A 57223-nucleotide genomic window follows, 5' to 3' on the forward strand; every position below is an offset into this window, starting at 1 on the left:
TCCGTCGCCGCTGCCGTCGGCGCGTCATTCGGATCGACCAGACGTCCACTCGTGCTCTGCGGCGACGGGGGCTTCCAGATGACGGCGCAGGCGTTGTCACCGATGGCGCGATACGGCCGCAATCCCATCGTCGTGCTGATCGTCAACGGCATTTACGGCTTCGAACAGTTCCTGTTGGATCGGACCTACTTCAACACGAACAGCAACACGCCTGCCCGACCCTATGCGGTCATCGGACAATGGGACTTCGCCACGTTCGCCAACAGCGTGGGCGTGCAGTTCGCGAAGGTCGTCGACACCGCGGCTGCGCTGGACTCCGAACTCGCTGCCGCCAAGGCCCATCCGGGGCCATGCTTGATCGTCGCGCAGGTGCCGCCACGCGGGCTACCCACCGAGATGGAATGACTACGGCAGCAGCGCCTGGAGTTCCTCGACGAAGCGGACCGACTCGCGGCGGTCGCCGGTCAGCGGATGCACCAGCAGCGTGGTGACGCCTGCCTCCGCATAAGCAGCGACGCGTTCCTTGACGAAACCCCTTGGCCCGATCAGTGATACGTGCCGCACCAAGTCATCGGGCACGGCGTCGATGGCCTCCGCCTTCTTGCCGGACAGATAGAGATCCTGAATGTGGTCAGCCACGTCGCCGAAGCCGTAGCGGGTCGCGAGATTGTGGTAGAAGTTCCTGCCGCGAGCGCCCATCCCGCCGATGTAGAGCGCGAGTTGCGGTTTGGCCCAAGCCAACCGGTCTTCGGCATCGTCGCCGATGGCCAGGGGCGCGCTGACCATGACGTCGAGCGGCCCGAGCTCCTGGTCGCGCTTGGCCATTCCCGCGCGCAGTGCGTCGCCCCAGGCGTCGTCGGCCTTCTCGGGATAGAAGAACACCGGCTGCCAGCCCTCGGCGATCTCGGCCGTCAGTTCGACGTTCTTCGGGCCGAGCGAAGCGATCGTGATCGGAATACGTTCGCGGACAGGATGATTGATCAGGTGTAGCGACTTGCCAAGTCCGGTGCCCTGATCGTGGGGCAGCGGTATCTGGTAGTGCTTGCCGTCGAACTGCACGTTCTCACGGCGCCACACCTGCCTGCAGATCTCCACGACCTCACGGGTACGGCCCAGCGGAGCATCGAACGGAACCCCGTGGAAGCCCTCCATCACCTGCGGGCCCGACGTGCCGATGCCCAGCCGGAACCGGCCATCGGACACATAGTCCAGACCCGCGGCCGTCATCGCCAGCAGCGACGGGGTGCGGATGTAGATCGGGACGACACCGGAGCCGAGCTCGATTCGCGATGTCTTGGCCGCCAGGAAGCCGAGTTGGCTGATCGCGTCGAACGAGTACGCCTCGGCCACGAGCGCGATGTCGACGCCGACCTTCTCCAGCTCGACGACCTCGTCGACGGCCTCGAGGAAACCGCCGGCGTAGTTGAGGAAGATTCCTGTCCGCATGGAGGCCACCCACAAGTTATATACCCAACCGGTTGGTTGGGACTAATCAGGGCTTCAGCAGCGCGACGACCTTGTTTTCCAGGTCAACGGGGTCGTCTGCGAACGGATCCATCGTCGCGGCCTTCGGCAGGTCCACCTCGGGATCGGCGAAGTCGCGATAGGTCTTGTCGCCGGTGAGCTGGTTCAGCAGGAAGCCGGTCATCAACGCCCGCACCATCTTCTGCGTGCTTCTGTCGGCGCCCGGCAGGCCGACCACCCGGGCCAGCCGGCGCCCCTCGACCAAGCCGCCGGCTTTAGCCTTCGGAATCGCCCGCAGCGTCGCGGCATCCCATTCCCGCGCCAGCTCGACTGCGTTGGATCGCAACGTCATCGGATCGCCTGGGTCGGTGAGAATGAGCCCGGGCACGGTCAACGACGTCGCAGCCTCCTCGGCGCGCGGTGTTGTGACCGTCGGGAATGCCGCGACCACAGCCTTCGGCTTGACCGGCATCCCCGCGGCGGCGAACACCGCCGTCGACGCGCCGAAGCCGTGGCCGACGATTCCGAGCTTGTCCGGATGCACGCTGATCGTCCCGTCGCCCAGCCGGACCCCTGCGATGATGTCCAGCGTGGTGCCGAGGTCGAATGCCAGGTTCAGTACCGACGGCGCGATGCCCGTCTCGGTGTCCGGCGCCGCTGCGACTATGCCCCAGGACGCCAAATGTTCGAGCGTCCCGGTGTAGCGCTGCGCCCCCGTCACCCATTCATGGCCGAAGGCGACGCCGGGCAGGTTCAACCCGGACTCCGGGGTGTAGACCACACCGGGCAGACCTGCAAAGGACAGGTCGCCACGCAGCACACGATGCGGACCGCGGCGCTTCAAAGCGGCGAAAAGCTTCTTCGTGGCGGCCATCTGTCGACCGTAGCCCACCGCCGATGCGCAGAGGCTAGGGTCCTTGCCGTGAAGCTGCGCTGGCCCGATGCGGTGTTTCTGTTCGTGGTCGGAGCGGTGGCGTCGCTGATCGGCGACCACAGCCACGTCGCCACCGGCACCACCGAATACCTCTCCGACGCGGTGCCGTTCGTGTGGAGCAGCCCCGTCTGGTTTCCGCTGCTCGTCGCCCTCGCGACCGTCTCGGTCGCCGAGTTGCGGCTGCACATGCCCGGCCTGCGGACAGCTGTCAGTGCCCGACAGGGCCTGGCGGGCGTGGCCGCCGTCGTCGGTATCTACGTCACCACCGCGCTGGTGCACACGGCACCATCGGTGCCTGCCAACGTCCTCATCTATGCGCTCGCTGTCCTCACCTGGTGCGTGCTCGGCGATCGGTGCGGCGCGATCTGCGGCGTGCTCGCCGCTGTGGTGGGGCCGGTGGTCGAGGCTGTCATCGCCGCGGCAGGACTGGCGCGCTACGCCGACGACTCGGACGCGCTGTTCGGTGTCCCGCCGTGGCTGCCCGCGCTGTACTTCACGTTCGGAGTCGTCGTGGCGATGCTGGCCAAAATCGCCTCATCGAGACACACCACACGCGCATTCAGCGGCCCAGTGGGCGGTGACAATTCGCTCGATGTCAACGATCCGGCGTAAATTGCACTGTACACCGACTTCTTTGCGGAGATGATGTTAGCTGAATAGTCGTCTACGCTTATTGCCTATGTGTGGAATCGTCGGCTACGTCGGCACGCGGGACGCGCGCGGAGTCGTCGTCGATGCGTTGCGCCGAATGGAGTACCGCGGATACGACTCCTCCGGCATCGCGCTGATCGACGGTGCGGGCGGACTGACGGTCCGGCGCCGTGCGGGTCGACTGGCCAACCTCGAGGCCGCGTTGGCCGAAACCGACGCTGCCGACCTCGCAGGCAGCACCGGCCTCGGCCACACCCGCTGGGCCACCCACGGCAGGCCGACCGACCGCAACGCCCACCCGCATCAGGACGCCTCGGGCAAGATCGCGGTCGTCCACAACGGCATCATCGAGAACTACGCCGGGCTGCGCCAAGAGCTGGAGGCGACCGGCGTCGAGTTCGCGAGCGACACCGACACCGAGGTCGCCGTGCACCTGGTTTCGTGGCAGTACCACCACGGTCGCACGGCAGGAGACTTCGTCGCCTCGGTGATGACCGTCCTGCCGCGGTTGGAGGGTCATTTCACGCTGGTGTTCGCCAGCGCTGACGATCCCGACACCATCGTGGCCGCGCGGCGCTCGACCCCGTTGGTGGTCGGCGTCGGCGACGGCGAGATGTTCCTCGGCTCCGACGTCGCGGCCTTCATCGAGCACACCCGCGACGCGGTCGAACTCGGCCAGGACCAGGCCGTGGTGCTTACCCGCGACGGCTACACGATCACCGACTTCCACGGCAACGACGAGGCCGCCAACGCCCGCGAGTTCCACATCGACTGGGACCTCTCGGCCGCGGAGAAGGGCGGCTATGAGTACTTCATGCTCAAGGAGATCGCCGAGCAGCCCGCCGCGGTGTCCGACACCCTGCTGGGGCACTTCGTCGACGGCCGCATCGTGCTCGACGAGCAGCGGCTGTCCAACCAGGAGCTGCGCGACATCGACAAGGTCTTCATCGTCGCGTGCGGCACCGCCTATCACTCCGGCATGCTGGCCAAGTACGCCATCGAGCACTGGACGAGGTTGCCCGTCGAGGTCGAACTCGCCAGCGAGTTCCGCTACCGGGACCCCGTGTTGGACCGCAGCACGCTGGTGATCGCGATCTCGCAATCCGGCGAGACCGCCGACACGTTGGAAGCGGTGCGGCACGCCAAGGAGCAGAAGGCCAAGGTGCTGGCGATCTGCAACACCAACGGCAGCCAGATCCCGCGCGAATGCGATGCCGTGCTCTACACGCGCGCCGGGCCGGAGATCGGCGTCGCCTCGACGAAGACGTTCCTGGCGCAGATCGCCGCCAATTACCTCGTCGGACTGGCGCTCGCGCAGGCCCGCGGCACCAAGTACCCCGACGAGGTCGAGCGCGAATACCGCGAACTCGAGGCGATGCCCGAGCTGGTGAAGCGGGTGCTCGCCACCGTCGAGCCCGTCAACGCGCTTGCCCACCGGTTCGCGAAGTCGCAGACCGTGCTGTTCGTCGGCCGCCACGTCGGCTATCCCGTCGCGCTCGAGGGTGCGTTGAAGCTGAAGGAACTGGCGTACATGCACGCCGAGGGCTTCGCGGCGGGTGAACTCAAGCACGGGCCGATCGCGCTGATCGAGGACAACCTGCCGGTCATCGTGGTGATGCCGTCGCCGAAGGGTTCGGCGACGCTGCACGCCAAGATGCTGTCGAACATCCGCGAGATCCAGGCCCGCGGTGCGCTGACCATCGTGATCGCCGAAGAAGGCGACGACACTGTGCGGCCGTACGCCGATCACCTGATCGAGATACCGGCGGTGTCGACGCTCTTTCAGCCGCTGCTGTCGACGATCCCGCTGCAGGTGTTCGCCGCAGGGGTCGCGCAGGCCCGAGGCTACGACGTCGACAAGCCGCGCAACCTGGCGAAGTCGGTCACCGTCGAGTAGCTTCTCCGCGGGTGGTCAGGAACGTGACCATAACGAAAGGACGGCGGCCCGAGCGGCGAATGACAGCCGCGACGGGCGGGCGCCTACCATGTAGCGATGAGCACGGGTTCCAACGCATCGTCCGGCGCCCCGGATACCTCGGAGATCACACCCCACGCATTCCGGGACTTCATTGAGGAGCGCTACACCGAGTGGTCGAACGAGTTCGGCGACAACGTGCATGTCAGACGCACGATAGCGTTCGATCCGAAGAACTAGCTCATTCGGGCTGACTGCCGCGGCTGTCCAGCCTGCGCAGTACACGGTCGGCGATGGTCGGGTCTGTTCCCGACTGGGTACGGGCTTCGACGACCGCTTCTCTGGCCGCGGCCAGCATCTCGTCTTTGACCGCATTGACTGTGACCGCGTCCCCGGCGCGGTCAGCGGTGCGTCGTGCCGAGTCGTCATCGCGCCCGTTCGGCGCGTAGCCGAGTGAATGCCACATCCTGTCGGCGTTCTCCCTGGCCTGCTCGATGACGTCGCCGTCGACGTCTTCGGAGTCGCGAAGCTCGTCGAGACGCTGAAAACCCGCGTCTCGGGCGCGATGCAACAGGTTCTGTTCGGCCTCGCGCTGCTCGCCGTCGGAGGCGCTGACATTGAGCCGTCGCACCAGCCACGGGAGGGTCAGACCCTGTAGGAGCAGGGTCACGCTGATGACGACGAAGGCGACGAAGATCAGCCGGTCGCGCTCCGGGAAGTTCGGCGGTAGGGCCAGCGCCGCCACCAGCGTCACGACACCCCGCATCCCCGCCCACGACGCCACGGTCATCTCGCGCCAACCGACGGGCTCGGCGAGATCGGGCTTACGGCGTCGGCGTGCCTTCTCGTCGATGAACGCCACCGGAAAGATCCACGCGAAGCGGACGACGATCACCACTGCCGTCACGATCGCCGCCTGACCGATCAGCGTGTGCAGCTGACCGTCGACTTCGGCGGCAACGGCGCGCAGTTCCAGGCCGACGAATGCGAAAGCCGCACCCGTCACGAGCAATTCGATGATCTCCCACGTGGTTCCCGCCACCAGGCGGGTCTGCGAGGACTCCGCGTCGCCGTACCGGTCCAGCGCAAGGGCGACCGTGACGACCGCAAGCACACCACTGCCGTGTGCGGCATCGGCCGCGGCATAAGCGGCGAACGGGACGATCAGGATCAGCGCGCTGCCCGCGGGGTGGGCCGGCAGCTTCTTCACCAGCAAGCGTGTGACAGCAGCCATGACGAACCCGACGGCGATGCCGACCACGACGGCGAGCCCCAGCTGCGCGCCACCGTGCCACGGCGACAATGCTCCCGTGAGGGTGGACGCGACCGCGACCTCGTAGAACACCAGAGCCGTCGCGTCGTTGGACAGCCCCTCTCCCTCCAATATCGTGCGCAGCCGGTGCGGTAGTCCCAGTTTGCGCGCGACGGCAGTGGCGGCGACGGGATCGGGCGGCGCAACCGCAGCGCCGAGCGCAAAAGCGGCGATCAGCGGCAGTCCGGGCACGAGCGCCTGCAGGGTCAGTCCCACCGCGAAGGCGGTGACCGCCACCAGCGCGACGGCCAGCAGCGCGATCGGCCTGCGATTGTCCAGGAATTCGCGCCACGACGTTCGCCGGGCGGCGGCGAACAGCAGCGGCGGCAGAACCAGCGGAAGCAGCATTTCAGGATCGACTGCAGGCAACGGCAAACCGGGTACGAACGCGAGCACCAGGCCGAACATCAACAGCAGAACGGGGTAGGGGATCGCGATGCGTTCAGCGATTGGAGCGAGCACCACCGTTGCGGCCATCAGCACCAAAAGCAGCGTCAAGGCAGCCAAGCCGCAACATCTCCCATCTCGCAAACCCCGGGTGGACCGACTGGGTGGATTCCCGTTATCGCCGGTCTGAATCCCGCCGGGATATAACGTGGGAGCTGATGCGGTACTACTACTCCGCTGATGCGATCCGCGAAGCCGAAGCACCGCTGCTGGCCTCGCTGCCCGACGGCGCCCTGATGCGGCGGGCGGCGATCGGCCTGGCCAATGCGATCGCCCGCGAGATGATCGCGCGAACCGGGGGAATCGCAGGCCGGTCGGTGTGCGCGGTCGTCGGCTCCGGCGACAACGGTGGTGACGCGCTGTGGGCCGCCACATTCATTCGTCGCCGTGGTGCAGCCGCGGCTGCAGTTCTGCTCAATCCGGAACGCACACACAGCAAGGCGCTGGCCGCATTCCGGAGGGCCGGCGGGCGCGTGGTGCAAAACGTGCCCGCGACAAGCGATCTGGTGATCGACGGCGTCGTCGGTATCTCCGGCTCCGGCCCGTTGCGACCCGCCGCCGCCGAGGTGTTCGCCACAGTCGCCGATGCGTCGATCCCGGTGGTAGCGGTCGATGTGCCCAGCGGTATCGACGTGAACACCGGGGCCGTCAGCGGACCCGCGGTGAACGCCGCGCTCACCGTCACCTTCGGCGGGCTGAAACCCGTTCACGCGTTGGGCGACTGCGGCCGCGTCGAACTGGTGGACATCGGCCTCGACCTGCCGCAGCCGGAAGTGATGAGCTTCGACGCCGCCGACGTCGCGGCCCGTTGGCCCATGCCGGGACCGAAGGACGACAAGTACACCCAGGGCGTCACCGGTGTCCTCGCGGGCTCGGCGACCTACCCCGGCGCGGCCGTGCTGTGCACGGGTGCGGCAGTGGCCGCCACCTCCGGCATGGTCCGCTACGCGGGAAGCGCGGCACAGCAGGTACTTTCGCATTGGCCGGAGGTCATCGCATCGCCGTCGCCTGCGGCGGCGGGCCGGGTGCAGGCATGGGCGGTCGGACCTGGGCTCGGCACCGACGACGTCGGCGCGTCTGCGCTGTGGTTCGCTCTCGACACCGACCTGCCCGTGATCGTCGACGCCGACGGGTTGACGATTCTGGCCGCGCATCCCGACCTGCTCGTCAACCGCAGAGCACCGACGGTGCTGACCCCGCATGCCGGTGAGTTCGCGCGCTTGGCCGGTGCACCTCCTGGCGACGACCGCGTCACCGCCACCAGAAGGCTGGCCGACCAGTTCGGCGCCACCGTACTGCTGAAGGGCAACGTCACCGTCATCGCCGAGCCCGGCGGGCCGGTGCACCTCAATCCCGCAGGCCAGTCGTGGGCCGCCACCGCCGGGTCTGGCGACGTGTTGTCCGGCATCATCGGTGCGTTGCTTGCCGCCGGCCTGCCTGCAGGCGAAGCGGCCGCCTGCGCGGCGTTCGTGCACGCCCGCGCCGCCAACCTGTCCGCCGCCGACCCCGGCCCGCGGCCGGCCCCCACCTCCGCGTCGCGCATCCTGGCGCACGTCCGCTCCGCCATCGCCCGTCTATAGCAAGTCACGAGAGGACTTCTCATGCCCCCCAAGCATTCCAGCGGCCACGTCATCGCACCGGCATACACCGGACGGATGTCGATGGCACCCGTTCCGGCGTTGCGGATGCCGGACGAGAGCATGAATCCCGATGCCGCGTACCGGTTCATCCACGACGAGCTGATGCTCGACGGCAGCTCGCGGCTGAACCTGGCGACGTTCGTCACGACCTGGATGGACCCACAGGCTGAGAAGCTGATGGCCGAGACGTTCGACAAGAACATGATCGACAAGGACGAGTACCCGGCCACCGCGGCGATCGAGTCGCGCTGTGTGGCGATGGTCGCCGATCTGTTTCATGCCGAGGGCTTGCGCGACGACGATGCGTCAAGCGCGACAGGCGTTTCCACGATCGGGTCGAGCGAGGCCGTGATGCTCGCGGGTCTTGCGATGAGCTGGCGGTGGCGGACGCGTGTGTCGGGCGGGAAGAAAGACGCCTGGCGCCAGCGCAGGCCCAACCTCGTGATGGGCTCCAACGTGCAGGTCGTCTGGGAGAAGTTCTGCCGCTATTTCGACGTCGAACCTCGCTATCTACCGATGGATAAGGATCGTTACGTCATCACGCCCGAGCGGGTGCTGGAGAACATCGACGAGGACACCATCGGCGTCGTGGCGATCCTTGGCACCACGTTCACCGGTGAGCTTGAGCCGATCGGCGAGATCTGCGAGGCGCTGGACAAGCTGGCCGCCGACGGCGGGCACGATGTCCCCGTGCACGTCGACGCGGCCAGTGGCGGCTTCGTGATTCCCTTTCTGCACCCCGATCTGGTGTGGGACTTCCGGCTCCCCCGAGTCGTGTCGATCAACGTCAGCGGGCACAAGTACGGGCTCACCTACCCCGGGATCGGTTTCGTGGTGTGGCGCAGCCCGGAGTACCTGCCGGACGACCTCGTGTTCCGGGTCAACTACCTCGGCGGCGACATGCCGACGTTCACCCTCAACTTCTCGCGACCGGGCAATCAAGTCGTCGGCCAGTACTACAACTTCCTTCGGCTCGGTCGGGAGGGCTACTCGCAGGTGATGGGGTGCCTGTCGCAGACCGCGCGGTGGCTCGGTGATCAGTTGAGGGAGGGCGAGCATTTCGAGCTGATCTCCGACGGCTCGGCGATCCCGGTCGTCAGTTTCCGGTTGAAGGGCGACCCCGGCTACACCGAGTTCGATGTCTCCCATGCGCTGCGCTCGTTCGGCTGGCAGGTTCCCGCCTACACCATGCCGGAGAACGCCACCGATATCGCGGTGCTTCGGGTCGTTGTGCGCGAGGGCTTCTCGATGAACCTGGCGCGTGCGCTGCGCGACGACATCATCACCGCGCTGAAGACCCTCGAGGAACTCAAGCCCGCAGGCCATTTCGACCAAGTCCAGCCTTTCTCGCACTGACGGGGCGGACACATGCAACACCCTGACGTCGCGTTCGACCCGGATGCGCTGCGGCAGAAATACGCCAGCGAACGCGACCGGAGGCTGCGGCCGGACGGCATCGCACAGTATGTGGAGATCGCTGGACCCTTCGCGGGATTCGCCGAGGACCCCTGGGGCGAACCGCATTTCACCCGTGCCCCGCTTCACGACGACGTCGACGTGGCGATCGTCGGCGCGGGGTTCGGAGGACTGCTGATCGGGGCGCGGCTGCGCGAACTGGGTGTGCAGAACATCCGACTGATCGACAAGGCCGCCGACGTCGGCGGCACCTGGTACTGGAACAGGTATCCGGGCATCGCCTGCGACGTCGAGTCCTATGTGTACATGCCGCTGCTGGAGGAGCTCGGCTACATCCCGACCGAGAAGTACGCCAAGGGCCACGAGATCTTCGCGCACTGCAGGCGGATCGCCGAGCATTACGACCTGTACCGCGATGCCTGCCTGCAGACCGAGGTCACGGAGATCCGCTGGGATGAAACGATTTCCCGCTGGATCATCGCCACCAGTCACGGTGATGAGCTACTGGCGCGGTTCGTTTCCATGGCCAACGGATACCTGCAGAAGCCGAAACTGCCCGGCATACCCGGAATCATGGACTTCGGCGGGCACGCCTTCCACACCAGTCGCTGGGACTACGACTACACCGGCGACGATCTGGCCAGGCTCGCCGACAAGCGGGTGGGCATCATCGGCACCGGCGCGACCGCGATCCAATGCGTTCCGCATCTGGGCCGATCGGCCGGGCACCTCTTCGTGTTCCAGCGCACCCCGTCGACGGTGGACGTCCGAGGCAACCGGCCCACCGATCCGGAGTGGTCGGCGGACCTGAAGGACGGCTGGCAACGGCACCGCGTCGAGAACTTCCAGCTGCTGACCACGGGTGGGGAGGCCGATGAGGATCTGGTCGACGACGCGTGGACCAGCATCGTCAAGAAGCTGTTCGTGATGCGGCAGCGCAGCGTGACGGGGATGTCGGACGAAGACCGTTTGCGCGCAGTCGAAATGGCCGATTTCGCCAAAATGGAGGAGATCCGGGCCCGCGTCGACTCCGTCGTGACGGACCGCGCCACCGCCGAGGGCCTCAAACCCTGGTACGGCTACTTCTGTAAACGGCCGTGCTTCCACGACGAGTACCTGCAAACCTTCAACCGCGACAACGTCACCCTCGTCGACACCCGTGGCCTTGGCGTCGAAAGGATCACGGCGGACGGCGTCGTCGTCGACGGCACCGAGTACCGCATCGACTGCCTGATCTTCGCCACCGGATTCGAAGTGGGTACCGACTACTCCCGGCGTACGGGCTTCGACCTGATCGGGCGTGACGGCCGCACGCTGACCGACGCCTGGCGCGACGGTATCCGCACACTGCACGGCATCAACGTCCACGGCTTCCCTAACTGCTTCGTGCTGAGCATCGCGCAGTCGGGCTTCACCGTGAACTTCCCCTATCTCCTCGACGTGCAGGCGACGCACGCGGCATGGCTGATCGCCTGGGCTCTCGGCAGCGGCGTCGAGACGCTGGAGGCGTCGCTCGACGCCGAAAGCGCCTGGGTGGCCGGCATCGTGGAGCGGTCGGCGGCCGGCGCGGCACGGGCGAAGTCCTGCACGCCCGGCTACTACAACCGCGAGGGTCAGGCGAACGCGAAGACCCGCCAGGGCAGTTTTTTCTACGGCAGCCCAACCGAATACGCCGACATCCTCGCTGCGTCGAGGGCGAACGGTGCGCCGGAGGGATTCGACGTCAAGTGACAAGACGACCTCTGTTCTGCTCCTCGCGTGCGCGACGTCGCTATGTGCTTGGGCGGGTGTTGGCGCGCACCCGTCGCAGGCGCTCGCCCCGGGTGGTGATCATCGGCGCAGGCTTCGGCGGCCTCGCCGCGGCCGTGGCGTTGCGGCGAAGGGGTATCGACGACCTGACGATCATCGAAAGCGCCGACGGCGTCGGCGGGACGTGGCGGCGCAACGTATACCCCGGTGCGGCGTGCGACATCCAGAGCCATCTGTACTCGTTCTCGTTTGCGCCGAATCGGTCGTGGAGTCGCACCTACGCGTACCAACCGGAGATCCTCGCCTATCTGGAGAAGGTCGCCGACGACTTCGACCTCCGCCGACATCTGATGCTGAACACCGACGTGGCCGGCATGCGGTGGAACTCCGACATGGGGCACTGGGAGGTGATCCTCGACGGCCGCGACCCGATCATCGCCGACGTGGTGGTCAGCGCGGTCGGACTCTTCGGTGAAGCGCGCTGTCCCGACATCGACGGCCTGGCGGAGTTCGCGGGCACGCTGATGCACACCGCGCAATGGGACCCGTCGGTCGACCTGGCCGGCAAGAGTGTGGCGGTGATCGGCACGGGCGCCAGCGGCGTTCAGGTCGTCCCCGAACTCGCCGATGTCGTGGGCGAATTGACGGTCTTCCAGCGCACGCCGCCGTGGATGGTGCCGAAGGAGGACCGGCCCTACAGCCCGCAGGAGTTGTCCCGATACCGCCGGCTGCCGTGGGCGTCGGCTGCGGAGCGGTGGCGGTTGTGGAAGCTGCAGCACGACAACACCGCATTGACGCCGGATCATCCGAGAATGGCTGTCGTCCAACGGTTGTCCGAGGGATTCCTGCGCAAGCACGTCGACGACGAGTCGCTGCGTGATGCGCTGACGCCCAGATATCCGTTCCGCTGCAAGCGGGTGCTGCTCGGCGAGAAGTACTACACCGCACTGCAACGCGATCACGTCAACCTCGTCGTCGAGCCCATCGACCACCTCACCGAGAAGGCGATAATCACCGCCGACGGGACAGCGATCGACGTCGACGCGGTCGTGCTGGCGACCGGTTTCGAAACCAGCAGCTACCTGTCCGGTCTGAAGGTGACCGGCCTCGAGGGCCAGAGCCTGCACGAGCGATGGGGTTTGAATCCGCACGCTTACCTCGGCGTCGCCGTCAGCGGGTTCCCGAACTTCTTCATGCTCTACGGCCCGAACACCAACCAGGGAGCGAATTCGATCATCTACATCCTCGAGGCGGGCGCCCGGCTCGTCGCCAGCGCGGTCAGCCGCCTCGCGCGCAGGGGCGGCTTCGTCGACGTCCACGCCGACGTCGAGCGTCGGTTCAACGACCGGATCACCGAGGACCTGGAGCAGACGATCTGGACGCGTTGTGACAGCTACTACCGGTCGCCTACCGGTCGCATCGTCACGCAGTGGCCCTACTCGGAGCTCGACTACGCGAAGGCGACCTGGCGGTTGCGGTCAGGCGACTGGGTGCACATGCGCTGGTGAGGCGGAAATCGGGGGTCTGGGACAATCGTCGGTGGTGACATGACCATGCCGAAGACGGAAACGACGACTTCCCTGACGCCAAGCGCGAACGCCGAGGCGGCGGTGGACCTCGCGGCGATCGGGCACAACGTCCGGGTGCTGCGGCAACACGCCGGCTCCGCGCAGGTGATGGCCGTCGTCAAGGCTGACGGATACGGCCACGGCGCCACCCAGGTCGCGCGGGCCGCGCTGGCCGCGGGCGCCGCCGAGATCGGCGTTGCGACCATCGCCGAAGCGCTGGCGCTGCGCCGCGACGGCATCACCGCGCCGGTGCTCGCCTGGCTGCATCCGCCCGGCACCGACTTCGCTCCGGCCTTGCAGTCGGACATCGCGGTGGCGCTGTCCTCGCCCCGGCAACTCGAGGAACTGCTGGTCGCCGCCAAGCTCACCGGCGTCACCGCCGACATCACGGTCAAGGTGGACACCGGGTTGAGCCGGAATGGCGTCAGCCCCGACGTCTACCCGTCGATGCTGCCGATGTTGCGCCAGGCGGCCGCCGACGAGGCGGTGCGGCTGCACGGCATCATGTCGCACCTCGCCAACGCCGACGAGCCCGACAACCCCGTCAACGATCTGCAGGCGCGACGCCTCATCGACATGCGCAAGCAGGCGGCCGATCAGGGCGTGCACTTCGACATCACCCACCTGTGCAATTCGCCCGCTGCCATGACGCGTCCCGACCTGGCATACGACCTGGTTCGGCCTGGTATCGCGGTGTACGGGCTCAGCCCCATTCCCGAGCGCGGCGATATGGAGTTGCGGCCCGCCATGACGCTGAAATGTGCTGTCACACTGGTCAAGTCGGTGCGCGCTGGCGAAGGCGTGTCCTACGGACACACCTGGAAAGCTGACCGCGACACCACGCTCGCGCTGCTGCCCATCGGATACGCCGACGGTGTGTTCCGCCCCCTGAGCGGACGGATGAGCGTGCTGATCAACGGCAGGCTGCGGCCCAACGTCGGCCGAATCTGTATGGACCAGTTCGTGGTCGACCTCGGGCCCGATGCGAGCGACGTCAGCGAGGGTGACGAGGCGATCCTGTTCGGGCCCGGCGTCGACGGCGAGCCGAGGGCACAGGACTGGGCCGACATGCTCGACACCATCCACTACGAAGTCGTCACCAGCCCGCGGGGCCGGGTCGTCAGGTCGTATCTCGGCGCTCCTGCGGAAGGCGAGGCGGGTGAGCGTTAACGACCCGAAACGGCTGCGACGCACAGCGAACGCGGGCCTGTTGGCGGGTGTCGCGGGGCTGGCCGCGGTCGGGACCATCGCAGGCGTGACGGTCGCGCGGTCGGTCACGCGCCGCACCACGAACGAGGATCTGTACGCGGGCGAGGATTTCGATCTTCTCGACGCCGATCGCAGTTCCGTGGTGACCACACCCGACGGCATCGATCTCGCCGTGCGCGAAGTCGGGCCCGAGGACGCGCCCCTGACGGTGGTGTTCTCACACGGGTTCTGCCTTCGCATGGGCGGCTTCCACTTCCAGCGCGTACGCCTCGAGCAGGAGTGGGGCCCGCAGGTCCGCATGGTGTTCTATGACCACCGCGGTCACGGCCAGTCCGCCGAGGCGCCGCCGGACACCTACACGATCGAGCAGCTGGGCCGCGATCTCGAGACCGTCCTCGCCGTTACGGCGCCGAAGGGCCCGGTGGTGCTCGTCGGGCACTCGATGGGCGGCATGACCGTCCTGTCACATGCCCGCCAGTTCCCGCGGCGCTATCCCAGCCGTATCGTCGGCGCGGCGCTGATCTCCTCGGCCGCCGAAGGTGTCGCACGGTCGCCGGTCGCCGAGATCCTGAAAAACCCGGCGCTGGAGGCCGTTCGGTTCGCGGTCCGCTACGCGCCGAAGACCGTGCACCGAACCAGGGGCGCCGCCAAGTCGATCATCGCCCCCATCCTGCGGACCGCCTCGTACGGCGATGAGAAGGTCAGCCCCAGCGTCGTCGAGTTCTCCGAGAAGATGATGCTCGGCACGCCGATCGTCACCCTGGTGGAGTTCCTGCACGCCTTGGAGGTGCACGACGAGGACGAGGGCCTGCGCACGCTTGCCAAGGTGCCGACGCTCGTCGCCTGCGGCGATCGCGACCTCATCACACCCGCCGAACACTCGCAGGCGATGGCGGCCGCGTTGCCCAAGTCCGAGCTGGTGACCGTCGGCGGCGCGGGCCATCTCGTTCAGTTGGAGCAGCCCGAGGTCATCGACGACGCGCTCGTCAGGCTGGTCGAGCGTGCCACACCGTCCAAGCTCGTCGCGATGACGCGCCGGATTCGCGATCGGGCGCGGCCCCATGGGTGACCATTCGGAGGGAACAGCGGAGCTGCCCACCGCCGAGGACACCAAGGGGCTGGGCGTTAGACTCGGCGCAGGGCTGCGCGCAGGCGATGTGGTGGTGCTGTCGGGACCGTTGGGAGCGGGAAAGACCGTGCTCGCCAAGGGAATCGCCGAGGCGATGGACGTCGACGGTCCCGTGACGTCGCCGACGTTCGTGCTGGCCCGGGTGCACCGGCCGCGGTGGCCCGATTCGCCGGCCATGGTGCACGTCGACATGTATCGGCTGCTGGACCACGTCGGAACCGACCTGCTCGCCGAACTCGACTCGTTGGACCTCGACACCGACCTTGACGGTGCCGTCGTCGTCGTCGAGTGGGGCGAAGGCATCGTCGAGCGGCTCTCGGAGCGACACCTTGACATCCGGCTCGAACGCGCCGCGGATACCGAAGTGCGCACGGCCATCTGGCGGTGGAGCCGACCATGACGAACGTCGTGCTCGTCATCGACACAGCGACGCCCGCCGTCACCGCCGGAATCGTGCGGCGCGACGTCGGCAGTATCGACGTGCTGGCCGAACGCGTCACCGTCGACGCCCGTGCACACGCTGAGCAGCTGACGCCCAATGTGCTGGCGGCGCTCGGCGATGCGGGGATCGCGGTCACCGACCTCACCGCTGTCGTGGTGGGCTGCGGGCCTGGGCCTTTCACCGGGCTGCGGGTGGGAATGGCCACCGCCGCCGCGTACGGACAGGCGCTCGAAATCCCGGTGTACGGCGTGTGCAGCCTCGACGGGATCGGCGTCGACACCGTGGGAGACGTTCTCGTCGTCACCGACGCCCGTCGCCGCGAGGTGTACTGGGCGCGCTATCGCGACGGGCAACGCACCGAGGGTCCTGCTGTGTCGTCGCCCGCGGACGTACCGACTGACGTTGGCGCCGTCGCGGGTTCACCCGAGCATGCGGCGTTGTTCGCGTTGCCGCGCCAGCCCGCCGTTTGCCCAACCGCCTCGGGGCTGGTGCGTGCCGTCGACTGGGCGGTGCCGCCGCGCCCGTTGGTGCCGCTGTACCTGCGTCGACCGGACGCGAAGCCGCAAGTCGTCACGCCGGTGGTGCCGTCGTGACGGTCTCCTACGACGAGTTGACGCCCGCCGACGCGGCGCGGTGCGCGGAACTGGAAGCGCAGCTGTTCGACGGCGACGATCCGTGGCCCGCTGCGGCATTTCTGCGCGAACTGGCCGCTCCGCACATCCATTACGTCGCGGCGCGCGCCGACGACCAGCTCGTCGGCTACGGAGGAATCGCACGGCTCGGCCGAAAACCGCCGTACGAGTATGAGATTCACACCATCGGCGTCGACCCGGCATACCAGGGCCATGGCATCGGCCGCGAGATGCTGAAACGGCTGCTCGACATCGCGGCCGACGACACGGTCTATCTCGAGGTGCGCACGGACAACGCGGCCGCCATCGCCATGTACGAGAGCGCGGGCTTCGTCAATGTCGGGCTGCGCAAGCGCTACTACCGCGTCAGCGGTGCTGACGCCTACACCATGCAACGCCCCGCACGAGGAGGTTCGGCATGACGACCATCCTGGCGATCGAAAGCTCCTGCGATGAGACCGGAATCGGCATCGCCGAGCTGGCCGCCGACGGCACCGTGACGCTGCTCGCCGATGAGGTGGCCTCCAGCGTCGACGAACACGTGCGATTCGGCGGTGTGGTGCCCGAGATCGCCTCGCGGGCACATCTCGAGGCACTTGGGCCGACCATGCGCCGCGCGCTGGACGCGGCGGGCATCGCCAAGCCGGATGTCGTCGCGGCCACCATCGGTCCTGGGCTGGCAGGCGCCCTGTTGGTGGGCGTCGCCGCGGCCAAGGCGTACGCGGTCGCATGGCAGGTGCCGTTCTACGCGGTCAACCACCTCGGCGGGCACCTGGCCGCCGACGTGTTCGACCATGGCTCACTGCCCGAATGCGTCGGCCTGCTGGTCTCCGGCGGCCACACCAATTTGCTGCACGTGCGCTCGCTGGCCGAACCGATGGAGGAGCTCGGCAGCACCGTCGACGACGCAGCGGGGGAGGCCTACGACAAGGTCGCGCGCCTGCTCGGCCTCGGCTATCCCGGCGGCAAAGTGCTCGACGACCTCGCCCGCCAGGGCGATCCCGACGCGATCGTGTTCCCCCGCGGCATGACCGGACCGCGCGACGACCCGTACGCGTTCAGCTTCTCCGGCCTCAAGACGGCCGTTGCCCGCTACGTGTTGAAGAACCCCTCGGCGCCGCAGGCTGACGTCGCCGCCGGGTTCCAGGAGGCGGTCGCCGACGTGCTCACGATGAAGGCGGTGCGGGCGGCTACCGAGCGCGGAGTTTCGACGCTGTTGATCGCGGGCGGTGTGGCCGCCAACTCCCGGCTGCGCGAGCTGGCTGCACAACGTTGCGCGGCTAACGGTCTGACACTTCGCATCCCGCGCCCGCGACTGTGCACCGACAACGGCGCGATGATCGCGTCGTTCGCGGCGCATCTCGTCGCAGCGGGCGCCCCGCCGTCCCCGCTCGACGTCGCAAGCGATCCCGGTCTGCCGGTGGTGAAAGGACAGCTGTGACCCACAAACTCGAGATCACCGAGCTGCTGTACCGGTATGCCGAGCTCATCGACGCCGGTGACTTCGACGGCATCGGTCAGCTGCTGGCCCGATCCACCTTCGGCGGATCGGGGACCGGATCGGTCTCGGGTGCCGACAACATCGCCAACCTGTTCGCGATGACAACCCGCCGATACCCCGACCACCAGAACACGCCGCGCACAAGGCATCTGGTGCTCAACCCGATCGTCGAGCTCGCCGACGACGACACCGCCACCACCCGATCGACGTTCTGCGTCGTCCAGGACACGGAGAGCGTGCCGATTCAGCCGATCGTCGTCGGTCGTTACTACGACAAATTCGGTCGCGACGACGACGGGTGGTACTTCACAGAGCGCAAGGTGGAGATCCAGATGATCGGCGACGTCTCGGCCCACCTCATGGTCGATCCGCGCAACTTCGGCTGATTCGTGCGGCAGACTCACTGCCGTGCACTACGACTTGCGTCTGCGGCCCGAACAACCCGAGACACCGTCCGCTGACGCCTTTGCGGTCCACCGCAGGGAGGTTCCTCCCACGCCTGGTCGCGACGGCCTGTCCCTCGCTTTCGTGCACGAGAGGCCCAGAGACGGGGTCGGCTATCCCCTCGTCCTCTTGCACGGCTACCCCGAGACCAAACGTATCTGGTGGCGCAACATTCGTCCCTTGGCCGACGCCGGTCATGAGGTGATCGCACTTGATCTGCGCGGCTACGGCGACTCCGACCTGTCCTCCGAGGATGTGTACGACCTCGCGGCGTGGAGCCGCGACATCTACCTGCTGGTCCATGATGTGCTCGGGTACGAACGGTGCGGCGTGGTCGCCGGCGATCTGGGCGGCGCGATCTCCTGCGACCTCGTCCAGCGGTACCCGGGTTTCGTGGAGAAACTCGTCTTCTTCGACTCCGTACCCCCGTTCCTGTTCGACGACTTCGCCGCAGCGGGCATCGACATCACCTCGATTCGCGCGATCGGCGAGGGGCCGACAAGTGACTACCGATACCTCCAGGGCGTGACCCCCGACGAACTGGCCGCCGAGCTGGACACACCCGCCAAGCGCAGGCGCTACGTCGCCGGAATGTACGGCCACCGGCTGTGGGCGTCACCGGGCACCTTCACCGCGGCCGACGTCGACTTCATGACCGAACCGTTCTCGACCGAAGAGCGATTGCGCGCGGGGTGGGCGGCCTATCAACTCATGCATGGACGAAAAATCAGTGAGCCGCCGATCCTGGACCGCAAGATCGACGTCCCGACGTTGATCCTCTACGGCATGGACGACCACGTCGTCGGACCCGATTTCCTGCCCACTTGCGAGATCGCTTTCACGGACAGAACCGGTCCTGTGGTGCTTCCGGGTGCAGGCCACTTCTTGCAGTGGGAGCGAGCCGACCTGTTCAACCCGCTGGTCACCGCCTACTTCGGCGACGTCCGCGTTCGCCACGGGCGATAGGCAGGGGTGGCTCTTGAGTGCTAGCACTCTCATGTATAGAGTGCTAGGAGGCAGGCGGCCACGCCCTCGACCGGCACCCGCGACGACGGCGCGAGGGCACGGACGCATGCCAACACCTACTAGAGCTGTGCAACCCGAATCTACGAAAGAGGGCTCCAATCGTGGCGAGCGTGAACATCAAGCCACTCGAGGACAAGATCCTCGTACAGGCCAACGAGGCCGAGACCACGACCGCATCCGGTCTGGTCATCCCCGACACCGCCAAGGAGAAGCCGCAGGAAGGCACCGTCGTCGCAGTTGGCCCCGGCCGCTGGGATGAGGACGGCGAAAAACGGATCCCGCTGGACGTGTCCGAGGGCGACACCGTCATCTACAGCAAGTACGGCGGCACCGAGATTAAGTACGGCGGCGAGGAGTACTTGATCCTGTCCGCACGCGACGTGCTGGCCATCGTCAACAAGTAAATAGACGAACGTGACCGCCCCGGCGATCCCCGCTAGCCAGCGGCGGATTCCCGGGGCGTCATGCATAGCAAGGACGGACACGCCCCATGGCAAAAGAAATCCAATTCAACGAGACCGCGCGCCGTGCAATGGAAGCGGGCGTTGACAAGCTCGCCGACGCGGTACGCGTGACACTGGGACCGCGCGGTCGGCACGTCGTGCTGGCCAAGGCCTTCGGCGGACCCACGGTAACCAACGACGGCGTCACCATCGCCCGCGAGATCGATCTGGAAGACCCGTTCGAGAACCTCGGCGCTCAGCTGGTGAAGTCGGTGGCCACCAAGACCAACGACGTTGCGGGCGACGGCACCACCACCGCGACCGTGCTCGCGCAGGCGATAATCAAGGCTGGCCTTCGCAACGTCGCCGCGGGAGCCAACCCGATGGCGCTGGGCGCCGGTATCTCCAAGGCCGCCGACGCGGTATCCGAGGCGCTGCTCGCGTCGGCCACCCCGGTGTCCGACAAGAAGGGCATCGCCCAGGTGGCGACGGTTTCCTCGCGCGACGAACAGCTCGGTGAGCTGGTCGGCGAGGCGATGACCACGGTCGGGGCCGACGGCGTCGTCAGCGTCGAGGAGTCGTCGACGCTGAACACCGAGCTGGAGGTCACCGACGGCGTCGGCTTCGACAAGGGCTTCATCTCGGCTTACTTCATCACCGACTTCGACGCCCAGGAGGCGGTTCTCGAAGACGCGCTGGTGTTGTTGCACCGCGAGAAGGTCAGTTCGCTGCCCGACCTGCTTCCGCTCCTCGAGAAGGTGGCCGAAGCCGGCAAGCCGCTGCTGATCATCGCCGAAGACGTTGAGGGCGAGGTGCTTTCGACCCTGGTTGTGAACGCCATTCGCAAGACGCTGAAGGCTGTCGCGGTCAAGGCGCCGTTCTTCGGCGACCGCCGCAAGGCGTTCCTCGAAGACCTCGCCATCGTCACCGGCGGTCAGGTGGTCAACCCCGACGTCGGCTTGCTGCTGCGCGAGGTCGGTCTCGACGTGCTCGGGTCGGCGCGCCGCGTCGTGGTCAGCAAGGACCAGACTGTGATCGTCGACGGCGGTGGCACGAAGGACGCCATCGAGGGGCGTAAGGCGCAGCTGCGGTCGGAGATCGAGGCCAGCGATTCCGATTGGGACCGCGAGAAGCTTGAGGAGCGGCTGGCCAAGTTGGCGGGCGGTGTGGCCGTCATCAAGGTCGGAGCGGCCACCGAGACGGCCCTCAAAGAGCGCAAGGAGAGCGTCGAGGACGCGGTCGCGGCCGCGAAGGCTGCGGTCGAGGAGGGCATCATCGCAGGCGGCGGCTCGGCGCTCCTTCGGGCCCGCAAGGCCGTCGAGAAGCTGCGCGAGGGCCTCAGCGGTGACGAGCGCACCGGTGCCGACGTCTTCGCCGCCGCGCTGTCGGCGCCACTGTTCTGGATCGCGACCAACGCCGGGCTGGATGGCGCTGTCGTCGTCAACAAGGTCGCCGAGCTGCCCGACGGGCAGGGCTTCAACGCGACGACGCTGGAGTACGGCGATCTTGCGTCCGACGGTGTCGTCGACCCGGTGAAGGTCACCCGCTCCGCGGTTCTCAACGCGGCGTCGGTGGCCAGGATGGTGCTCACCACCGAAACGGCAATCGTCGAGAAGCCGGAGGAGACGGCAGACGACGGCCACGGCCACGGTCACCACCATCACTGACTCCGCTGGTCCCCGCTAGTCGGCGCAGAACGAGACACCCCGGTCCTCAGCGGCCGGGGGTGTTTCTTTCGGCGGCCTACGTGCGAAGCGCGAGCGTGCGGTCACCGCGATAATTCGGCTGAATTTTCGCCGTCATTGCACGCTCGCTGCGGAAATGCCACCGGCGCAACCGCTTACGAGAAGATGCGACCAATACCTGCAACGCCATCTCCGGGGACCGGTGAACGTGTGAGCTTGTTGGAGTACCTCCGCTACCAACGTCAGGCCTCGATCGTGACGTCACAAGGCCTGACGAATGAGCAGCCCGCGGTAGCCCGACGGTCATCCTGGCCAGCGGCTTCGCGGCCCGTTCAGCGCCCTGCTAGCTGCGACGGCCGCGGCGCTGGCTGACAAGTTCCGAGAGGAACTCGGTCACGTGCGGACGTTTGCGGCAGCCGACGACGGTCACGGCCACGGTCATCACCACCACTGACCCCACTAGTCGGCGCACGCCGAAACACCCTCGGTCCTGTGGGGCCGGCGGTGTTTCGTTTCAGACGGCTCGACTGCGCGGTTTCGTGCGCGACATGTCTTGAGACCGTTCCGATTCGCACAGTCGAGGGACGACCGGGCAACTCCGCCCGCTAAAGACCGACTCAGACCGGTGCCGTCGTGATGTTCACCTCTGACGTCAGCGTGTGGTGAACGGGGCAACTATTGGCAATGGTCATCAAACGCTGCCGTTGTGTGTCGTCGAGTTCGCCGACCAACTCGATGACGCGATCGATGTGGTCGATCCAACCCTTGGTGGTCTCGCAGTCGGCGCAGTCTTCCGCGTGAATTCGGGAGTGTCGCAGGGTCACTCGTACCTTCTCCAACGGCCAACCCTTGCGATCGGCGTACATCCGCACGGTCATCGACGTGCATGCTCCCAGCCCGGCCAGCACGAGGTCATATGGATTCGGACCCGCATCGTCGCCAACAGGTGGCGGCTCGTCGGCCACGAGTCGGTGATGCCCGATGCTGATCTCCTGTTTGTATGTTCCGGAGTCGGCTTCCGTCACGGTCACGGTGCCCTCGGACGAATTCGCATGGCCGGCGTCCGCTGTGGTCATGCGACCCTCCTGGCGGTAGGAATGGCGAGTTGGACCACGGCGAATCGTCTCACAGGTGTCGTTAGGAGAAGCGGCAAGTCGTTGCGCTTTCAATCTCGACAAGTTACGTCGAGCGGCGTCGCTTCCGGCATGCAGTTCCGCGGCTGGATGGTTACGAGCCGGAACACGTTCGGCTGGGCGTCGTCAGAAAAGAACTGCACCAAAGCTGTGTCAGGGGGAAACTGAGTGGCGAGGTCGTTCGAGGTCCTGGGCAGGAACACCTTGGCCTTGGCGTTGCCGTACCAATTGGGATTGCTCGCATCGACGTCCAGGCCACTGACGTGGTCGATCGTTTCGTCCCAGCGGCGCACCGGGTCCGGCGGCGCCTCTCCGAAGCCGGCCGACTTTTCGTAAGCATCTTCCTGTCCCGCAAGGGTAATCGCCGTCCCGCCACCGACCGGCGTCCCCGTGATCGTCCCATCAGCGGCATTGGCCGTCACCGACGTCAGCCGCGCGGTGCAGATGTCGTCGACGACGCTGGCTGGCAACGCAGAATTCGGGCACGGCCTGAGCCGGCGAAGCGTTCGGCAGGGCAGTCGCGGCCATCACACATACGGCGGCCACCGGACGGCTACAACCGTTCAGCGTGGGGATGTCCCTCCTTCGGAGGCTGGCGATGTCTTCGGCGATGACGGTGAGCAGTTTCTCGTGTACCGGTGACAATAGGCCGAAATACCCTGATGCTGAACACGATACGCCAGATGTGTCGCAGGTAGCCTTCGCGAGCCCGAGATGTCGCGCGGTCAGGGTAATCGACAGCAAACGCGATTGTCGCGCGCACAGATTGGTCGGGCCATACGCTGGCGTTGTGATCGGGCGAGGTCTGGCAGCGGCCGTACTGGGCGCGGCTGTGGTCGCGGTCGCCCCGGCCGCGCCTGCGGCCGCCGATCCGATGGACCCGATTCCCGGGAGCGGCTTCTTTCTCGTCGGGCCCGACGTCTCGCCTGGTCTCTACCGCACAGACGGTACGGCGTCGACGTTCGGCGTCTTCATCAACGATGTGCCGACGCAGGACTCGATGTGCCTGTGGTTCACCTACAGCACGCCCGGCGCGAACAAGGACCACGTGGTCGCGACGAATCTGTCCGTCGGCCCGATGTATGCGACTCTGAACGAAACGGTGAAGGCCTTCGAGTCGCAGAACTGTCAACCCTGGATTCGGATCACCTGAGCCGCCGGGCCGCACGGGAATTGATCGCACGGCTTCGACGCTGCTCTGGGGACAGACCGGGCCGGAGGATGCAATGAGTAGGCGTTATCCCGCGATCGCTTTCACTGACGACGTGCAGGCAGTGCAGCACGAGCGCGGCAGCGACGCCTTCTACGAACGCAAACGCATCGCGGGCGCGGCGTCCGCGGAACCGGACGGGTTGACCGAGGACGAGACCGAGTTCCTCGCCGAGCGTGACGGCTTCTATCTCGCCACCGTGAGCGAAACCGGTTGGCCCTATGTGCAGCATCGGGGTGGCCCACCTGGATTCGTGCGGGTGCTGGATGAGCACACGATCGGGTGGGCCGATTTTCGCGGCAATCTGCAATACATCAGCACCGGCAATCTCGGCGGCGACGATCGCGTCGCGATCATCACCGTCGACTATGCGCGTCGGCGGCGGCTCAAGATTTTCGGCCATGCCCGCATCGTCACCGCTGAAGAAGAGCCGGACCTCATCCGGTCGCTGAGCCATCCGGACTACGACGCCGTGGTGGAAGGCGCAGTCCTCGTGACGGTGGACGCGTTCGACTGGAACTGCCCGCAGCACATCACGCCCCGGTTCAGCGCCGCCGAACTCGAGCCTGCTCTCGCCGGCATGCGCCAACGGCTATCGGATCTCGAGGCAGAGAACACCGCTCTGAAGGCCGAGCTTCACGCTTAGTCTGCCGGCCTGGAGCGCTTTCGGACTGAACCTGCCGCGAGTGGGAAGTTTTCAGTCGTAAGACGTCGATTCGCGCAAGATAACCAGCCACTCGACGCCCGACCGAGAAGTCCTGCCAGCGGAAATGGGCGAACCTCACAGCTGATGGCAAGGTGATTGCATGATCTTGATCACTCCTCGGCTCCACCGCATCCGCCTGTTGCTGGCGATGTCAGGCATTGCAGTAGTGGGCCTCCTGACCGCCTGCTCCACGCCGTCCCTTCAGGGCAATGCACCCGCATCCAGCCCCAAAGACGGCGTTGCGGAGGCGCCGGCTGCCCCGCCCGAGTCGGGGCCCATGCCGGTGCAGGACGCACAACGTGACGTCGTCAAGACCGCGTCGATGACGATCAGGGTCAGAGATGTGTCCGAGGCGGCGGACAAAGCCGCCGTCATGGTGGAGGACTCCGACGGTCGGGTCGACAGTCGTACCGAGGACGCGGGATCCGACAGGGGCCTGGCCCGTACCTCGGTCGTGCTGCGCGTTCCGGTGGCGAAGCTCGACGGTGTCGTGCGGGAGCTGAAGACTCTGGGCACCGTCCAGACCGCCGAAACGAGATCCGAGGATGTGACGGCGCAACGGGTCGATCTCGACGCCCGCATCAGGGCACTGCAGACCTCGGTGGACCGCCTTCTTGCCATCATGCGCGACGCGAAGGACCCCGAAGCTCTGATCTCGGCAGAGAACGCACTCTCACAGCGGCAGGCCGATCTGGACAGCCTGCGCGCGCAACGCGAGGCGCTCGGTGACCGCGTCGAATACAGCACTGTTGACGTCAGCTTCGTGGCCGAGACGGTGGGCGGACCTTCGCCCAAGGAGTATCAGGGCTTCGCCGGCCAAATTCAAAGAGGTTGGGACGCAATGGTTTCCGTCGCGGGCAATCTGGTTCTGGTCTTCGGCTTGCTGCTTCCCTGGCTGGGTGTTGCCGCTGTCGCCTGCGCCGTCGGTTACGGCGTGATCCGTCTGGTCAAAGCGCGCCGCTCCTGAGGTCGCGCTTCGCCGGCTGACCTGGACGCCAAGGATCCGCCAAGCGTCCCATCCACTCTGTGCGCAACGGGCCACGAAGCCCGACCGCCTACGAACTGGGTTGAGTCCTTCGGCCGTCGATGGACGGGATACGGTCCAGCGATGGTCCCCGACCCGACCCCGTGGGGAGTCGAACTCGCCAAAGTCGCCGAACGCCTGGAGGCGAAGACGAAGCAGGCGCGGTGGACCGATCGAACCGACGTCCTTGTCGAGCGAGACTTCATCGTGGGCGCACATGTGGTGCGCAAGCTCTTCTGCTACCACCCGGCCTCGCAAGAGCTTCGAAACCGCCGGATCCCGATCAGGCGTTTCGATCCCGACGCCCGGCTGCCGATCGCGCCCGGTGATATCGGGCCGTCATACGACCTCGCGCTCAGCCGGCGAGACACCATCACTCCCGCAGAGCTCTGTCATCAGATCGTGAACAACACCGTCTTCGCGTTCTACTGCGGTGAGACGGCGGACCTCTTCGACGGCGTCTATGTCGCATCGGATTGCGAAGAGGAGAACGTCATTCTGGTCATCGCTTCCGACTTCATCGCGCTCTGTGACGACATCGTTATGGAAATTATTTAAAGCGCAATGGATTTGACGGTCTCCGTACAATAAGGAGGTAGCTTCCGTCATGCGAACCGCAGAGGGTTCGGGCAGCCGCTGACGATGTGAGCGAAAACACCAAAACGTCAAAGCATGAGTTGAAACGTTCGTCTGCGCCATTGCGTTGTGATTGGACGAGTCGGCGGAAATAGGAAGGGGAGAGTTGTGGAGTTGACCCGTGACCGTGCGGGCCAGCCATGGGGGGCACGTCAGCGTGAGAAGCTGCGTCGGCTCGTTCGGGAAACCGAGCCGCCGACCGGCAGCATGCGCCGGCTGACCGACCAGGAACTCGCCGAGCGCGATGCCGCCTACTACGAGCAGGTCGGGGAGATCCTCGATCTCGCCGGGAACATCGGCGCCATTCTGATGGCGTCAGGTACGCCTGCCACCGCGACCATGGAGCAGGTCGAGGCCATCTGCGCTGCGTACGGCATCACGCGCTGCGAGGTCGACGTCATCAACACGACGATCCACCTGGCCGCATACCGCGGGCCGACCGCGCCTGCCGCCAGCACCCTGCATATCGTGCAGGCCCGTTCCATGGACTTCAGCCGACTGGCCGCCGTCGACCGCTTGATCGGCCGCATCCGCGAGGGCGAGGTGTCGCCTACCCAGGCGCGTCGCGAACTGGACACGATCATCACCGCCCCGCACCCCTACAAGCGCTGGGTCGCCACCCTGGCCTGGGGCGCGCTGGCGTTCGCAACCGCGGGAACACTGGGCGGGAACTGGCTGGTGTGCCTTATCAGTGCGTTGAGCGCCATGGCGATCGACCGCGTCAACCGCGTGCTCAACAAGCACGGGCTTCCGTTCTTCTTCCAGTACGCGGTCGGCGGCGCGATCGCGACCGCGCCGCCGATCCTGCTCTACGCGCTCAGCCCCAAGCTCGGCTTCCATTTCGAACCGACGGTGGCCATCGCCGCAGGCCTGGTGGTGCTGCTCGCCGGTCTGTCGCTCGTCGGATCGGTCGGCGATGTGATCTCGGGGGCGCCCGTCACCGCGGCGGGTCGCTTCTTCGAGCTGGTCATGTTGACCGGTGCGACGATCGCAGGCGTCGCTCTCGTACTGCACCTCGCCAACCGCTTCGGCGCGCCCTACGTCGGGATCAGCGCGTTTCCGCCGCCCGCACTGTCGGAGTGGGCCGCGCGCGTCGCATTCGGTGCGGCCACCGCGGCGGCGTTCGCGCTGGCGTGCTACGCCGAGCGCTCAGCCGCGATGGCCGCGGCGTTCGGAGGTGCGGCGGGCACCACCGTCTTCCTGCTGGCGCAGGGCGCGGGGTTGGGCGCTGTGGTGGCGTCGTTCGTCGCCGCTGTCCCGATCGGCCTGGTCGGTCGCCTGATGGAACGTCGTAATCTGGCGCCACCTCTGGTGGTCTCCATCACCGGCATCGTGCCACTGCTGCCGGGCCTGTCCCTGCTGCACGGCATCTACGCCATCCTCAACGACCAGCACGCCGTCGGGTTCGCCTCGGTGCTCGGTGCCTTCGCGATCGGCACCGCGCTCGCGGCGGGCGTCACCCTTGGCGAGTGGAGTTCGTGGAAAGTTCGACGACGTCGGCTTCAGAGCCGTCGCCAGGCTGGCGACAGCGGACCCACCGTAGGCGCGCGTAGCTGACCGGCCAACGCAAAAGCCCCCGGACACGATGAGTGCTCGGGGGCTTTCGCGTTCGTGTCGTCACGAGGCGCGGCGGATGCCTCGTTTGAGTAGCAGTTCACGTTCCGATTCCGAAAGCCCACCCCAGATGCCGTAGGGCTCGCCGACGGCCAGGGCATGCGAACGGCATTGCGTGATCACCGGGCAGCTTCGGCACATCTCCTTGGCGCGCAGTTCGCGTTGCGCGCGGGCTCGGCCGCGCTCGCCATCGGGGTGGAAGAACACCGACGAATCGACCCCGCGGCAAAGCCCATGCATCTGCCAATCCCAGGTGTCTGCGTTTGGTCCGGGTAGCTGCTGCGGCTGTGGCATATGGAAAACCCCTCTCTACGCACCGATTTCGAGAACGCACGGGTGCGTGAGTCGTGGAACCGATCCGAGCACAGTCGCCGATGACTACTCGTGCACACAACGTATGGGCGCTTAGCAAAATCAGTCAATAGCCCGATCATGTGCTCAACCACATATGCGCAGGCCGAGAATTTACATCACGTTCATCGGTTCGACCCGAGGTTATCGGCGAGGGTGATAGCCAACGGCGCCTTTACTCACGATGACTCGGGTTTCTCCAGTTCGCTCGGCTCCGCGCCGGACCGAATGCCCAAGGCCGTCCGTCGTCGGTTGACATGGCTGTAACACGCGCCGCACGAACTGTTAACCAAAGAGATTCTGCGTCAACCATTTACCCGTGCCCGCCGGTACCGGCTACTCGGTGCACTATTGATAACGTCGGCGCCTGATGATCACCAACGGTGGTATCGCTCCTCGCGTTCGCAACGGTCATATCGATCCTCGCGTCGGCAGCGGTCATATCGCTCCTCGCGTCCGCAACGGTCATATCGCTCCTCGCGTCCGCAGCGCCGCCTTCGGCGACGCCCCAGGCGAATGGCCGCTCCCTGCGGCGAGGACGGCCGAGGAGCTGTGGCTGCGCGCGGTCGCCGCGGGCGGACAGGGGCGCTACGCCAACGCCAACGCCGATCTGGCGTCTGTGCGGCGCGCGCATCGGGTCGGGCGGTTGGCCTCACTGGCCCACAGCACGCACGCGTCCTTCTTACGTCAGCTGGGTTGGCACGAGAAGGCCCGCGGGTGGGATGGCCGCGCCCTGGCCGTTGCCGCCGGTGATCCGGAAGCCGTCGGCGACGCTTTGATCGGTCTGGCGGCCGACGCTCTCGGCGTCGGGCGGTTCGCGCTGTCAACCGCTGCCCTTCGTCGCGCTGAAGATTTGCTCGACGACAGGCTGCCGCGGCTGGGCGTCCGGCTGGCATGGGTTTCTGCCGAATTGGCGATGGCCACCGGCGACGGCGCCGCGGCGGTGGATCACGCCGAGCGCGCGTGCGCTCTCGCAGCCGCCTTCGGATCTGCCCGGCACCGGGTCAAGTCCGATGTCGTACTGGCCGCTGCGCTCTGCTGCGACGGCCGAACGGACCGGTCACGCGACGTGGCCGATGCCGCACTGGCCATCACTTCGGAATGTGGGTTGGTCCCATTGAGCTGGGCGTTGTCCTGCCTGCTCGGCGACATCGGCAGCGGGAACCACTCCGCTGCTCAAGTCGTTGGAATTCGCGACCAGTCCGTTGATACGGTGCGGCGCCGTGGCGGCGTGTTGTTTGATCGCTGAACCGGGCCGCACCGGCCCGAGAGCTAGTGTTTAGCCCGATTACTCAACCGCCACCTGTCCCTTTAGTAACGCTGGAGAGAGCTTCACCGATGACAATTTCGGGAGAACGTCTCGATGCTGTCGTTGCTGAAGCCGTGGCGGGCAACCGGGACGCGCTCCGGGAGGTACTGGAGATCATCCGCCCGATTGTTGTTCGCTACTGCCGAGCGAGGGTCGGGACGGCCGAGCGGAGCGGTCTCTCAGCTGACGATGTTGCTCAGGAGGTGTGCTTGGCCGCCATCACGGCGCTGCCGCGCTACAAGGATCAGGGACGACCGTTCCTGGCCTTTGTATACGGCATTGCCGCCCACAAGGTTGCCGACGCTCATCGCGCGGCCGCCAGGAACCGCTCTGAGCCGACAGACGTCGTGCCGGAGCGCTTCTCCGCGGAGGCCGGTCCTGAACAGATGGCTCTCGAGGGGGAGGCGGCGGAGCGGATGAACAGGCTGCTGGCAGTCCTGCCGGAGAAGCAGCGCGAGATCCTCATCCTTCGCGTCGTGGTCGGTATGAGCGCCGAGGAGACCGCAGAGGCGGTCGGCAGCACGGCGGGCGCCGTTCGCGTCGCCCAGCACCGGGCGCTAGCACGCCTGAAGACCGAGATCATGGCGACGGGACATGACCATGCCTGACTTCGGACGCTGGGGCGGAAATGGGGGCGACCCGTCGCTGAACGCCATCGCACGCACAGACCAGTACCTCGACGCGCTCGCCTCCGAGCATCCGGTGTACGCCGGCGATCCGGCCGACGCCGAGCTGGCGAACCTAATGGCGGGCTGGCGCGACGACGTGCGCAAACCGCCCGCCACGGTCGCCCTTCAGCGCGACGCCGAAATCGTGCTGCAGCGAGCGCTCGCCTCACAGCGGCGCAACCGGATGTCGGTGGCCGTGATGGGCTCGGTCGCCGCGGCCATGCTGTGCCTCGGCGGGTTCGGCGCGCTCGTCTACGGCGCGGCACCCGGCGACGCCCTCTACGGGCTGCGAGTCGCCGTATTCGGTGAACCGCAGGTCACCCGCGACGATCAGGTGGCGCTGGCTGCGCAGACCGAGATGCAACAGGTTCAGCAGCTCATCGAGCAGGGCAACTGGGACGCCGCCCAGGACAAGCTGTCGACCATCACCTCGACGGTGCAGACCGTCGAAGACCCGCAACGGCAGCAGAATCTGCAGCAGCAGCTGAACGACCTGACCGCCAAGGTGGAGACCCGGGATCTTGACGCCACGGCTCCGCGGCTGCCCGATGCTTCGGTCGTGCCGAACGCCTCGGTTCCGAGTCCGCCCGGCCCCATCTCGTTGCCGCCCTTGCCGCAGCTGCCGCCGTCGGTACCCGGTATCCCGTTGCCGGATATCTCGCTGCCGCAGCTGCCGCCGATTCCGCAGTTGCCGATTCCGGGACCCGGTGTGCCACCGGACATCTCATTGCCGGATCTGCCGCTGCCCAAGCTGCCTGCCGGCCTGCCGAAGCCGATCCCCGGTGAGCAGAAGCCCAATCCGGATGCGCCGAAGCCTGCGCCGAAGCCGCCGATCGAACTGCCGAAGCCGATAGAGCAACCGAAGCCGGTCGAGCCGCAGAAGCCGATCGAGTTGCCGAAGCCGATCGAGCAGCCCAAGCCGGTCGAGCAGCCCAAGCCGTTGATACCGGAGATCCTGCCGATGCCGAAAGCTGGCCCCGTCCCTGAGGCTCCGCCGGTGCAGGAGGCCCCGCCCGCTGCGGTGATACCGGCTGCACCGAAGGCGCCGCCTGCCCTGGCGCCTGCGCCCGAAGCGCCGCAGGAGCAGCCGGAGACGACGTTACCGCCGGTGCCCGGCGAGAAGCCCGGCCGCGGAGACGGAAACTAGGGGATCAGCGCTCAGCGAAGCCGTCGGACTCCGACGTCGCCTCGTTGAGCGAAGCGTCGGCGTAGCCGCGGCAATAATCCCAGGTCACGTACGCGTCGGGTTCGGGATCATAGGCCGGCTCGTGCGGACGGACAGTGCCATCGACCAACAGCTGCAACAGGTTCGCCCGCAGCATGTCCCAGTCGTGATAATGGTCCTGCTGGCACTCGTCACAGCACACCACGAGACCGCGAATTCCCTTGTGCGCCAGCAGCGCTTCGTAGACCGCGAGGTCGGCCAGATCAGCCTCTACCGCTGTGCGTTCCTGCGCGTCGAGCGGCTGACCGGGTTCCAGGGCGTCCAGCGCACCCGACGGATCGCACGGGTCATCGGCGAATGGATCCGGCGGCAAACCAGGCGGTAGGTGGTCTCGCACGGTTCCACATTACGCAGCGGTGCTCCTATCGCGCCAGCGGTCGCCCCGCCGGCCCGGGTTCCCCGGCGACCCCGTGTGGGGCCCGGTTCTGTCTGCGGATGCCGATAAGATGGTTATCTAGCTCCCCGCCGATGGAGGCTGTAACACATGTCGATCGCTGAAAGCGACCTTCCCATCGCCGTACCGGTGCCGACCGGCGGCGATGACCCGACGAAGATCGCCATGCTCGGACTGACCTTCGACGACGTGCTGCTGCTTCCCGCCGCCTCGGACGTGGTCCCTGCCACCGCCGATACGTCCAGCCAGCTGACTCGCCGTATCCGGTTGAAGGTCCCGCTGGTCAGTTCCGCGATGGACACCGTCACCGAGTCGCGGATGGCGATCGCCATGGCCCGCGCAGGCGGCATGGGCGTACTCCACCGCAATCTTCCGGTCGCCGAGCAGGCAAGCCAGGTCGAAACCGTCAAGCGGTCCGAAGCGGGCATGGTCACCGACCCCGTCACCTGTTCGCCGGACAACACGCTGGCCGAAGTCGACGCGATGTGCGCGCGGTTCCGGATCTCGGGGCTGCCGGTCGTCGACGAAACCGGCTCCCTTGTCGGCATCATCACCAACCGCGACATGCGGTTCGAAGTCGATATGGACAAGCCGGTCGCGGAGGTGATGACCAAGGCGCCGCTGATCACCGCCCGCGAGGGCGTCACCGCGGACGCGGCGCTCGGCCTGTTGCGCCGCAACAAGATCGAGAAGCTGCCGATCGTCGACGGCCACGGTCGGCTGACCGGGCTGATCACCGTCAAGGACTTCGTCAAGACCGAGCAGCACCCGTTCGCCACCAAGGACAGCGACGGCAGGCTGCTGGTCGGTGCGGCGGTCGGCATCGGGCCCGACTCGTGGGCGCGGGCGATGACCCTGGCCGATGCGGGTGCCGACGTGCTCATCGTCGACACCGCGCACGCCCACAACCGCCTCGTGCTGGACATGGTCAGCAATCTCAAGCGCGAGGTGAACCACCGAGTCGACGTGATCGGCGGGAATGTGGCCACCAGGGCCGCGGCAGCCGCGTTGGTCGAGGCGGGCGCGGATGCGGTGAAGGTCGGTGTCGGTCCGGGTTCGATCTGCACGACCCGCGTCGTCGCCGGCGTCGGCGCCCCTCAGATCACCGCGATCTTGGAGGCCGTCGCGGCGTGCGCGCCGTCCGGCATCCCGGTGATCGCCGACGGCGGCCTCCAGTACTCGGGTGACATCGCCAAGGCACTGGCCGCGGGTGCGTCCACCGCGATGCTCGGTTCGCTGCTTGCGGGCACCGCGGAAGCGCCGGGCGACTTGATCTTCGTCAACGGCAAGCAGTTCAAGAGCTACCGCGGTATGGGGTCACTCGGGGCGATGCAGAGCCGCAGCGGAGCGAAGTCCTACTCGAAAGACCGCTATTTCCAAGACGATGCGCTCAGCGAGGACAAGCTGGTGCCCGAGGGCATCGAGGGCCGCGTCCCGTTCCGCGGCCCACTGTCCAGCGTGATCCGTCAACTCACCGGCGGACTACAGGCCGCGATGGGGTACACGGGAGCCTCGACGATCGAGCAGTTACAGCAGGCGCAGTTCGTGCGGATCACCGCGGCGGGGCTGAAAGAAAGCCACCCGCACGACATCACGATGACCGTCGAAGCGCCCAACTACTACACACGCTAGCGAGTCCGCATGCGCGACATGGTTGAAATCGGTATGGGTAGAACCGCCCGCCGCACCTACGAACTCGACGACATCAACATCGTCCCGTCCCGGCGGACCAGGTCGAGCCAGGATGTCTCGACCGCATGGCAGCTCGACGCCTACCGGTTCGAGATACCCGTCGTCACCCATCCCACCGACGCACTGGTGTCGGTGGAGTTCGCCATCGAGATGGGCAGGCTCGGTGGCCTCGGTGTGCTCAACGGCGAGGGGCTGATCGGCCGGCACGCCGACGTGGCAGCCAAGATCGCCGAGGTCGTCGAGGCGGCGGAGAAGGAGCCGGAACCGTCGGCGGCGATTCGTCATCTGCAGCAACTACATTCGGCGCCCATTGACCCTGAGTTGCTCGGCGCAGCAGTCACCCGCATCCGTGAGGCCGGGGTGACCACCGCCGTTCGCGTGAGCCCGCAGAACGCGCGGGCGTTGACTCCGGCGCTGGTGTCCGCGGGCATCGATCTGCTGGTGATTCAGGGCACCATCGTGTCCGCCGAACGCGTCGCACAGGACGGCGAGCCGCTCAACCTCAAGACGTTCATCTCCGAACTCGATGTGCCGGTGGTCGCAGGCGGCGTGCTCGACCACCGCACCGCCCTGCACCTGATGCGGACGGGCGCCGCGGGCGTCATCGTCGGCTACGGCTCCACCAGCGGCGTCACCACCAGTGACGAGGTGCTGGGCATCAGCGTGCCGATGGCGACCGCCATCGCCGACGCCGCCGCCGCCCGACGCGAATACCTCGACGAGACGGGCGGCCGATACGTCCATGTGTTGGCCGACGGTGACATGCACACGTCCGGCGATCTGGCCAAGGCCATCGCGTGCGGCGCCGATGCCGTCGTGCTCGGCACCCCGTTGGCGGTATCCGCCGAGGCGATGGGTGGCGGCTGGTTCTGGCCTGCCGCGGCGGCTCACCCGTCGCTGCCCCGCGGGGCGCTGCTGCAGGTCGCGCTCGGTGAGCGGCCCGGGTTGAAGCAGGTGCTCGGTGGGCCGTCGGATGACCCGTTCGGATCGCTGAACCTGGTCGGTGGCCTGCGCCGGTCGATGGCCAAGGCGGGCTACTGCGACCTCAAGGAGTTCCAGAAGGTTGGCTTGGCAGTCGGTAGCTGACCCAGACTTCTGGTTACCGGCCGGTAAGTTCATACTGGTTGAATGCAGCCTGACTATGACGTTCTGATCATCGGTTCGGGATTCGGGGGGAGTGTTTCGGCGCTGCGGCTCACCGAGAAGGGCTACCGCGTCGGCGTCCTCGAAGCCGGCCGCCGCTACGCCGACGATGAATTCGCGAAGACCTCGTGGAATCTGCGCAAATTCCTCTGGATGCCCAGGCTCGGCATGTACGGAATCCAGCGGATCCATCTGCTCCGCAACGTGATGATCCTGGCCGGCGCAGGCGTCGGCGGCGGATCGCTGAACTACGCCAACACGCTGTACGTGCCACCGGACCCGTTTTTCAACGACCCGCAGTGGAAGCACATCACCGACTGGCGCGCCGAACTGATGCCGCACTACGAGCAGGCGCAGCGCATGCTCGGCGTGGTGCAGAACCCGACTTTCACCGACGCCGACAAGGTGATCAAAGAGGTCGCCGACGACATGGGCGTCGGCGACACGTTCGTCGCGACGCCCGTCGGCGTGTTCTTCGGGCCGGACGGCAACAAGACGCCGGGTAAGACGGTGCCCGACCCGTACTTCGGCGGAGCGGGGCCGGCCCGCACCGGCTGCATCGAATGCGGCTCGTGCATGACAGGTTGCCGCTACGGCGCCAAGAACACGCTGGTGAAGAATTACCTCGGGTTGGCGGAATCGGCTGGTGCACAGGTGCATCCGATGACGACGGTGACCTCGTTCAAGCAGCGGTCCGACGGGCTGTGGGAGGTCAAGACGGCCCACACCGGCCGACTGCTGCGCCGCAGACGTCGCACCTTCACCGCAACGCACCTCGTGCTCGCGGCGGGCACGTTCGGCACCCAGAAGCTGCTGTTCAGGATGCGCGACCACGGCAACCTTCCGAAGCTGTCGGACAAGCTCGGCGTGCTCACCCGCACCAACTCCGAGTCGATCGTCGGCGCGGGCCGCCTCGAGGTCCGTGACGATCTCGACCTGACACACGGCGTGGCGATCACGTCGTCGATCCACCCGACGGCCGACACTCATATCGAGCCGGTCCGTTACGGCAAGGGCTCCAACGCGATGGGCCTGCTGCAGACGCTGATGACCGACGGTCCGGGTCCCGGCGGCAGCGACGTTCCGCGCTGGCGGCAGCTGCTCGACCAGGCGCGCCAGGATCCCAAGAAGATGCTGCGGCTGCTGAACCCGACGCGCTGGAGCGAGCGCACGATGATCGCGCTGGTCATGCAGCACCTCGACAACTCGATCACGACCTTCAGCCGCAAGACGAAGCTGGGCTTCCGGGTGATGGACAGCAAGCAGGGCCACGGCGAGCCGAATCCCTCGTGGATTCCGGTCGGCAACGAAGTCACCCGCAAATTGGCCGAGAAGATCGACGGCGTCGCGGGCGGCACGTGGGGCGAGCTGTTCAACATCCCGCTGACCGCACACTTCCTTGGCGGCGCAGCGATCGGCGACAGCCCGGAGCACGGTGTCATCGACCCGTATCAGCGGGTCTACAACTACCCGACGATGTACGTTGTCGACGGTGCCTCGGTGTCAGCCAACCTCGGGGTGAACCCGTCGCTGAGCATCACCGCGCAGGCCGAGCGCGCCGCGTCCTTGTGGCCCAACAAGGGCGAAGAAGACCTGCGGCCCAAGCAGGGCGAGGCCTACAAGCGGCTGTCGCCGATCGAGCCGCGGCATCCCGTCGTGCCCGCCGACGCGTACGGGGCGCTGCGCCGCGTCCCGTTCGAGCCGGGGCAACCGGTCGCCGGTTGAAGGCCTCGATGTCGGGTATCTGACCCGTCAGGTCGGGTCTCGTCGCGGCGCGGAGAGGTGTGGGCTTATGCGCACGGCTTACCAGGAACAGCTGTCGGGACTCTGCGACCAGCTGGCCGATATGTGCGGGCTGGCCGCCGACGCGATGCGCCGCGCGTCCAACGCCCTGTTGCAGGCGGATCTGGAGCTCGCCGAGCAGGTCATCACCGACCACGACCACATCGCGGACCGGTGGCGTCACGCCGAGGAATCCGCTGTCCGGCTGCTCGCACTGCAGCAGCCCGTCGCAGGCGATCTGCGCAAGGTCGTCGGCTCACTGCACATCGGCGCCGACATCGAACGCATGGGCGCGCTGGCGGTGCACGTCGCCGACATCGCCCGCATGCGTCATCCGGAGGGTGCGCTGCCCGACGAGGTTCGCGGCGCCTTCACCGAAATGGCTGATGTGGCAGTGCAACTCGCGCGGACGGCGCAGGAGGTGTTGCGGTCGCCCGACCCGAAGAAGGCGGCGCAGATTCGCGAGAAGGATGACGTCATCGACAGCAGACACCGAGATCTGTTCACGGTGTTGATCGACCGCGAATGGCACAACAGTGTCTGCTCCGCCGTCGACGTCGCGCTACTCGGCCGCTTCTACGAGCGCTTCGCCGACCACGCCGTGGCCATCGGCAGACGGGTGGTGTTCGAGGCGACCGGCGGCCTGCCCATGCACAAACAACTGGCCTAACCGGACGTCTCGGACTCCTCGCGCCTGGTGCTCTCCGCCTCGAGCATCTCCTCGAACGCGCCCTCGTCATGCCCGAGGGCGATGGTCGCGGCCGCCATCGCCGCCGCCGCGACCGCGAGCAGCGCAACCGTCCTCGGATCGGTGACCTTGAGCGCCTCGCCGAGCACGACGACCCCCAGCAGGACCGCCACCAGCGGCTCGAGGACGAGCATGGTCGGCACCGACGCCTGCAGGGCGCCCGCGTGAAACGCCGACTGCTGCAACAACGTTGCCGCGACACCGAGGATCACCACGAGGTACGGCGCGGGAACCACAAGCGTGCCCCACAGGCCCTCCTCGTTGAGTCGCTGCACGGTGACTTTGGTCAGTACCGCCACCACGCCGAACAGCACCCCAACCGCAGCGGCGATCAGCACCGCACGCTGACGCCCTTCGGTACGGGCGCCGCCCACCACACAGCCCAATACCACCACAACGCACAACACGGTGGCGAGGATCCAGACGGCGGGCACGGGCCGGTAGTTGCCCGGCTGAACACGTGCCACCAGCACGAACACCGCAAGCCCGAAGGTCAGCACCAGTGCCCATACCCAGTCGTGCGTCGTGACGCGACGGTGGGCCATGCGGGCACTCATCGGAAGGGCGAACAGCAGCGCCGAAACCAGCAGTGGCACCACCAGGATCAGTGAACCCCAGGTCAACGCCAGCGCCTGGAAGCCGTAGCCGGTCGCCGCCACCGCGGTACCAGCCCACCACAGGCGGTTGCGCAGCAGCTTTTTGAACATCGTCGTGCTGACGCCCTCATCCTGGGGGATGGTCAGCGTCGCGCGCTGTCGGATCACGATCCCGAGCGCTGAGGTCACTGCGGCAGCCAGGGCCAGCAGAATGACGACCCACTCGGGCATGAATCTCCTTCGCGACAGGGAACGACTTACTCACCGGATACCCAATCACACCCGTAGCGCTCGTCTATGGTTTGGCGGGTGAAGAGCGAGGGCGTCCTCGACGGCAAGGTGGCCATCGTCACTGGCACCAGTCGTGGTGTCGGTGTCGGGATCGCGCACGAACTGCTCCGTGCGGGCGCCACCGTGATCGGCTGTTCGCGGTCGCGGCTCGACGCACTTCCCGGTGCCGACCAGAACGAAGCATGGCTGCAGCGCAGCGCCCAGATGGTCTGTGACCAAGGGGATTTCCGCGCCATCGACGCCATGGTCGGGCAAGTGTCAGACACCTACGGCCACATCGACATCCTGGTCAACAACGCCGGTGGCACCGTGCCGACGCCGAATGTCGAGGACGTACCGGAGTTGGTCAGCAAGATCCAGGGTGCGCCGCGCGTCGAAGACGACTACGAGCGGACCGCCCTTTTTCACGCCTTCGCCGTCCAGATGAACCTGATCAGCCCGCTGTGGTTCGCCCTTCGCGTCTATCGGCAGATGCGCACCCAGGACGGCATCGGCTCCATCATCAACATCTCCAGCGGTGCCGGTCACCCGGCGGGCTCACCCACGCTGGTGTCCTACGGCGCGGCGAAGGCGGGGCTCAACCATCTCACCCGGTCGCTGGCCGAGGAGTGGGGGCCGCATGCGCGCGTCAACAGCTTGGCCCTCGGGCCGACGATGACCGACAACTTCCGCTCCATCGTGCTTCCGAAAGACGATCCGCACGGAGAGGCGTACTTCCGCAACGTTCCGCTGCGCCGCGCCGGGGAACCCGCCGAAGTGGGCCGCGTCTGCGTGTTCCTGTGCAGCGGCGCCGCCGACTTCGTCAACGGCACCACGATCGAGATCGACGGCGGCATGCTGCCCGGTGTGCTGTACGACGCGGGCCTGAAGACGATCACCGACCTGCTGTAGAGCCCAGTGAACATCTTCTGGCGGCGCTCGGCAGGGCGGCGGCGACCCCCGCCCGTAGACTGAGCAGGTGCAGCCCGCAGCCCCGCGCCCCGTCCTCGTGGTCGACTTCGGAGCGCAGTACGCGCAGCTGATCGCGCGTCGCGTCCGTGAGGCGCGGGTGTATTCGGAGGTCGTACCCCACACCGCGTCGATCGACGAAATCAAGGCAAGGGACCCGCAGGCGATCGTGTTGTCCGGTGGTCCGTCGAGCGTGTATGTGGAGGGTGCTCCGCAGCTTGACCCCGGCGTGTTCGACCTCGGGGTCCCTGTGTTCGGCATCTGTTACGGGTTTCAGGCGATGGCGCAGACCCTCGGCGGTACCGTGGCCCGCACGGGCACCAGCGAGTACGGCCGCACGGAACTGAATGTGTCGGGTGGGCAATTGCATTCGGAGCTGCCCGAGCGTCAGCCGGTGTGGATGAGCCACGGCGACGCCGTCACCGCCGCGCCGGAGGGTTTCGACGTGGTGGCCAGCAGCGCGGGCGCACCCGTCGCGGGTTTCGAGAATCCGGCACGCGGGCTCGCCGGCGTCCAGTACCACCCCGAGGTGATGCACAGCCCGCACGGCCAGCAGGTGCTGAGCCGGTTTCTGCACGAGTTCGCGGGCATCGACTCGACGTGGACGCCGGCGAACATCGCCGACACCCTGGTCGAGCAGGTGCGCAGCCAGATCGGCGAGGGAAGGGCGATCTGCGGCCTTTCCGGCGGAGTGGACTCGGCCGTCGCCGCAGCCCTCGTCCAACGCGCCATCGGTGACCGGTTGACCTGTGTGTTCGTCGATCACGGCCTGCTGCGGGAAGGCGAGCGGGCGCAGGTACAACGTGACTTCGTCGCGGCGACGGGCGCCAACCTGGTCACCGTCGACGTCGCCGACAGATTCCTGCAGGCGCTGTCGGGCGTGACCAATCCCGAGGGCAAACGCAAGATCATCGGCCGCGAGTTCATCCGGGCGTTCGAGGGCGCGGTCCGAGACATCGTGGACGACACCGGTTCTGAGGTCGACTTCCTGGTGCAGGGCACGCTCTACCCCGACGTGGTCGAGTCCGGCGGCGGCTCAGGCACCGCGAACATCAAGAGCCATCACAATGTCGGCGGCCTTCCCGACGACCTGACGTTCACGCTCGTCGAGCCCCTGCGTCTGTTGTTCAAGGACGAGGTTCGCGCCGTCGGCCGCGAGCTCGGACTGCCGGAGGAAATCGTTGCCCGCCAACCCTTCCCGGGTCCCGGACTGGGAATTCGCATCATCGGCGAGGTGACGAAGGACCGGCTGGACACGCTGCGCCGCGCCGATGCGATCGCGCGCGAGGAACTCACCGCGGCGGGCCTGGACAACCAGATCTGGCAGTGCCCGGTGGTGCTGCTGGCCGACATCCGGTCGGTCGGTGTGCAGGGCGACGGCCGCACCTACGGGCACCCGATCGTGCTGCGCCCGGTGTCCAGCGAGGACGCGATGACCGCCGACTGGACGCGGGTGCCGTATGAGGTGCTCGAACGTATCTCCACCCGCATCACCAACGAAGTGCCCGAAGTGAACCGGGTCGCGCTGGACGTCACCAGCAAGCCGCCGGGCACCATCGAGTGGGAGTGATCAGCCTTCCGGCGAGGCGTCCCCGTCGGCTTCCTTCGCGATGAAATCGCCAAGGATTTGACCGACCGCGGACTCGATGGTCGACTCGATCGAGAACGCCAACGTCGCCGACACTGCGGACACCGCTTGGGTGCGGAACCGCACCAGCATGGTCAGCAGTTCGGCTATTTCGGTGTCCGGCGGCAGCGCCTCGCCGGGCTTGATGCGATCAACGACCTCTTCGATGCCCGCCTGCACCAGGATTCCGCTGATCTGGTCGATGATCGGGGCGATCTGCTCGTGCAGATCGATGAGCTTGTCGGTGGCAACGCCGTACTGACGGATGTCGTTGAACGCCTCGATCAACGTGGGCCGCACGATGACGGCCTCGCCGTCCTCGAGCCGGATGACGCCGAGACCGACCATCCGGTCGAACCCAGGGTCGTCGTCGACCAACCGCTTGGCGTCGGCGACGCTCATCCGCTCCGGCTTCTCGGTGGCCCAGCTGCCTGCGATGGCCGTTTCGAGGCCGAGCATGTCGCCGACGTTCTTGCCCTGCTCCCACGCCGACAACATCTCGTGCACGTGCGAGATGTTGTAGCCCCGGTCGAGAAGGGAGGTGATCAGCCGCAACCGGGTCAGGTGGGTGTCGTTGAACAACGCGATGCGGCCCACCCGAAGCGGTGGATGCAGCAGGCCCCTGTCGCGGTAGACGCGGATGTTGCGGGTCGTCGTGCCCGCCATCCGCGCGAGTTCCTCGATGCGGTACTCACCCGATGCCTCCATGCCGTGCGGCTGCACGGTCGCATCGAACAACTGCGAGACCGCGGACTCTACGACGTCGCGGGAACCCCTGCGGATCTGCCGTTCCGCGCGGCGCACACCGCCGAGGATCGTAGAGATCGCCCCCGCCGGCTGCCGTGGTTGCCTGCCCCCGGACATGTCAAGCCGACGACGTGACCGCTGGTGCGGCGGCGACGCGCGCCACCGCCTGATAGTCGGCGAACCGGAAATCCCCCATCTGACGAAGATACTGCGTGGCGAAGCCCGGGTACATCGAGGCGTTGAAGCCTTCCTTGGTCAGATACCAGCTACTGCAGCCCGACATCCATGTCGTCTTGGTCAGCCTCTTCTGCAGGCTCTTGTTGTAACTGCGCTGCACGTCCTCTCGGACGTCGAGATAGCGCAGGCCGTCCCGCAGGATCGTGGTGATACCCCGCACGGCGTAGTCGATCTGCCCCTCCACATAGACCAGAAGCGAGTTGTGGCCAGGCCCGGAGTTCGGTCCGGTCATGAAGAACAGGTTCGGGTAGCCGTGTGCGTTGATGCTCTTGTAGGCCTGCGCGCCGTCGGCCCACTCGTCGCGCAACGAGCGTCCACCGATTCCGGTGACCGGGTACGGCGGTCCTGTGAGATGGACGTCGTACCCGGTCGCGAACACGATGCAGTCGAGGTGGTGTTCGATGCCGTCGCTGGTGCGGATGCCGACCGGGCTGATCGTCGCGATCGGCCAGTCGATCAGCTTGCAGTTGTCGCGTTGCAGGGCGGGGTAGTAGTCGCTGGAGACGAGCATGCGCTTGCAGCCGGGGGTGAAGTTCGGCGTGAGCTGGCGGCGCAGCCACGGGTCCTTGACCTGACGTCGCAGGTGCGCCCTGCCGACCCGGGCCACCAGGCCGGTCAGCGGGCTGTCCCACACCAGCGCGGTCGCGCTGACCTCGTGACCCCAGTACAACACCTGACGGGCAAGCTGCTGTGTGGCAGGGACTTTCGCGAACAGTCCCTGTGCGGCGGCGGGGATGGGCAGGTCCATTCGGGGCAGCACCCAGCCCGGCGTGCGTTGAAAGACCTTGACGAAGTCGGCCTTCTCGACGAGTTCGGGGATGATCTGCACCGCGCTGGCGCCGGTACCGATGACCGCGACCCGCTTACCCGCGAAGTCGTAGTCGTGATCCCAGCGCGCGCTGTGAATCACGGTGCCCTCGTAGGTGTCGACACCGCGGATGTCGGGCAGCTTATGGTCGGGCAGCGATCCGGAGGCCAACGCCACCGTGCGCGCCGTGTAGGTCGTCCGACCCGTCGTCTCGACCGTCCAGGCGCCTTCGGCTTCGTCGAAGTGCAGCCCGTTGACCTCGACGCCGAACTGGATGCGCCTGCGCAGGTCGAATGCGTCGACCAAATCCTCGATGTGTGCGCAGATCTCGCCGGCAGGGGAGTATGCGCGCGACCAGTCCGGGTTCTGCGCGAACGAGAAGGAGTACAGCAGCGACGGGATGTCGCACGCCGCACCGGGATACGTGTTGTCCCGCCATGTTCCGCCCACGCGATCTTCCCGCTCGACGATGACGAAGTCGTCGACGCCTGCCTGCGCGAGCTTGATCGCGGTGCCGATCCCGGTGAAGCCGCTGCCGACGATCAGCGTGTCGTGAACGCGCTGGCTCACGTCAGGCCGCCGGCTCATGGGTGACCTCTTTGACCCACGTCGGTACCGACGGCAGCAGCGCCTTCGGATACTGGTCGGAGAGCCAGATCATCGAGTTGGCCAGTAGGTGGTACGGATGACGGGGGTTGGTCACCACCCCGGCGTATCGACGCAGCAGCTGGTACGTCGGCACCCGCCACGTCGATTCGCCGCGATCGCCGAGCTCCTTGAACCGCTTCACCGCCCTGTAGAGCCGCTCGGGTTCCATCCCCATCTCGACGATCTCGTTGCGGATCCGGTTGATAAGCGGGGCACCCGTGATCAGGCCGACGATGACGCCAGGGGTTGCGTTGTGGCCGATGAAGTCGATCAGCATCCGACGGATCTTCGCGTGTCCGATCATGTCGAGCACCTCGAAGTCGACGACCAGGTGCCGTGACTCGTCGTTGTTGATCTTCTCGAAGACCCGGTGGCACACCGGATCATGCACTTCGTCGAGCAGGAATTTGAGCAGCGCCCCGTCCAGCGCGACCTCCAGCATCGGGATCACCGTTCCGAGCAGCGACAGTGGCATGTCGTCGGCCCAACGGTCCAGCCACTCGATGGCCAGCCGGATGTTCACGTTCGGCTCCGGCACTTCGCCGTCTTCGAGCATGCCCCAGCGCTTCATCAGCGCAAGCTCGGCGTTGGCGTGCCGTTGTTCCTCGGCGTGGAAGTAGCGGTAGATCTCGGCGATGGTCGGCGTCGGCGCCTTCCTCGCCAGTGCGGCGAAACCTCGCGCGCCGATGTTCTCGATCCAGCACAGGTCGGCCATGAATGCCTTGAGCTGCGGCCGCTGTTCGTCGCTGATCATCTCGGCGCCTGGTGCGTCCCAGTCGATGTCGGCAAGCGCCCACTGACGGTCCTTGATCTTCGCCAGCATCACGTCCATGTCGATCGCCATTGATCCTCCTCAAGGTGTCGTGATACGTGTGGTGAGTCCGGCGGCGCGGGTGTAAACCGTCGGGGTGAAACGCTTGATGCCCCAGCTGATCCGGGCATCGGGCTGCGGCATGCAGTACAGGCCGCCGCGGTCGAGGGTGTCCAGGCAGGTACGCGCTACCCGCCCCGGTGGGAAGCCCGTCCAGCGCATCAGCCGGTCCGCCATCTGTGTCGACTTGTCGGTGATTCGGCCCGAGTCGACGATGTTGGTCTTGACGAACGTGGGGCACAGCACCGTGACGCGCACACCGGTGCCCGAGAGTTCGGCGGCCAGCGTCTCGGACAATGACAACACGCCTGCCTTGCTCACGTTGTAGGCCGCCATCCCCGGCGCCGCGCCGAAAGCCGCTGCGGACGCGACGTTGATGATGCCGCCGTAGCCGGCTTCGCGAAGGATCGGCGCGAAGACGTGACAACCGTGGATCGGGCCCCACAGGTTGATGCCGAGAAGCCAGTGCCAGTCGTCGATATCGGTCTCGCCGATCGCCGTACCGCCCGCACCGACGCCCGCGTTGTTGATCACGACGGTCGGCGGCCCGCCGAACCAGTCCTGCGCGATCTTGGCCAGTTGCACGACCTCGTCGAGTTGGGCGACGTCGCACCTCGTCGCCAGCGCCTCACCGCCGGCGGCGACGATCGCGTCGGCCGTTGCGCGCGCGGCTGTTTCGTCGATGTCGCTGCACACCACCCTGCCGCCTCTTCTGGCGAGCTCGGTGGCGAACGCTTCGCCGATGCCGCTTCCTGCGCCGGTGATGACGGCAGCTGCGTCGCGGCTGCGCTTGGCCGACGATCCGAAGAGGCCCATGACCCTATCCCGCCTGTCGATCGATGACGGTGTCGCCGAGCGACTCCGTGATGAAGTGCGCCACCTTCCTCATGGCGGGTCCCGCTTCGGGCGAGATCCGGGGTAGTGCTTGGAAGACGTGGAGTTGGTCGGGCCAGACCTGAAGCTCGCAGTCGCCGCCCGCCGCGCGAATGTCGGCTGCGAGCGCTCGGGCGTCGGCGGAGAGAAATTCCGCGCCGCCGGCGTGGATGAGGGTGCGCGGCAAGCATCGTCCCCCCGCTACGTCGAGAGTGAGCCGCGGATGACCCAGATCGGTGCCCAGGCAGTACAACCCGACAAGCCGCTCGGCGTCGCGAACACGCACCACCGGGTCGCGGCGCAACGCTTCACGGGCACGCGCGAGGCCGAACGTCATGTCGAAAAGCGGCGAAAGCAGGGCCATCCCCGCGGGGTGTGGCACGTCGTGGTGCAAGGCCAGGCCCACGGCCAGGTGGCCACCGGCGGAGTCGCCGGCGATCACCATGCGCTCGGGTGCGAAGCCCTGCTGCAGCAGCCAGTCCCAGCCGGTTCGTACGTCGTCGGCGGCGGTCGGGAATCGGTGCCGCGGCGCGAGCCGGTAGTCGACGACGAATACCGGCAGCCCGGTCGATTTCGACAGCCATGAGGTCAGCCGTCGGTGGGTGCGCGGTGAGCACAGCGCGTATCCGCTGCCATGGATGTAGTAGATGGCGGCGTCGCCCCTGCGAACGCCCTGTGCGACAACCCATTCGCCGACGAGCCTGCGACCGTCGGAAAGCGTGGTGTCCACATGCTCGACATCGGTGCCCGACAGTGAGGGCCCGCATGCGTCCATCAGCCGCGCCAGGAGTTGGCGTGCCAGCCAGAGCCCCCAGGCTCGTTCGATCGGCATGACTGCGGTGAGGGGGCGAATCGTCCGCTTGCTCAATGCCGCTGCGGCGCGCGATTGAACCGAGCCGCGCACACCACGTCGTGTTTCGGCCATGCCCGAGTACAACAGCAAATGATGACATTTGTCAATGTCAACATTTGCAGGTGTTAGCGCGGGGGATCGCCCCGCCAACTGAAGCTGTTGACGTACTTGCCCATATCCAGCGCTAGCTGCAGGTTCGCTCCTGACGGCTTGCCCAACCCGAAGTCAGGTCCGAATTGCCGGAACGGACCAACGGCCGCGGCGATCAGCGCAAGGTCGTTCTTCACCGCGACCATGGCAATCACCCGCATCCGCATGTAGTTGCTGTTGGCGCCCTGCGGCCAGCAGTCGGCAACCAGGCCGTACCCCGGCACGTAGCCCACCATTGCGTTGGGGATCTCGTATGCGGTCTTGGTATCTGGAAAGGTTTCGCGTACAAGGTCGTTGACGATCTGTTCGGGGGTTCGACCGTTGGCGGGGCGACTCATCAACTGCATGGTGCCGCCGTCGCCGCCGAGGAAATCGGCGCGCACCCCGGTCGGGCTTATGGTGATCCGATAGGCCTGGCTCGGGGCGGGATAGGAGACGGAGAACGTACCGTCGGGCGCGGTGAAGCGCGGATTGACCGCGACGGGCTCACCGGTCGGCGGATGCCCGCAGTCGGGCGGACACACATAGCGGGCAGGCGGCTTGTGAATGACCACCGACAGCCCGACGAGGGCGAATGCGACCACAAGGATGGCGAGGCCCCAGTTCCGCAGAAGGCGCGCACGCGACGTCCGCCGCACGGGCGTGGCGTCGTATGTCCCTTTCATCACGGAATAGCCGGGATGTGTGGCGTCAGTTGTCGGCTCGTCGGGATCGCGACTCGTCGGCCGCACCGCGCGGCGCTCCCTTCGTGAAGTCCGGGATGCGGCTCTTGTGGCGACGCCGCAGGCCGGACAGAACGCCATATCGGGGATCACATGATGACAGTGCGGACACAGCACCGGCTCGTCGGAATAGATCTCGTCATGTGCCTCGTGCAGCAGTGCGAGATGAAGTCCGATGCGCAGCATCAGAAGTGCCATGAGTGCGACCGTCAGATGGATCACCAACTGCAGCCATTGCGGTATGTGCGTGACGTCGACGAGTCCGAGCAGGGCGTACACCCCGACGACGGCCGCGGCGAATCCGGCCAGCGCGGCGCGAACGTACCCGGGATGTTGGTGCGCCTTCGACGGCGGCCTGGTGAACCACAGCGCCGCACCGATCAGGCCCCCCACCGCCGTCGCAGTCAGGGGAACCGCGATGCCTCGGATACCCGCCTCGACGATGAGCGACGAGACGGGCCTGCTGCGGGCGATCATTCCCGTGGCGAACTGCGGCGCCAACCGGGTGATGGTGGCGGCGGCTGTGAAGGCAAGCGCGCCGAGTGCGCCGATCATGAAGCCGTCCAAGGATTCCCGAGTCGATGGCCCTGTCAGGCGCACGACCAGCACCGAAACGAGCATAAGGAGCATCCCCCCGACCGGGATGGCGAGCCCTTCGCGGAGGATTCTGCCGCCTGTGATTCCCACGCCGAGGGGGACACCGTACGAGCGAGCCACCACGGCCCCGGTCAACAGCACCCAGCCGATCCCGAGCGCGATGCCCAATGCTGCGGTGAGGAGCAGAGATCCCAGTGGCAGATCGCGGTGGGCGTCGGTTTCGCGCATGTACAGAATGAACAACAGCGGTAATCCCAACGCTGCGACGGTGATCAACGCCGCGGGCATTCGTAGCGTCGCGAACGTCACCAACCCGAGAAGCACAAGGCCGAGGACGATCCGGAACGCCGTGCGGGATCGGTCCGGTAGGTGCGGGAACAGCGAACTGGCCAACGACGGCATCAGCAGGTGTTCACCAGGGGCGGCGCCGTAGGCGCGCGGTCGCAGCCAGGACGGCCCGTTTCCGCGGCGCTCCACCAGATGGTCACCGCAGAGACCGCAGAATTCGCCTGCCGGGACGTCGGTTTGACAGACCCGGCACTCCATCGTGTCCGGTGACTCTTCGGTCGGTGCGCTCATGCCGTCAGCTTCTGCAGGACGACAATGTTCCTGACGAGGTTGTCGATGTCAGGGGTGCCGAGGCCGGTCACCATGTCATAGCCCGGCGTCGCATCGGCCACCGCGTTCCCGCCGAGGGTGACATCGCGGAAGCCGGGTAGCCGGGAGCCTTCGGCGACCTTGTACAACAACGGATTCAGGTCGCCGAGCTGTCGTCCGCCGTTCGCGGCGAGCCACTGGTTCATCACCGCGGCCAGGCCCGCCCAGATCGGTGCCGACTGCGACGTGCCGCCCCCGACCAACTGCTTGCCGTTGAACACGATCTTGACCCCGGTGAACTGGTCGGCCACCGCGGAGACGTCGGGGGTGAGCCTGCGCCCGGGTTCCTGGTCCGGCAACACCGACCGCTGCCAGTCCGGCCGGTCGAACAGCGAGGACGCCCCGCCGCCGCTGCCCAGCGACAGCGGCACGTCGAACCACGCCTGTTCGGACTGCCACAGCCCGGCAGCGTCGGTGGACAGCGTGGTTCCGCCGACGTTGGTCATCTCGGGCAGGGATGCGACCGAGTCCAAGCCGATATCGGCGTCGCTCGGGGGTGACGACCAGTCCTGGCCGCCCTTGCACTCCAGGCCCGCAAGGTCGCCGCTGGCGTTGAAAGATGTTGTGCCGTTGGCATGTGCGACCGCGATCGCGGACCGGACCGGTGCCAGATCGGCGGCGGTGATCAGCTTGTCGCAGCCCCAGCCGATCGAGAAGCTCCACACCGCGCCGGGAAACTGTTGGTCGGCCGATTCCAGCATCTGTGCGATTTTCTCGAAGGCGCCGTCGCCTTCGACCGTCGGCCTGGCGTTGACGACGACCTTGCGCGCGTCGGGTGCGACGGCGTGCGCGACCTCGAGATCCATCGTCGTCTCGCCGCGCGGTGCGGCCGGTTGGCCACCTACCACGGTCGGAGTGAACTTCGGCAGTCCGTACAGCGACGAGAAGCCGTCAAGGTCGGCCTGGTCGTAACCGTCGAACGCGAAGATCACGATGGTCTGGCCTTTGCCGGTAAAGCCTTGGGCGGCAAGCTTGCTGACGTTGTAGGCGTTGCGCAGCGCGCTCGGCTGCAATCCCTGGTCCGGCACGTCCGTCGGCAGCATCGGTGGCTTGGACGTGTGATGCGGCGTGTAGCTCAGGATCCTGCCGAGCTCGACAACCTCCGGACGCAGTTCCTGGGGCACCGACGGCTGCTGCGGAGATGCATAGAACAGCTGACCGCGCTGACCGCGGTAGTCGTGTACCTCGACACCGAAGGCTGTGCCGACCCGTTGAGCGTTTCCTTCGACGACGGCCCAGTCGTGGCCTGGCCGCCATCGCACGAACAGACCTTGGGTGCGCGCCCAGCCCACCAGCCGATCGGGTGGTGCGGTATCGCGCAGGGCAACGGTCAGCTGAGCGTCATCGCGGTGTGAGGGGCCGAGATCCGTTGAAGCACCGAGCAACAGCGCAAACGGACCGCCGATCGGCGCAGGTGTGTCGTGCCCCTGCGTGATCCGCAGATCCGACGCAAGCACCAGCACCCCCGCCGCTGCGATCAACGCCAGCAGTCGGTGCCCGGCGCTTGTTCGCCAACCGGGCACCGCGGTGTGCTAGTTGTCGCCGGGAACGGCCGTCGGCGCCGCCGGTGCCGTCACGCCGGGTGAGAAGGGGTTCGGGCCACCGGGATCAAGGCGCGGGGCCTTCTCGGTCGGCTCGGGAGGCGGTGTGGTCGTGGTCGTTGTGGTGGTGGTCGTTGTCGAAGTCTCGGGAGCCTTCTCCTCTTCCTTCGCGCACGCGGCGGAAAGCCCGACAAGGGCGATGATGGCCGCGGCTCCGGCGATGGCCGGAAGGCGACGAGTCGTACGACGTGTCGTCATGGATTGTCCTATCTGTCCCCCGACGGGCGAATGAATCGCGTCAGTGCGATTCGTCGTTGGAAACCTTATCCGATAAGCGAATGTTTCCCAGGTTTTAAGCGGCAGGCGAAGGGGGGAGGGGATCTTTCACAGCGCTGCCGACGCTTGACGGTGTCGGTGGGCGGGTGTTTACTCGGGGTATCGAACATATTTTCGAACGCCGTGTGATTCGGATGAGGCGGAAGGTACTGCTGTGACCGCTGCGATGAGCCTGGATCGGCATCGGGTTGACCGCGCTGAACAGGTAGAACACCTGCGTCGCAAGATGGCGGCGATCTCCGGCAAGGTCGGTCCCGGTCGACGCGGCCAGGTGCCGTCGAACGAGGTGCTACCCGAGTCGAAAAGTTTGCTGCCGCTCCCAGAATCTCTGACTGAAGCCCTTCCGACCACGTTGCCGAAGGGAACAGTGGCGGTGCTGTCGGGGGCCCGATCAATGCCGCTGAGCATGGTGGCGGCGGTGACGGCTGCAGGTGGGCACGCGGCCATCGTCGGTCAGCCCGACATCGGCCTACTCGCCGCCGTCGAGATGGGAGCGGATCTGAGCCGGCTCGCTGTCATCCCTGACCCGGGTGCGGATCCCGTTGAAGTCGCGGCGGTGCTGATGGACGGCATGGATCTGGTGCTGCTCGGTCTCAACGGCCGTTCGGTGCCTGCGACCAGGGCGCGTGCGGTGATCGCCCGCGCGCGACAGAAGGGGTGCACGCTGTTGGTCACCGGTGGCGACCTGCAGGGCGCATCGACCCGGTTGGAGGCCAGGGTCAGCGGCTACGAAGTGACCGGCGGAGGCGACGGCAGGCCGCTGTCGGGATGCGGCCGGATCAGCCGCGTGCGGCTGGCCATGCGGGCACGAGGGCGGACCTTTAGGTCGGTGCACGCGGTAGGCGAATGAGCGCATCGCGGGTACTGGCCATCTGGTGCATGGATTGGCCTGCGGTCGCCGCGGCCGCCGCGGCGGAACTGTCCCCGACGTCCCCTGTCGCGGTCACGCTGGCCAATCGGGTCATCGCTTGCTCGGCGTCGGCCCGTGCGGTCGGGGTGCGCCGCGGTCTGCGCCGGCGCGAGGCCCAGGCCAGATGCCCGCAGTTGCATGTCGTGACCGCCGACCCGGCGCGCGATGCCCGTCACTTCGAGAACGTGACGACAGCGGTGGACGATCTGGTTCCGCGCGCCGAGGTGCTGCGACCGGGACTGCTGGTGTTGCCGGTGCGCGGGGCGGCGCGCTACTTCGGCTCCGAGCAGGCCGCCGCCGAGCGGTTGGTCGACGCGGTGGCCTCCGCAGGCGCCGAATGCCAGGTGGGTATCGCCGATCGACTGGCCACCGCGGTGTTCGCCGCACGCGCAGGACGGATCATCGAGCCCGGCAAGGATGCGGTGTTCCTGTCGGCACTGTCCATCAGGCAGCTGGCCACCGAACCGGGCCTGGCTGCACGAGGCCGTGAGGACCTCGCGGATCTGTTGTGGCGCATGGGTATCCGCAACATCGGGCAGTTCGCCGCACTGTCCCGCGCCGATGTGGCGTCCCGGTTCGGAGCGGATGCGGTGGCCGCGCATCGATTCGCCCGTGCCGAGCCGGGCCGAGGGCCGTCGGGTCGCGAACCGCCGCAGGAGCTCGACGCCGTGATGGACTGCGACCCGCCGATCGACCGGGTGGATGCCGCTGCGTTCGCAGGCCGGTCACTGGCGGGAGATCTGCACCGCAGCCTCGAGGCGGCCGGCGTCGGCTGCACACGGCTTGCCATCCACGCGGTGACCGCCAACGGGCAAGAGCTGAACCGGGTTTGGCGTTGCGCGGAGCCGCTGACCGAGGACGCCACCGCGGACAGGGTGCGCTGGCAGCTGGACGGTTGGCTGAACCGGCGCAATCCGAACGACAGGCCAACGGCACCGATCACCGTGCTGCGGCTGAAGCCGGTGGAAGTGGTCTCGGCCGAGGCGTTGCAGCTGCCGCTGTGGGGTGGCGTCGGTGAAGAAGACCGGCTACGCGCCCGTCGTGCGCTGGTTCGGGTTCAGGGTCTGCTCGGACCGGAGGCTGTGCAGGTGCCGGTGCTCAGCGGAGGCCGTGGGCCCGCCGAGCGAATCACGTTGACGCCGTTGGGTGACGAGCCGGTGCCGAGGGCCGATCCCGGTCAGCCGTGGCCGGGCCAACTGCCCGAACCATCGCCGACCGTGCTGCTGGACGACCCGGTCGAGGTGCTCGACGGCGACGGCAATTCAGTGCGGGTAACCAGCAGGGGATTGTTCACCGCTGCTCCGGCGCGGCTTGTCGCACCCGGCAGGGAGGGTGCGTTGTCCTGGTGGGCGGGGCCGTGGCCGGTCGACGAGCGGTGGTGGGACCCCGACCAGGACCGCAAGGCTGGACGCACCGCGCGGGCGCAAGTACTGATCGATGGAGATCCTGAACAGGCACTGCTGCTGTGTTTCCGACAGCGGCGGTGGTACCTGGAGGGTATCTACGAGTGAACCTTTTCGATGTCGGGCAGCTTCCAGGTCCTGTCGAACAGCGGCTCGTCCGGCCCGCGCCTCCAGTGCACGGCGGTGCACTGACCGATCGGCGATCTCGGCCGGATTCGACGGCGGACCCGATGCCGGTTCATGTCGCTGCCACAGAGTTCGCATCTGGCGTCTCCCACGTCGGTGCCGACATTCAGCCGCAGGTGGCGCTGCGCGAGGGTGTTTGTCGGGCCCACCGGGTAGGTTCGAACCTATGTTCGATAATCTCGCGCCGACCGAGTTGGTGGTGGCGATCGCCGATTCGCAACGCCAGGAATCGATGGTGATGGCGCAGCGGATGGCGGCGGTGGCCGAACTGTTGGCTCAGCGGACCGCCGAGATCCATGACGAGGATCCCGATCCGGGATACATGATTGTGACGGGCTTTCAGCGCACCACCGCCGAGGTTGCCGCGGCGATGAATCTGTCTGCCTCCGCGGCCTGCTTCGTGGTCTCCCACGCCCACACGCTTGCGGAGCGGCTGCCGAAGGTGGCGGCGGTGCTCGCGATGGGTGATACCGACTGGCGCACGGTGAAGCTGATCATCACCCGCACCGAGTTCGTCAGCGACAGCGTGATCGGGCGCCTAGACAAGCAGTTGGCCAACCGGATAGCGAAGTGGCGCTGCTGGTCACGCAAACGGATCATCAACGCCGTCGACGCCACGGTGCGCACGATGGATCCCGACGCGATCCTCGAACGTCTGCGCCGGGAGGACAAGCGCCACGTCGGCGTGACCCCGCAGAGTGACGGCACCGCCAAAGTGGAGGGCGTCCTCGCCGCGGAAGCCGGGATGGCATTCGACAAGCGGCTCGCCGAGCTGGCCGACGGCGTGTGCCGTGCCGACCCACGTACCCGTGATCAGCGGCGCGCCGATGCCATGGAGGCGATGGCTGAACGGCGCGCGCTTGTCTGCCTGTGCGGCGCCGACGACTGCCCCAACCGTTCGGACGAACCTGCGCCCGCAAGGAGGATCATGGTCAACGTCATTGCCGGAGCGGAGACGGTTCTCGGCGGCGGCGACGCGCCCGGCTACATCGAGGGCTACGGCGTGATCGACGCCGAGCAGGTCCGTTCACTCGCCGAGAAGGCGCACCTGCGGACACTCGAGGAACCCGCCGTCAGCGACGCTGAAGCGCTGCGTTACCAGCCCACCGCCGCGGTGGAACGGTGGGTGCGGATGCGCGATCTGACATGCCGCTTTCCCGGGTGCGATCGTGCGGCGGTGATCTGCGATGTGGACCACACCATTCCGTTCAACCGCGCCGACCCGCGAAACGGCGGTCCGACGGTTCCGTGGAACCTCAAGTGCCTCTGCCGTGAACACCATCGGGACAAGACCTTCGTCGACGGCTGGCGCGATGAGCAACTTCGCGACGGCACGGTGATCTGGACGTCGCCAACCGGTGAGGTGTATCGCACCGCGCCCGGCGGCGTGGACCTGTTTCCCGACATGGCGACATCCACCGCCTGTCAGGAGCCGAAGCCAAGTCGCCGCAACCGATCCCGCGATCGAGCAGCCCGGATCGCCCGCATTCGTCAGCGGAATCGCATCCAGCGGCCGATCAACGAGGCTCATCGCCGCCTTCAGCAGGCGCGCCGTCGAGAGATCGGTTACCGCAAGCACCGCAACCACATGCGCAAGATGCTGTTCCTCCTCAAAGGAAGATCAAGCACCAGCCCGTTCTGTGCCTGGATCAACGATCCGTTCGAACCCGAAGAGCTACCACCGGATTGGCAGCCACCGCCCCAACCGCCGCCGCTTCGCGATGACCCACCTTTCTAGTCTCCTTTTCAGCCGCCGGACTTGCAGAATCGATAGCGTCGAGAGGTAGGCGGCTTTCGGCGACGGTTATCCCGTTGCGGTCGTGGAGAATCCCACCCTGTCGCTGCACGATGACGCCGAAGTCGTGCGACGTGCCATCAACGCATCTTGGCCGACGTACAGGTGCCGTGGGGCGTCAACGCCATGGCTGAGTCGGTCGACGTGCCCGCATGGCTCGATAAACCAAGCTGGTATCTGCTCGCATCCGAGGACCGCATGATCCCCCCGTCTGCCCAGCTTGCGATGGCGCAACGGGCCGGCGCAACCACGGTCGAGGTGGCCGCCAGCCGTGCCGTCTACATGTCACAGCCCCCGCGCTGTTGCGGCGATCATTCGCCAGGCGTGCGGCTAAGCCAGAGTTCGAGCGAACTGGCCGACGCGGGAGATGAATCGCTCGAAGAAGGCGCCGGGGTCGACGTCAACGCCGATGAGCGCGTTGGGCTCCCGGCCCCAGCGCCCCGACCAGTCGGCAATGGTCATGCCGCGCGTCAGCGTGCCGGTCAACTCGACGTCGACGGTGGCAGGCCTCGTCCGCACCAATTCCGGGTCCAGCGCGACGGCGGCGGCCAGCGGATCGTGCAGATGCGCGAGAAAGCCCTCGTCCTGGTCGAAGTGGAACTCGAAGTAGAACCGCATCGCATCTTCGAGCACCCGGATCAACGGGTTCGCCGCGGCCGATCGGGTGCCGCGCTCGTCGAGCACACTCATCGGTGCGGATGAGGATTTCGCCTCCGTGGCCAACCGACCCAGAAGTGCCGGTGTCATCGCGATGTTCTCCGTGAGGTTCAGCCCCAGCACGATCGGCAGGTGTTGCGGCCGATCGAGTCCCCATGCGGCCGACCAGACGTTGAACACCTCATGCGCGGACTCGGGATCGACGCTGATGTTCCATTCGGCGACGGGCGTCGTATTTCCGCGGTATTCGAACGCGCCGCCCATGATGACCAGCCGCCGCAGCAGTGTCGGCAACGCGGGCTCCTGCCGGAGCGCGAGCGCCAGATTGGTCAGCGGGCCGGTCGCCACCGCGATCAGCTCGCCGGGATAGGCCTGCGCGGCCCCGATCCACGCCTGCGCTGCGTCGTACTCCGCGAGCCGGCGTTGCGTGGAAGGCAGGGTGGCATAGCCCAGCCCTTGCGGGCCGTGCGTGTCCTCGGCGGTGCGAAGCGGCGTGCTCAGGGGCTGCTCGGCTCCCTTTGACACCGGGACACCGTCTACCCGGCACAACTCGAGCAGACCGAGGTTGTTCTCGCAGACCTGTTGTACCGGAACGTTTCCCGCGGTCGAGGCGATACCCACCAGCTCGGCGTCGGCACTTCCGAACAGATAGGCCAACGCCATCGCGTCGTCCACACCCGTGTCGACGTCTGCGAAGACGGGCTGCGGCACTACCAGTGCACCCCGGGCACCGACCGGACCGCGCGCTTGATCGGGCTCGGCACCCGCACGTTCGCCACCGCCCGGCTCGGCCGACGCGGCCGCCGCGGCGGCGTGCGCGGGGCTTCGTCCGCATCGAGGCCGCGCGCTGCCGCCGAGTCCGGATAGCCCAGGTAGATCTGGTGCAGAACTCGTCGCGACAGCTTCGGCGTGAAGTACATGCCGACATCGGCGAGCGTGCCGATCGGAGTGTCGATCCGTGCGGGCTTCTCGACGAGGCCGCGCACCACCATCGCCGCCGCGTGTTCCGTGGTGATCGGGGGCATCGGATTGAGCCTGCGGGACGGCGCGATCATCGGCGTCTTGACCAGCGGCATGTGAATGTTTGTGAACGTAATATGGTCCGAAAGCGTTTCCGTGCCAACCACTTCTGCGAACGCATCGAGCGCGGCCTTGGTCGGGATGTAGGCGCTGTACTTGGGACTGCTGGCCTGAACGCCTGCGCTGGACACGTTCACCACGTGGCCGAAGCGGCGTTCGCGCCAGTGCGGCAGCAGTGCGAGCACCATGCGGACCGAGCCGAAGTAGTTGACCGCCATCACACGCTCGTAGTCGTGGAGCCGGTCGGTGGAGGCTGAGATCGATCGGCGGATCGAGCGCCCAGCGTTGTTGACGAGGTAGTCCACGTGCCCGAAGCGGCCGAGGATGTCCTTGACGGTGTGTTCGACGGACGCCGAGTCGGTCACATCACACGTGAAGGCATATGCGCGACCACCCATTTCGTGGATCTCGGCGACCAGATCGTCGAGCGCCTCGGCGTTGCGGGCCAACGCGAAGATCGTCGCGCCGCGTTCGGCAACCGCGACCGCCGACGCCCGGCCGATCCCGCTGGATGCGCCGGTGATGATGACGTGCTTGCCCACCAGCGGCCCCGCCGGGTCGTCCCTGCGTGCTCGATCGGAGTCGAGGTTCTCAGCCCAGTACCGCCACAGCTTAGGTGCGTAGGACGAGAACTGCGGGACCGCTATCCCGCTGCCTTGCAACGCTTCCCCAGTGTTGTCGGCGGTGAAGGTCGGCATCAGGTCGACGACGTCGAGAATCTCGGCCGGGATGCCCAGCTGCGTGACGGCCATGTTGCGTAGCACCTTAGCGCGACCGGTCGCACGGAGGATCGGGGTGGCCGCGCCACGTGGCAGCGAGCCCCGCAGCGGTGGCAGTCCCGCCGCCTTCGCGATGCCCCGGTAGATGCCGCGTAGGCCGATGCTCTCGGGTGCGGTGAGGTGGAACGTCTGACCGTCGCGCTCAGGTACGTGCATCAGTTCGGTGAGGGCGTCGACCACATAGTCGACGGGCACGATGTTGGAGCGTCCGATATCGGGCAGCATGATCGGGGTGAACGACGGCAGCACCGCCAGCCTCCGCAGAATGGGGAAGAAGTAGTACGGGCCGTCGACCTTGTCCATCTCGCCGGAGCGCGAATCACCCACCACCACGGCGGGCCGGTACACGCGGTAGCGCAGCCCGGGCTCCGACCGCACCAGCATCTCGGCCTCGAACTTGGCCTGGTGATACGGCGTCGGCAGATCCTGGCCGATGTCGAAATCCTTTTCGGTGTACTCGCCGCGGTGTGTGCCCGCCACCGCGATCGACGACACATGATGCAGGGTCGCGTTGAGCCTGCACGCGAGCGCGATCACGGCCCTCGTGCCCTCTACGTTGGCGGCCCGCTGGACGGCCTCGGAGACGGTGATGTCGTAGATCGCGGCGCAGTGCACCACGTGATCGACGGATCCGAGCTCGGCCAGAGTCTCATCGGAGAGGGCCAGTCC

53 protein-coding genes and 1 pseudogene (2 of these 54 only partly in view) are annotated in these 57223 nt (G+C 66.9%); 35 read left to right on the top strand and 19 right to left on the bottom strand.

What is annotated here, in order from left to right; all coding sequences use genetic code 11:
* Positions 1-405, top strand: partial view of a thiamine pyrophosphate-dependent enzyme gene (locus C6A82_RS05840; RefSeq protein ID WP_158261663.1) — the 3' portion only. The gene continues 1221 nt to the left of window position 1, outside the view; the window shows 405 of its 1626 coding nt (coding positions 1222-1626); its start codon lies beyond the left edge, outside the window; its stop codon occupies positions 403-405.
* Here the strand turns inward: C6A82_RS05840 and C6A82_RS05845 are convergent, their stop codons facing one another.
* On the bottom strand, positions 406-1446 hold the full coding sequence (locus C6A82_RS05845; protein WP_105347962.1) for an LLM class F420-dependent oxidoreductase: 1041 nt from the start codon (positions 1444-1446) through the stop codon (positions 406-408).
* Positions 1447-1492: 46 nt separating this feature from the next.
* Positions 1493-2338 carry a dienelactone hydrolase family protein gene (locus C6A82_RS05850; RefSeq protein ID WP_105347960.1) on the bottom strand — a complete coding sequence of 282 codons (846 nt, stop codon included), beginning with the start codon at positions 2336-2338 and terminating at the stop codon, positions 1493-1495.
* A 48-nt stretch (positions 2339-2386) separates the two neighbouring features.
* Here C6A82_RS05850 and C6A82_RS05855 point away from each other — a divergent pair, with 48 nt between their 5' ends.
* The 3 genes from C6A82_RS05855 (at position 2387) to C6A82_RS05865 (ending at position 5204) form a co-directional block, all read left to right on the top strand.
* A complete protein-coding gene (locus C6A82_RS05855) occupies positions 2387-3010 on the top strand; it encodes a DUF2878 family protein (protein ID WP_142406034.1) in 624 nt (207 codons plus the stop codon).
* 67 nt (positions 3011-3077) lie between these two features.
* Positions 3078-4946, top strand: a complete 1869-nt coding sequence (gene glmS, locus C6A82_RS05860; RefSeq protein ID WP_105347959.1) for a glutamine--fructose-6-phosphate transaminase (isomerizing) — start codon at positions 3078-3080, stop codon at positions 4944-4946.
* A gap of 96 nt (positions 4947-5042) precedes the next feature.
* Complete coding sequence (locus C6A82_RS05865; protein WP_158261662.1) at positions 5043-5204, top strand: hypothetical protein; 162 nt, start codon at positions 5043-5045, stop codon at positions 5202-5204.
* Between the two features lies 1 nt (position 5205).
* Here the strand turns inward: C6A82_RS05865 and C6A82_RS05870 are convergent, their stop codons facing one another.
* Positions 5206-6783: a Na+/H+ antiporter gene (locus C6A82_RS05870; RefSeq protein WP_311101706.1), complete on the bottom strand. Its 1578-nt coding sequence runs from the start codon at positions 6781-6783 to the stop codon at positions 5206-5208.
* A gap of 98 nt (positions 6784-6881) precedes the next feature.
* Here C6A82_RS05870 and C6A82_RS05875 point away from each other — a divergent pair, with 98 nt between their 5' ends.
* The 14 genes and pseudogenes from C6A82_RS05875 to groL all read left to right on the top strand — a co-directional run bounded on the left by C6A82_RS05875 (position 6882) and on the right by groL (position 21589).
* On the top strand, positions 6882-8303 hold the full coding sequence (locus C6A82_RS05875; protein WP_105344509.1) for an NAD(P)H-hydrate dehydratase: 1422 nt from the start codon (positions 6882-6884) through the stop codon (positions 8301-8303).
* Between the two features lie 34 nt (positions 8304-8337).
* Positions 8338-9719, top strand: a pseudogene (locus C6A82_RS05880) (glutamate decarboxylase).
* Between the two features lie 12 nt (positions 9720-9731).
* Positions 9732-11510, top strand: a complete 1779-nt coding sequence (locus C6A82_RS05885; RefSeq protein WP_105344513.1) for an NAD(P)/FAD-dependent oxidoreductase — start codon at positions 9732-9734, stop codon at positions 11508-11510.
* Positions 11507-13036 carry an NAD(P)/FAD-dependent oxidoreductase gene (locus C6A82_RS05890; RefSeq protein ID WP_233216894.1) on the top strand — a complete coding sequence of 510 codons (1530 nt, stop codon included), beginning with the start codon at positions 11507-11509 and terminating at the stop codon, positions 13034-13036. The genes C6A82_RS05885 and C6A82_RS05890 overlap by 4 nt, the downstream gene beginning before the upstream one ends.
* 45 nt (positions 13037-13081) lie before the next feature.
* Complete coding sequence (alr, locus tag C6A82_RS05895) at positions 13082-14266, top strand: alanine racemase (protein WP_233216896.1); 1185 nt, start codon at positions 13082-13084, stop codon at positions 14264-14266.
* On the top strand, positions 14256-15374 hold the full coding sequence (locus C6A82_RS05900; RefSeq protein ID WP_233216895.1) for an alpha/beta fold hydrolase: 1119 nt from the start codon (positions 14256-14258) through the stop codon (positions 15372-15374). Before alr ends, C6A82_RS05900 begins: the two co-directional genes overlap by 11 nt.
* The gene (gene tsaE / locus C6A82_RS05905; protein ID WP_105344518.1) at positions 15367-15834 is read left to right on the top strand and encodes a tRNA (adenosine(37)-N6)-threonylcarbamoyltransferase complex ATPase subunit type 1 TsaE; all 468 of its coding nucleotides are present in this window, start codon (positions 15367-15369) and stop codon (positions 15832-15834) included. Before C6A82_RS05900 ends, tsaE begins: the two co-directional genes overlap by 8 nt.
* Positions 15831-16469, top strand: coding sequence for a tRNA (adenosine(37)-N6)-threonylcarbamoyltransferase complex dimerization subunit type 1 TsaB (gene tsaB / locus C6A82_RS05910; protein ID WP_105344532.1), 639 nt, complete (start codon positions 15831-15833; stop codon positions 16467-16469). The genes tsaE and tsaB overlap by 4 nt, the downstream gene beginning before the upstream one ends.
* Positions 16466-16930, top strand: a complete 465-nt coding sequence (gene rimI / locus C6A82_RS05915; protein WP_105344520.1) for a ribosomal protein S18-alanine N-acetyltransferase — start codon at positions 16466-16468, stop codon at positions 16928-16930. Before tsaB ends, rimI begins: the two co-directional genes overlap by 4 nt.
* On the top strand, positions 16927-17949 hold the full coding sequence (gene tsaD / locus C6A82_RS05920; RefSeq protein ID WP_105344521.1) for a tRNA (adenosine(37)-N6)-threonylcarbamoyltransferase complex transferase subunit TsaD: 1023 nt from the start codon (positions 16927-16929) through the stop codon (positions 17947-17949). The genes rimI and tsaD overlap by 4 nt, the downstream gene beginning before the upstream one ends.
* On the top strand, positions 17946-18395 hold the full coding sequence (locus C6A82_RS05925; RefSeq protein ID WP_105344523.1) for a nuclear transport factor 2 family protein: 450 nt from the start codon (positions 17946-17948) through the stop codon (positions 18393-18395). Before tsaD ends, C6A82_RS05925 begins: the two co-directional genes overlap by 4 nt.
* Before the next feature lie 22 nt (positions 18396-18417).
* Positions 18418-19419 carry an alpha/beta fold hydrolase gene (locus C6A82_RS05930; protein WP_105344525.1) on the top strand — a complete coding sequence of 334 codons (1002 nt, stop codon included), beginning with the start codon at positions 18418-18420 and terminating at the stop codon, positions 19417-19419.
* Between the two features lie 161 nt (positions 19420-19580).
* Positions 19581-19883: a co-chaperone GroES gene (gene groES, locus C6A82_RS05935; protein WP_105344527.1), complete on the top strand. Its 303-nt coding sequence runs from the start codon at positions 19581-19583 to the stop codon at positions 19881-19883.
* Between the two features lie 86 nt (positions 19884-19969).
* On the top strand, positions 19970-21589 hold the full coding sequence (gene groL / locus C6A82_RS05940) for a chaperonin GroEL (RefSeq protein ID WP_105344529.1): 1620 nt from the start codon (positions 19970-19972) through the stop codon (positions 21587-21589).
* A gap of 361 nt (positions 21590-21950) precedes the next feature.
* On the opposite strand, the gene C6A82_RS05945 is transcribed toward groL, so the two are convergent.
* From C6A82_RS05945 to C6A82_RS05955, 3 genes are all read right to left on the bottom strand, one after another.
* A complete protein-coding gene (locus C6A82_RS05945) occupies positions 21951-22079 on the bottom strand; it encodes a hypothetical protein (RefSeq protein WP_311101707.1) in 129 nt (42 codons plus the stop codon).
* 145 nt (positions 22080-22224) lie between these two features.
* On the bottom strand, positions 22225-22683 hold the full coding sequence (locus tag C6A82_RS05950; protein WP_105341294.1) for an OsmC family protein: 459 nt from the start codon (positions 22681-22683) through the stop codon (positions 22225-22227).
* Positions 22684-22772: 89 nt separating this feature from the next.
* A complete protein-coding gene (locus tag C6A82_RS05955) occupies positions 22773-23210 on the bottom strand; it encodes a hypothetical protein (RefSeq protein WP_233216695.1) in 438 nt (145 codons plus the stop codon).
* Between the two features lie 320 nt (positions 23211-23530).
* Between C6A82_RS05955 and C6A82_RS05960 the strand changes: the two genes are divergently transcribed.
* The 5 genes from C6A82_RS05960 (at position 23531) to C6A82_RS05980 (ending at position 27873) form a co-directional block, all read left to right on the top strand.
* The gene (locus C6A82_RS05960; RefSeq protein ID WP_396836783.1) at positions 23531-23893 is read left to right on the top strand and encodes a hypothetical protein; all 363 of its coding nucleotides are present in this window, start codon (positions 23531-23533) and stop codon (positions 23891-23893) included.
* Positions 23894-23966: 73 nt separating this feature from the next.
* Positions 23967-24596: a pyridoxamine 5'-phosphate oxidase family protein gene (locus C6A82_RS05965; protein ID WP_105344396.1), complete on the top strand. Its 630-nt coding sequence runs from the start codon at positions 23967-23969 to the stop codon at positions 24594-24596.
* 208 nt (positions 24597-24804) lie between these two features.
* The gene (locus tag C6A82_RS05970; RefSeq protein WP_396836801.1) at positions 24805-25623 is read left to right on the top strand and encodes a DUF4349 domain-containing protein; all 819 of its coding nucleotides are present in this window, start codon (positions 24805-24807) and stop codon (positions 25621-25623) included.
* A 141-nt stretch (positions 25624-25764) separates the two neighbouring features.
* On the top strand, positions 25765-26238 hold the full coding sequence (locus C6A82_RS05975; RefSeq protein WP_105344399.1) for a hypothetical protein: 474 nt from the start codon (positions 25765-25767) through the stop codon (positions 26236-26238).
* Between the two features lie 186 nt (positions 26239-26424).
* Positions 26425-27873 carry a threonine/serine exporter ThrE family protein gene (locus C6A82_RS05980; protein WP_233216886.1) on the top strand — a complete coding sequence of 483 codons (1449 nt, stop codon included), beginning with the start codon at positions 26425-26427 and terminating at the stop codon, positions 27871-27873.
* Positions 27874-27933: 60 nt separating this feature from the next.
* On the opposite strand, the gene C6A82_RS05985 is transcribed toward C6A82_RS05980, so the two are convergent.
* Positions 27934-28224 carry a WhiB family transcriptional regulator gene (locus tag C6A82_RS05985; RefSeq protein ID WP_105344401.1) on the bottom strand — a complete coding sequence of 97 codons (291 nt, stop codon included), beginning with the start codon at positions 28222-28224 and terminating at the stop codon, positions 27934-27936.
* A gap of 427 nt (positions 28225-28651) precedes the next feature.
* Here C6A82_RS05985 and C6A82_RS05990 point away from each other — a divergent pair, with 427 nt between their 5' ends.
* The 3 genes from C6A82_RS05990 (at position 28652) to C6A82_RS06000 (ending at position 31405) form a co-directional block, all read left to right on the top strand.
* The gene (locus tag C6A82_RS05990) at positions 28652-29530 is read left to right on the top strand and encodes a hypothetical protein (RefSeq protein WP_233216887.1); all 879 of its coding nucleotides are present in this window, start codon (positions 28652-28654) and stop codon (positions 29528-29530) included.
* An 89-nt stretch (positions 29531-29619) separates the two neighbouring features.
* A complete protein-coding gene (locus C6A82_RS05995) occupies positions 29620-30198 on the top strand; it encodes a sigma-70 family RNA polymerase sigma factor (RefSeq protein ID WP_105344403.1) in 579 nt (192 codons plus the stop codon).
* Positions 30185-31405 (top strand): anti-sigma-D factor RsdA, encoded by a 1221-nt coding sequence (locus tag C6A82_RS06000; protein WP_311101708.1) that lies wholly within the window; start codon positions 30185-30187, stop codon positions 31403-31405. Before C6A82_RS05995 ends, C6A82_RS06000 begins: the two co-directional genes overlap by 14 nt.
* Before the next feature lie 4 nt (positions 31406-31409).
* On the opposite strand, the gene C6A82_RS06005 is transcribed toward C6A82_RS06000, so the two are convergent.
* A complete protein-coding gene (locus tag C6A82_RS06005) occupies positions 31410-31820 on the bottom strand; it encodes a DUF5319 domain-containing protein (RefSeq protein ID WP_105344405.1) in 411 nt (136 codons plus the stop codon).
* A 147-nt stretch (positions 31821-31967) separates the two neighbouring features.
* Between C6A82_RS06005 and guaB the strand changes: the two genes are divergently transcribed.
* The 4 genes from guaB to phoU all read left to right on the top strand — a co-directional run bounded on the left by guaB (position 31968) and on the right by phoU (position 37164).
* Positions 31968-33509 (top strand): IMP dehydrogenase, encoded by a 1542-nt coding sequence (gene guaB / locus C6A82_RS06010; RefSeq protein WP_105344406.1) that lies wholly within the window; start codon positions 31968-31970, stop codon positions 33507-33509.
* An 18-nt stretch (positions 33510-33527) separates the two neighbouring features.
* Positions 33528-34655, top strand: a complete 1128-nt coding sequence (locus C6A82_RS06015) for a GuaB3 family IMP dehydrogenase-related protein (protein ID WP_199193710.1) — start codon at positions 33528-33530, stop codon at positions 34653-34655.
* 42 nt (positions 34656-34697) lie between these two features.
* On the top strand, positions 34698-36437 hold the full coding sequence (locus C6A82_RS06020) for a GMC family oxidoreductase (RefSeq protein WP_105344409.1): 1740 nt from the start codon (positions 34698-34700) through the stop codon (positions 36435-36437).
* A 67-nt stretch (positions 36438-36504) separates the two neighbouring features.
* Complete coding sequence (gene phoU / locus C6A82_RS06025; RefSeq protein WP_105344411.1) at positions 36505-37164, top strand: phosphate signaling complex protein PhoU; 660 nt, start codon at positions 36505-36507, stop codon at positions 37162-37164.
* Here phoU and C6A82_RS06030 read toward each other — a convergent pair.
* Positions 37161-38069 carry a DMT family transporter gene (locus C6A82_RS06030; protein ID WP_105344413.1) on the bottom strand — a complete coding sequence of 303 codons (909 nt, stop codon included), beginning with the start codon at positions 38067-38069 and terminating at the stop codon, positions 37161-37163. The two genes, phoU and C6A82_RS06030, sit on opposite strands and share 4 nt — an antisense overlap.
* A 66-nt stretch (positions 38070-38135) precedes the next feature.
* Between C6A82_RS06030 and C6A82_RS06035 the strand changes: the two genes are divergently transcribed.
* Both C6A82_RS06035 and guaA read left to right on the top strand, forming a co-directional pair.
* A complete protein-coding gene (locus C6A82_RS06035; RefSeq protein WP_311101709.1) occupies positions 38136-39020 on the top strand; it encodes an SDR family oxidoreductase in 885 nt (294 codons plus the stop codon).
* A 67-nt stretch (positions 39021-39087) separates the two neighbouring features.
* Complete coding sequence (guaA, locus tag C6A82_RS06040) at positions 39088-40647, top strand: glutamine-hydrolyzing GMP synthase (protein WP_311101710.1); 1560 nt, start codon at positions 39088-39090, stop codon at positions 40645-40647.
* On the opposite strand, the gene C6A82_RS06045 is transcribed toward guaA, so the two are convergent.
* From C6A82_RS06045 to C6A82_RS06080, 8 genes are read right to left on the bottom strand one after another with little or no spacing between them, the layout of a single operon-like run.
* Positions 40648-41568: a MerR family transcriptional regulator gene (locus tag C6A82_RS06045; RefSeq protein ID WP_105342025.1), complete on the bottom strand. Its 921-nt coding sequence runs from the start codon at positions 41566-41568 to the stop codon at positions 40648-40650. It lies immediately after the preceding gene.
* Between the two features lies 1 nt (position 41569).
* Positions 41570-43084, bottom strand: coding sequence for an NAD(P)/FAD-dependent oxidoreductase (locus C6A82_RS06050; RefSeq protein ID WP_105342023.1), 1515 nt, complete (start codon positions 43082-43084; stop codon positions 41570-41572).
* On the bottom strand, positions 43068-43988 hold the full coding sequence (locus C6A82_RS06055) for a reductase (RefSeq protein WP_105342021.1): 921 nt from the start codon (positions 43986-43988) through the stop codon (positions 43068-43070). Before C6A82_RS06055 ends, C6A82_RS06050 begins: the two co-directional genes overlap by 17 nt.
* A gap of 9 nt (positions 43989-43997) precedes the next feature.
* Complete coding sequence (locus C6A82_RS06060) at positions 43998-44831, bottom strand: SDR family oxidoreductase (protein WP_105342019.1); 834 nt, start codon at positions 44829-44831, stop codon at positions 43998-44000.
* A 4-nt stretch (positions 44832-44835) separates the two neighbouring features.
* The gene (locus tag C6A82_RS06065; RefSeq protein WP_105342017.1) at positions 44836-45813 is read right to left on the bottom strand and encodes an alpha/beta hydrolase; all 978 of its coding nucleotides are present in this window, start codon (positions 45811-45813) and stop codon (positions 44836-44838) included.
* A gap of 53 nt (positions 45814-45866) precedes the next feature.
* Positions 45867-47789: a zinc ribbon domain-containing protein gene (locus tag C6A82_RS06070; RefSeq protein WP_311101711.1), complete on the bottom strand. Its 1923-nt coding sequence runs from the start codon at positions 47787-47789 to the stop codon at positions 45867-45869.
* Positions 47786-49390 (bottom strand): protease pro-enzyme activation domain-containing protein, encoded by a 1605-nt coding sequence (locus C6A82_RS06075; RefSeq protein WP_105344120.1) that lies wholly within the window; start codon positions 49388-49390, stop codon positions 47786-47788. Before C6A82_RS06075 ends, C6A82_RS06070 begins: the two co-directional genes overlap by 4 nt.
* Positions 49391-49399: 9 nt before the next feature.
* Positions 49400-49666, bottom strand: a complete 267-nt coding sequence (locus tag C6A82_RS06080) for a hypothetical protein (RefSeq protein ID WP_105344121.1) — start codon at positions 49664-49666, stop codon at positions 49400-49402.
* Positions 49667-49898: 232 nt separating this feature from the next.
* Here C6A82_RS06080 and C6A82_RS06085 point away from each other — a divergent pair, with 232 nt between their 5' ends.
* The 3 genes from C6A82_RS06085 to C6A82_RS06095 all read left to right on the top strand — a co-directional run bounded on the left by C6A82_RS06085 (position 49899) and on the right by C6A82_RS06095 (position 53981).
* Positions 49899-50594: a hypothetical protein gene (locus tag C6A82_RS06085; protein WP_396836784.1), complete on the top strand. Its 696-nt coding sequence runs from the start codon at positions 49899-49901 to the stop codon at positions 50592-50594.
* Entirely contained in the window at positions 50591-52165 is a 1575-nt protein-coding gene (locus tag C6A82_RS06090; RefSeq protein ID WP_105344125.1) for a DNA polymerase Y family protein, read from the top strand. The genes C6A82_RS06085 and C6A82_RS06090 overlap by 4 nt, the downstream gene beginning before the upstream one ends.
* Positions 52166-52409: 244 nt before the next feature.
* Positions 52410-53981 carry an HNH endonuclease signature motif containing protein gene (locus C6A82_RS06095; protein ID WP_105344129.1) on the top strand — a complete coding sequence of 524 codons (1572 nt, stop codon included), beginning with the start codon at positions 52410-52412 and terminating at the stop codon, positions 53979-53981.
* A 387-nt stretch (positions 53982-54368) separates the two neighbouring features.
* On the opposite strand, the gene C6A82_RS06100 is transcribed toward C6A82_RS06095, so the two are convergent.
* Entirely contained in the window at positions 54369-55406 is a 1038-nt protein-coding gene (locus C6A82_RS06100; RefSeq protein ID WP_105344131.1) for a nucleoside hydrolase, read from the bottom strand.
* Positions 55406-57223, bottom strand: the 3' portion of a protein-coding gene (locus tag C6A82_RS06105) for an SDR family oxidoreductase (RefSeq protein ID WP_105344133.1). It continues 198 nt past the right edge of the window; only the last 1818 of its 2016 coding nucleotides appear in the window; its start codon lies beyond the right edge, outside the window; it ends in the stop codon at positions 55406-55408. Before C6A82_RS06105 ends, C6A82_RS06100 begins: the two co-directional genes overlap by 1 nt.

It is taken from the genome of Mycobacterium sp. ITM-2016-00318, assembly GCF_002968285.2.
Taxonomy (GTDB): domain Bacteria; phylum Actinomycetota; class Actinomycetes; order Mycobacteriales; family Mycobacteriaceae; genus Mycobacterium.

Coding starts and splice junctions, on each gene's coding strand:
- C6A82_RS05845 (WP_105347962.1), bottom strand. CDS start 1,446: ATGCGGACAGGAATCTTCCTCAACTACGCCGGCGGTTTCCTCGAGGCC.
- C6A82_RS05850 (WP_105347960.1), bottom strand. CDS start 2,338: ATGGCCGCCACGAAGAAGCTTTTCGCCGCTTTGAAGCGCCGCGGTCCG.
- glmS (WP_105347959.1), top strand. CDS start 3,078: ATGTGTGGAATCGTCGGCTACGTCGGCACGCGGGACGCGCGCGGAGTC.
- C6A82_RS05865 (WP_158261662.1), top strand. CDS start 5,043: ATGAGCACGGGTTCCAACGCATCGTCCGGCGCCCCGGATACCTCGGAG.
- C6A82_RS05875 (WP_105344509.1), top strand. CDS start 6,882: ATGCGGTACTACTACTCCGCTGATGCGATCCGCGAAGCCGAAGCACCG.
- C6A82_RS05885 (WP_105344513.1), top strand. CDS start 9,732: ATGCAACACCCTGACGTCGCGTTCGACCCGGATGCGCTGCGGCAGAAA.
- alr (WP_233216896.1), top strand. CDS start 13,082: ATGCCGAAGACGGAAACGACGACTTCCCTGACGCCAAGCGCGAACGCC.
- tsaE (WP_105344518.1), top strand. CDS start 15,367: ATGGGTGACCATTCGGAGGGAACAGCGGAGCTGCCCACCGCCGAGGAC.
- tsaB (WP_105344532.1), top strand. CDS start 15,831: ATGACGAACGTCGTGCTCGTCATCGACACAGCGACGCCCGCCGTCACC.
- tsaD (WP_105344521.1), top strand. CDS start 16,927: ATGACGACCATCCTGGCGATCGAAAGCTCCTGCGATGAGACCGGAATC.
- groL (WP_105344529.1), top strand. CDS start 19,970: ATGGCAAAAGAAATCCAATTCAACGAGACCGCGCGCCGTGCAATGGAA.
- C6A82_RS05950 (WP_105341294.1), bottom strand. CDS start 22,683: ATGACCACAGCGGACGCCGGCCATGCGAATTCGTCCGAGGGCACCGTG.
- C6A82_RS05965 (WP_105344396.1), top strand. CDS start 23,967: ATGAGTAGGCGTTATCCCGCGATCGCTTTCACTGACGACGTGCAGGCA.
- C6A82_RS05970 (WP_396836801.1), top strand. CDS start 24,805: ATGTCAGGCATTGCAGTAGTGGGCCTCCTGACCGCCTGCTCCACGCCG.
- C6A82_RS05975 (WP_105344399.1), top strand. CDS start 25,765: ATGGTCCCCGACCCGACCCCGTGGGGAGTCGAACTCGCCAAAGTCGCC.
- C6A82_RS05985 (WP_105344401.1), bottom strand. CDS start 28,224: ATGCCACAGCCGCAGCAGCTACCCGGACCAAACGCAGACACCTGGGAT.
- C6A82_RS05990 (WP_233216887.1), top strand. CDS start 28,652: ATGATCACCAACGGTGGTATCGCTCCTCGCGTTCGCAACGGTCATATC.
- C6A82_RS05995 (WP_105344403.1), top strand. CDS start 29,620: ATGACAATTTCGGGAGAACGTCTCGATGCTGTCGTTGCTGAAGCCGTG.
- C6A82_RS06000 (WP_311101708.1), top strand. CDS start 30,185: ATGACCATGCCTGACTTCGGACGCTGGGGCGGAAATGGGGGCGACCCG.
- guaB (WP_105344406.1), top strand. CDS start 31,968: ATGTCGATCGCTGAAAGCGACCTTCCCATCGCCGTACCGGTGCCGACC.
- C6A82_RS06015 (WP_199193710.1), top strand. CDS start 33,528: ATGGTTGAAATCGGTATGGGTAGAACCGCCCGCCGCACCTACGAACTC.
- C6A82_RS06020 (WP_105344409.1), top strand. CDS start 34,698: ATGCAGCCTGACTATGACGTTCTGATCATCGGTTCGGGATTCGGGGGG.
- phoU (WP_105344411.1), top strand. CDS start 36,505: ATGCGCACGGCTTACCAGGAACAGCTGTCGGGACTCTGCGACCAGCTG.
- C6A82_RS06030 (WP_105344413.1), bottom strand. CDS start 38,069: ATGCCCGAGTGGGTCGTCATTCTGCTGGCCCTGGCTGCCGCAGTGACC.
- C6A82_RS06035 (WP_311101709.1), top strand. CDS start 38,136: ATGGTTTGGCGGGTGAAGAGCGAGGGCGTCCTCGACGGCAAGGTGGCC.
- C6A82_RS06045 (WP_105342025.1), bottom strand. CDS start 41,568: ATGTCCGGGGGCAGGCAACCACGGCAGCCGGCGGGGGCGATCTCTACG.
- C6A82_RS06050 (WP_105342023.1), bottom strand. CDS start 43,084: ATGAGCCGGCGGCCTGACGTGAGCCAGCGCGTTCACGACACGCTGATC.
- C6A82_RS06055 (WP_105342021.1), bottom strand. CDS start 43,988: ATGGCGATCGACATGGACGTGATGCTGGCGAAGATCAAGGACCGTCAG.
- C6A82_RS06060 (WP_105342019.1), bottom strand. CDS start 44,831: ATGGGCCTCTTCGGATCGTCGGCCAAGCGCAGCCGCGACGCAGCTGCC.
- C6A82_RS06065 (WP_105342017.1), bottom strand. CDS start 45,813: ATGGCCGAAACACGACGTGGTGTGCGCGGCTCGGTTCAATCGCGCGCC.
- C6A82_RS06070 (WP_311101711.1), bottom strand. CDS start 47,789: ATGAGCGCACCGACCGAAGAGTCACCGGACACGATGGAGTGCCGGGTC.
- C6A82_RS06080 (WP_105344121.1), bottom strand. CDS start 49,666: ATGACGACACGTCGTACGACTCGTCGCCTTCCGGCCATCGCCGGAGCC.
- C6A82_RS06090 (WP_105344125.1), top strand. CDS start 50,591: ATGAGCGCATCGCGGGTACTGGCCATCTGGTGCATGGATTGGCCTGCG.
- C6A82_RS06095 (WP_105344129.1), top strand. CDS start 52,410: ATGTTCGATAATCTCGCGCCGACCGAGTTGGTGGTGGCGATCGCCGAT.